This is a genomic window from Corynebacterium sp. HMSC29G08, assembly GCF_001806875.1.
GTDB lineage: Bacteria > Actinomycetota > Actinomycetes > Mycobacteriales > Mycobacteriaceae > Corynebacterium.
Map to the genome: position 1 here is coordinate 1 of NZ_KV786211.1, position 56873 is coordinate 56873.

At 58.9% G+C, this 56873-nt stretch carries 54 protein-coding genes and 1 pseudogene (1 of these 55 running past the window's edge); 27 read left to right on the top strand and 28 right to left on the bottom strand.

Annotated elements, in window-relative coordinates; all coding sequences use genetic code 11:
- Positions 1 to 247 precede the first annotated feature (247 nt).
- The gene (locus HMPREF3101_RS01100; RefSeq protein ID WP_210386144.1) at positions 248 to 1942 is read right to left on the bottom strand and encodes a hypothetical protein; all 1695 of its coding nucleotides are present in this window, start codon (positions 1940 to 1942) and stop codon (positions 248 to 250) included.
- A gap of 818 nt (positions 1943 to 2760) precedes the next feature.
- On the opposite strand from HMPREF3101_RS01100, the gene HMPREF3101_RS11620 reads away from it, so the two are divergent.
- The 4 genes from HMPREF3101_RS11620 (at position 2761) to HMPREF3101_RS01120 (ending at position 5297) form a co-directional block, all read left to right on the top strand.
- On the top strand, positions 2761 to 3417 hold the full coding sequence (locus HMPREF3101_RS11620; RefSeq protein ID WP_246816592.1) for a Mu transposase domain-containing protein: 657 nt from the start codon (positions 2761 to 2763) through the stop codon (positions 3415 to 3417).
- A complete protein-coding gene (locus tag HMPREF3101_RS01110; protein ID WP_070462099.1) occupies positions 3398 to 4141 on the top strand; it encodes a LexA family transcriptional regulator in 744 nt (247 codons plus the stop codon). The genes HMPREF3101_RS11620 and HMPREF3101_RS01110 overlap by 20 nt, the downstream gene beginning before the upstream one ends.
- A gap of 207 nt (positions 4142 to 4348) precedes the next feature.
- Entirely contained in the window at positions 4349 to 4966 is a 618-nt protein-coding gene (locus HMPREF3101_RS01115; RefSeq protein ID WP_141737306.1) for a hypothetical protein, read from the top strand.
- Positions 4967 to 4985: 19 nt separating this feature from the next.
- Positions 4986 to 5297, top strand: a complete 312-nt coding sequence (locus HMPREF3101_RS01120) for a hypothetical protein (protein WP_141737307.1) — start codon at positions 4986 to 4988, stop codon at positions 5295 to 5297.
- A 210-nt stretch (positions 5298 to 5507) separates the two neighbouring features.
- Here HMPREF3101_RS01120 and HMPREF3101_RS12540 read toward each other — a convergent pair.
- From HMPREF3101_RS12540 to HMPREF3101_RS01140, 6 genes and pseudogenes are all read right to left on the bottom strand, one after another.
- Positions 5508 to 5633 (bottom strand): annotated as a pseudogene (locus HMPREF3101_RS12540) (replication initiation protein); the annotation flags it as partial.
- 169 nt (positions 5634 to 5802) lie between these two features.
- Positions 5803 to 6057 (bottom strand): helix-turn-helix domain-containing protein, encoded by a 255-nt coding sequence (locus HMPREF3101_RS12545; RefSeq protein ID WP_371327060.1) that lies wholly within the window; start codon positions 6055 to 6057, stop codon positions 5803 to 5805.
- Between the two features lie 313 nt (positions 6058 to 6370).
- Positions 6371 to 7327, bottom strand: a complete 957-nt coding sequence (locus HMPREF3101_RS01125; RefSeq protein WP_070462102.1) for an amino acid ABC transporter permease — start codon at positions 7325 to 7327, stop codon at positions 6371 to 6373.
- A complete protein-coding gene (locus tag HMPREF3101_RS01130; protein WP_070462103.1) occupies positions 7328 to 8014 on the bottom strand; it encodes an amino acid ABC transporter permease in 687 nt (228 codons plus the stop codon). It lies immediately after the preceding gene.
- A 47-nt stretch (positions 8015 to 8061) separates the two neighbouring features.
- Complete coding sequence (locus tag HMPREF3101_RS01135; RefSeq protein ID WP_070462104.1) at positions 8062 to 8949, bottom strand: glutamate ABC transporter substrate-binding protein; 888 nt, start codon at positions 8947 to 8949, stop codon at positions 8062 to 8064.
- Positions 8950 to 8991: 42 nt separating this feature from the next.
- Complete coding sequence (locus HMPREF3101_RS01140; protein WP_070462105.1) at positions 8992 to 9717, bottom strand: amino acid ABC transporter ATP-binding protein; 726 nt, start codon at positions 9715 to 9717, stop codon at positions 8992 to 8994.
- A gap of 144 nt (positions 9718 to 9861) precedes the next feature.
- Between HMPREF3101_RS01140 and miaB the strand changes: the two genes are divergently transcribed.
- The 3 genes from miaB to HMPREF3101_RS01160 all read left to right on the top strand — a co-directional run bounded on the left by miaB (position 9862) and on the right by HMPREF3101_RS01160 (position 12744).
- Positions 9862 to 11370, top strand: a complete 1509-nt coding sequence (miaB, locus tag HMPREF3101_RS01145; RefSeq protein ID WP_246816613.1) for a tRNA (N6-isopentenyl adenosine(37)-C2)-methylthiotransferase MiaB — start codon at positions 9862 to 9864, stop codon at positions 11368 to 11370.
- 12 nt (positions 11371 to 11382) lie between these two features.
- A complete protein-coding gene (locus HMPREF3101_RS01150) occupies positions 11383 to 12033 on the top strand; it encodes an Rv2732c family membrane protein (protein WP_070462107.1) in 651 nt (216 codons plus the stop codon).
- Positions 12034 to 12366: 333 nt separating this feature from the next.
- Positions 12367 to 12744, top strand: a complete 378-nt coding sequence (locus tag HMPREF3101_RS01160) for a hypothetical protein (RefSeq protein WP_070462108.1) — start codon at positions 12367 to 12369, stop codon at positions 12742 to 12744.
- Here HMPREF3101_RS01160 and HMPREF3101_RS01165 read toward each other — a convergent pair.
- Together HMPREF3101_RS01165 and HMPREF3101_RS01170 are read right to left on the bottom strand one after the other, a co-directional pair.
- Entirely contained in the window at positions 12730 to 13863 is a 1134-nt protein-coding gene (locus HMPREF3101_RS01165) for a GNAT family N-acetyltransferase (protein WP_246816593.1), read from the bottom strand. The genes HMPREF3101_RS01160 and HMPREF3101_RS01165 overlap by 15 nt on opposite strands.
- Positions 13863 to 15212, bottom strand: a complete 1350-nt coding sequence (locus HMPREF3101_RS01170) for a DUF349 domain-containing protein (RefSeq protein WP_371327055.1) — start codon at positions 15210 to 15212, stop codon at positions 13863 to 13865. Before HMPREF3101_RS01170 ends, HMPREF3101_RS01165 begins: the two co-directional genes overlap by 1 nt.
- Positions 15213 to 15304: 92 nt before the next feature.
- Here HMPREF3101_RS01170 and HMPREF3101_RS01175 point away from each other — a divergent pair, with 92 nt between their 5' ends.
- The 3 genes from HMPREF3101_RS01175 to dapF are packed head-to-tail and all read left to right on the top strand — an operon-like array spanning position 15305 to position 17596.
- On the top strand, positions 15305 to 15871 hold the full coding sequence (locus tag HMPREF3101_RS01175) for a hypothetical protein (protein WP_070462109.1): 567 nt from the start codon (positions 15305 to 15307) through the stop codon (positions 15869 to 15871).
- A 5-nt stretch (positions 15872 to 15876) separates the two neighbouring features.
- Positions 15877 to 16785, top strand: a complete 909-nt coding sequence (gene miaA / locus HMPREF3101_RS01180) for a tRNA (adenosine(37)-N6)-dimethylallyltransferase MiaA (protein ID WP_070462336.1) — start codon at positions 15877 to 15879, stop codon at positions 16783 to 16785.
- A 10-nt stretch (positions 16786 to 16795) separates the two neighbouring features.
- Positions 16796 to 17596: a diaminopimelate epimerase gene (dapF, locus tag HMPREF3101_RS01185; RefSeq protein ID WP_070462110.1), complete on the top strand. Its 801-nt coding sequence runs from the start codon at positions 16796 to 16798 to the stop codon at positions 17594 to 17596.
- 12 nt (positions 17597 to 17608) lie between these two features.
- Here dapF and HMPREF3101_RS01190 read toward each other — a convergent pair whose 3' ends face one another.
- Together HMPREF3101_RS01190 and HMPREF3101_RS01195 are read right to left on the bottom strand one after the other, a co-directional pair.
- The gene (locus tag HMPREF3101_RS01190; protein ID WP_070462111.1) at positions 17609 to 18124 is read right to left on the bottom strand and encodes a hypothetical protein; all 516 of its coding nucleotides are present in this window, start codon (positions 18122 to 18124) and stop codon (positions 17609 to 17611) included.
- A 15-nt stretch (positions 18125 to 18139) separates the two neighbouring features.
- A complete protein-coding gene (locus HMPREF3101_RS01195) occupies positions 18140 to 18886 on the bottom strand; it encodes a hypothetical protein (protein ID WP_070462112.1) in 747 nt (248 codons plus the stop codon).
- 73 nt (positions 18887 to 18959) lie between these two features.
- Between HMPREF3101_RS01195 and hflX the strand changes: the two genes are divergently transcribed.
- Positions 18960 to 20465 carry a GTPase HflX gene (gene hflX / locus HMPREF3101_RS01200; protein WP_070462113.1) on the top strand — a complete coding sequence of 502 codons (1506 nt, stop codon included), beginning with the start codon at positions 18960 to 18962 and terminating at the stop codon, positions 20463 to 20465.
- Here hflX and nagB read toward each other — a convergent pair.
- A complete protein-coding gene (nagB, locus tag HMPREF3101_RS01205; RefSeq protein ID WP_070462114.1) occupies positions 20462 to 21190 on the bottom strand; it encodes a glucosamine-6-phosphate deaminase in 729 nt (242 codons plus the stop codon). The genes hflX and nagB overlap by 4 nt on opposite strands.
- A 22-nt stretch (positions 21191 to 21212) precedes the next feature.
- Positions 21213 to 22400: an N-acetylglucosamine-6-phosphate deacetylase gene (locus tag HMPREF3101_RS01210; protein WP_246816594.1), complete on the bottom strand. Its 1188-nt coding sequence runs from the start codon at positions 22398 to 22400 to the stop codon at positions 21213 to 21215.
- A 115-nt stretch (positions 22401 to 22515) separates the two neighbouring features.
- On the opposite strand from HMPREF3101_RS01210, the gene HMPREF3101_RS01215 reads away from it, so the two are divergent.
- Positions 22516 to 23493: an ROK family protein gene (locus tag HMPREF3101_RS01215; RefSeq protein ID WP_070462116.1), complete on the top strand. Its 978-nt coding sequence runs from the start codon at positions 22516 to 22518 to the stop codon at positions 23491 to 23493.
- A gap of 23 nt (positions 23494 to 23516) precedes the next feature.
- Entirely contained in the window at positions 23517 to 24239 is a 723-nt protein-coding gene (locus HMPREF3101_RS01220; protein WP_070462117.1) for a putative N-acetylmannosamine-6-phosphate 2-epimerase, read from the top strand.
- A 4-nt stretch (positions 24240 to 24243) separates the two neighbouring features.
- Here the strand turns inward: HMPREF3101_RS01220 and HMPREF3101_RS01225 are convergent, their stop codons facing one another.
- Entirely contained in the window at positions 24244 to 24933 is a 690-nt protein-coding gene (locus tag HMPREF3101_RS01225) for a FadR/GntR family transcriptional regulator (RefSeq protein ID WP_168160139.1), read from the bottom strand.
- 187 nt (positions 24934 to 25120) lie between these two features.
- Here HMPREF3101_RS01225 and HMPREF3101_RS01230 point away from each other — a divergent pair, with 187 nt between their 5' ends.
- The 6 genes from HMPREF3101_RS01230 (at position 25121) to HMPREF3101_RS01255 (ending at position 33035) form a co-directional block, all read left to right on the top strand.
- Positions 25121 to 26695, top strand: a complete 1575-nt coding sequence (locus HMPREF3101_RS01230; RefSeq protein ID WP_070462119.1) for an ABC transporter substrate-binding protein — start codon at positions 25121 to 25123, stop codon at positions 26693 to 26695.
- 119 nt (positions 26696 to 26814) lie between these two features.
- Positions 26815 to 27762, top strand: coding sequence for an ABC transporter permease (locus tag HMPREF3101_RS01235; protein ID WP_070462120.1), 948 nt, complete (start codon positions 26815 to 26817; stop codon positions 27760 to 27762).
- Between the two features lie 6 nt (positions 27763 to 27768).
- On the top strand, positions 27769 to 29886 hold the full coding sequence (locus tag HMPREF3101_RS01240; protein WP_070462121.1) for a dipeptide/oligopeptide/nickel ABC transporter permease/ATP-binding protein: 2118 nt from the start codon (positions 27769 to 27771) through the stop codon (positions 29884 to 29886).
- Positions 29883 to 30725, top strand: coding sequence for an ABC transporter ATP-binding protein (locus tag HMPREF3101_RS01245; RefSeq protein ID WP_210386145.1), 843 nt, complete (start codon positions 29883 to 29885; stop codon positions 30723 to 30725). Before HMPREF3101_RS01240 ends, HMPREF3101_RS01245 begins: the two co-directional genes overlap by 4 nt.
- 15 nt (positions 30726 to 30740) lie before the next feature.
- On the top strand, positions 30741 to 31658 hold the full coding sequence (locus HMPREF3101_RS01250; RefSeq protein ID WP_070462122.1) for a dihydrodipicolinate synthase family protein: 918 nt from the start codon (positions 30741 to 30743) through the stop codon (positions 31656 to 31658).
- Between the two features lie 15 nt (positions 31659 to 31673).
- The gene (locus tag HMPREF3101_RS01255) at positions 31674 to 33035 is read left to right on the top strand and encodes a uracil-xanthine permease family protein (protein WP_246816596.1); all 1362 of its coding nucleotides are present in this window, start codon (positions 31674 to 31676) and stop codon (positions 33033 to 33035) included.
- Positions 33036 to 33057: 22 nt separating this feature from the next.
- Here HMPREF3101_RS01255 and HMPREF3101_RS01260 read toward each other — a convergent pair whose 3' ends face one another.
- Positions 33058 to 33327, bottom strand: a complete 270-nt coding sequence (locus HMPREF3101_RS01260; RefSeq protein ID WP_070462123.1) for an HPr family phosphocarrier protein — start codon at positions 33325 to 33327, stop codon at positions 33058 to 33060.
- A 58-nt stretch (positions 33328 to 33385) separates the two neighbouring features.
- The gene (lexA, locus tag HMPREF3101_RS01265; protein WP_083280036.1) at positions 33386 to 34042 is read right to left on the bottom strand and encodes a transcriptional repressor LexA; all 657 of its coding nucleotides are present in this window, start codon (positions 34040 to 34042) and stop codon (positions 33386 to 33388) included.
- A gap of 281 nt (positions 34043 to 34323) precedes the next feature.
- Here lexA and HMPREF3101_RS01270 point away from each other — a divergent pair, with 281 nt between their 5' ends.
- Together HMPREF3101_RS01270 and nrdR are read left to right on the top strand one after the other, a co-directional pair.
- Positions 34324 to 34641 (top strand): hypothetical protein, encoded by a 318-nt coding sequence (locus HMPREF3101_RS01270; protein ID WP_070462125.1) that lies wholly within the window; start codon positions 34324 to 34326, stop codon positions 34639 to 34641.
- Between the two features lie 48 nt (positions 34642 to 34689).
- Positions 34690 to 35148: a transcriptional regulator NrdR gene (gene nrdR, locus HMPREF3101_RS01275; RefSeq protein WP_052203978.1), complete on the top strand. Its 459-nt coding sequence runs from the start codon at positions 34690 to 34692 to the stop codon at positions 35146 to 35148.
- Positions 35149 to 35159: 11 nt separating this feature from the next.
- Here the strand turns inward: nrdR and hrpA are convergent, their stop codons facing one another.
- Positions 35160 to 39023 carry an ATP-dependent RNA helicase HrpA gene (gene hrpA, locus HMPREF3101_RS01280; protein ID WP_070462126.1) on the bottom strand — a complete coding sequence of 1288 codons (3864 nt, stop codon included), beginning with the start codon at positions 39021 to 39023 and terminating at the stop codon, positions 35160 to 35162.
- Positions 39016 to 39966, bottom strand: a complete 951-nt coding sequence (locus tag HMPREF3101_RS01285; RefSeq protein ID WP_070462127.1) for a hydrogen peroxide-inducible genes activator — start codon at positions 39964 to 39966, stop codon at positions 39016 to 39018. The genes hrpA and HMPREF3101_RS01285 overlap by 8 nt, the downstream gene beginning before the upstream one ends.
- A gap of 104 nt (positions 39967 to 40070) precedes the next feature.
- Here HMPREF3101_RS01285 and HMPREF3101_RS01290 point away from each other — a divergent pair, with 104 nt between their 5' ends.
- Both HMPREF3101_RS01290 and HMPREF3101_RS01295 read left to right on the top strand, forming a co-directional pair.
- A complete protein-coding gene (locus HMPREF3101_RS01290; protein ID WP_070462128.1) occupies positions 40071 to 40667 on the top strand; it encodes a peroxiredoxin in 597 nt (198 codons plus the stop codon).
- Between the two features lie 85 nt (positions 40668 to 40752).
- The gene (locus HMPREF3101_RS01295; RefSeq protein WP_070462129.1) at positions 40753 to 41277 is read left to right on the top strand and encodes an alkylhydroperoxidase, AhpD family; all 525 of its coding nucleotides are present in this window, start codon (positions 40753 to 40755) and stop codon (positions 41275 to 41277) included.
- Positions 41278 to 41334: 57 nt separating this feature from the next.
- Here HMPREF3101_RS01295 and HMPREF3101_RS01300 read toward each other — a convergent pair whose 3' ends face one another.
- From HMPREF3101_RS01300 to HMPREF3101_RS01310, 3 genes are read right to left on the bottom strand one after another with little or no spacing between them, the layout of a single operon-like run.
- On the bottom strand, positions 41335 to 42582 hold the full coding sequence (locus tag HMPREF3101_RS01300; RefSeq protein WP_070462130.1) for an NAD(P)/FAD-dependent oxidoreductase: 1248 nt from the start codon (positions 42580 to 42582) through the stop codon (positions 41335 to 41337).
- 17 nt (positions 42583 to 42599) lie between these two features.
- The gene (locus tag HMPREF3101_RS01305) at positions 42600 to 45143 is read right to left on the bottom strand and encodes a DEAD/DEAH box helicase (protein ID WP_070462131.1); all 2544 of its coding nucleotides are present in this window, start codon (positions 45141 to 45143) and stop codon (positions 42600 to 42602) included.
- A complete protein-coding gene (locus HMPREF3101_RS01310; protein ID WP_070462132.1) occupies positions 45140 to 46144 on the bottom strand; it encodes a PAC2 family protein in 1005 nt (334 codons plus the stop codon). Before HMPREF3101_RS01310 ends, HMPREF3101_RS01305 begins: the two co-directional genes overlap by 4 nt.
- A 186-nt stretch (positions 46145 to 46330) precedes the next feature.
- Between HMPREF3101_RS01310 and HMPREF3101_RS01315 the strand changes: the two genes are divergently transcribed.
- Positions 46331 to 47449, top strand: a complete 1119-nt coding sequence (locus HMPREF3101_RS01315; RefSeq protein ID WP_083280016.1) for a DUF4192 domain-containing protein — start codon at positions 46331 to 46333, stop codon at positions 47447 to 47449.
- Between the two features lie 47 nt (positions 47450 to 47496).
- Here the strand turns inward: HMPREF3101_RS01315 and galE are convergent, their stop codons facing one another.
- From galE to HMPREF3101_RS01345, 6 genes are all read right to left on the bottom strand, one after another.
- Positions 47497 to 48477 (bottom strand): UDP-glucose 4-epimerase GalE, encoded by a 981-nt coding sequence (galE, locus tag HMPREF3101_RS01320; RefSeq protein WP_070462134.1) that lies wholly within the window; start codon positions 48475 to 48477, stop codon positions 47497 to 47499.
- Between the two features lie 11 nt (positions 48478 to 48488).
- A complete protein-coding gene (locus HMPREF3101_RS01325) occupies positions 48489 to 49178 on the bottom strand; it encodes a metal-dependent transcriptional regulator (protein ID WP_070462338.1) in 690 nt (229 codons plus the stop codon).
- Between the two features lie 112 nt (positions 49179 to 49290).
- Positions 49291 to 50295: a sigma-70 family RNA polymerase sigma factor gene (locus tag HMPREF3101_RS01330; RefSeq protein ID WP_070462135.1), complete on the bottom strand. Its 1005-nt coding sequence runs from the start codon at positions 50293 to 50295 to the stop codon at positions 49291 to 49293.
- A 214-nt stretch (positions 50296 to 50509) separates the two neighbouring features.
- Positions 50510 to 50944 carry a D-aminoacyl-tRNA deacylase gene (dtd, locus tag HMPREF3101_RS01335; protein WP_070462136.1) on the bottom strand — a complete coding sequence of 145 codons (435 nt, stop codon included), beginning with the start codon at positions 50942 to 50944 and terminating at the stop codon, positions 50510 to 50512.
- Positions 50945 to 52519 carry a DUF7782 domain-containing protein gene (locus HMPREF3101_RS01340; RefSeq protein ID WP_210386146.1) on the bottom strand — a complete coding sequence of 525 codons (1575 nt, stop codon included), beginning with the start codon at positions 52517 to 52519 and terminating at the stop codon, positions 50945 to 50947.
- A 41-nt stretch (positions 52520 to 52560) separates the two neighbouring features.
- The gene (locus tag HMPREF3101_RS01345; protein ID WP_070462138.1) at positions 52561 to 53061 is read right to left on the bottom strand and encodes a DUF3099 domain-containing protein; all 501 of its coding nucleotides are present in this window, start codon (positions 53059 to 53061) and stop codon (positions 52561 to 52563) included.
- Between the two features lie 63 nt (positions 53062 to 53124).
- Between HMPREF3101_RS01345 and HMPREF3101_RS01350 the strand changes: the two genes are divergently transcribed.
- From HMPREF3101_RS01350 to HMPREF3101_RS01360, 3 genes are read left to right on the top strand one after another with little or no spacing between them, the layout of a single operon-like run.
- The gene (locus tag HMPREF3101_RS01350; protein WP_371327056.1) at positions 53125 to 53382 is read left to right on the top strand and encodes a DUF3039 domain-containing protein; all 258 of its coding nucleotides are present in this window, start codon (positions 53125 to 53127) and stop codon (positions 53380 to 53382) included.
- A gap of 47 nt (positions 53383 to 53429) precedes the next feature.
- Entirely contained in the window at positions 53430 to 55136 is a 1707-nt protein-coding gene (locus tag HMPREF3101_RS01355; RefSeq protein WP_070462339.1) for a DEAD/DEAH box helicase, read from the top strand.
- 57 nt (positions 55137 to 55193) lie between these two features.
- Positions 55194 to 55730, top strand: a complete 537-nt coding sequence (locus HMPREF3101_RS01360) for a DUF4190 domain-containing protein (protein ID WP_070462139.1) — start codon at positions 55194 to 55196, stop codon at positions 55728 to 55730.
- Between the two features lie 209 nt (positions 55731 to 55939).
- On the opposite strand, the gene HMPREF3101_RS01365 is transcribed toward HMPREF3101_RS01360, so the two are convergent.
- On the bottom strand, positions 55940 to 56873 hold the 3' portion of the coding sequence (locus HMPREF3101_RS01365) for an RNA polymerase sigma factor (RefSeq protein ID WP_083280017.1). The gene runs 575 nt beyond the window's last position; only the last 934 of its 1509 coding nucleotides appear in the window; its start codon lies beyond the right edge, outside the window — the gene reads right to left on this strand; it ends in the stop codon at positions 55940 to 55942.

The window sequence follows — 56873 nt, forward strand, 5'->3', positions numbered from 1 at the left end:
CGGAACACCGGTACCAAAAACCCGCATCTGACAAAGGCTTCTAAAGGGCCTTCTCAAAGACACAAACCCCGGATTCACACTCATCCTTGAGTTACCTGAATCTGAACCCAGGACGCTTCAAAAAACACCGCTCTAATTCTTCGATTTTCGCTGAATTAGAGCGGTTTTAGCGCTGTCGCTGGACACTGACCCTGGCGACATCCTGTTAGGCCGCTACAGGGCCATACAGGGCAGGGGAGACCCCCATCTACGGCTTGCCGCCGTCGGGGGAATCCTTGTCACCGTCGGGAGACTCCTTGCCACCGTCGGGGGACTCCTTGTCACCGTCGTGGTCGCGCTGTTGCTCCTGCTGGCGGCGCTTAGCGATGCGTTCCAGCGCGCGACGCAGTACTGCAGCGCTTTCCTCCTGAGTACGGTCGATGACGATCTCGCGGTACCGTTGCTTCATCTCTGGGTTGCTGTCAATCTCGACCCGCAAAAAGTCCTGATCAACATGCGAAATCTCCTGCAACGACTGCGTTGCTTCCTCGATGATGATCTTCGCTTCCTGCTCTGCTTCCTCGCGCGTTACTGCAGCGTCACGTGTGGCCTCATCATGTTCTTCACTGCCGAATTCTTCGGCAAGGTCAAGCAGCTCATCTGCCTGAGCTTCAGCGAGACCCAGCGTCTGCTCAGCTTCTTTGCGTGCGTCATTGCGGATCTGCTCGGCTTCTTGCTCGGCCTTTTCGCGTGCTTCGCTGCGGAGCTGTTCGGCTTCCTGCTCTACACGCTTGAGCTTGGCTTCGGCGGCGCTCTCAACCTCCTTGGCACGGTCCAGCAACTCTTCCGCCTGTGCCTCGGCAAGACCCAACTCCTGTTCAGCATCCTTCTGTGCATCACCACGAATCTTTTCGGCGTCCTGCTCGGCCTTCTCGCGTGCTTCTTTGAGTACGCGCTCGGCAACCTCGCGAGCCTGCTGTTCAGCATTTTCCTGCACACGCTGGGCTTCTTCACGGGCCTGCTGCGCCCGTTCGAGTTCTTCTGCAGCTTGCTTGCGGTCTTTCGCTGCAGCATCGACATCTCGCTGTACGGAGCTGTGCTTCCGTTCCACCTCGTCCTCACGGTTCGCAAGGTCGCGCTCCCGGTCCTGCTGTTCGACGTAACGGTCAAGATTCAGCGACTCATTGTGACGTTCAGACACATCTAGCTCTACCGGGTAACCCAACGCGTACATGTGCTCTCGAAGTCCATGCTGCGCGTCGATGAACTTCTGGTTCCCGGAGATTTGTTTGCCCTTCTTCGGGCCAGATATGTACCGCACCGACTCATCAGTGTTGTACGCGATGCCGGGCCGGCAGCGGAGCTTGTCGGGATCATCCGGCTTCGGCGAGAACGTATCAGCCTGGAACTGGATGTGTGGCGTTGATTCGTCGAAGTTCATATCCCCACCGGCTACGGCATCGATGCCGCCGGGGATGAAGTTCTCGGCGAGCCAGCGCATCGACTCTTCGAGGTACTCCTTCGCTTCGTCGTAGTCCCGTGCGACAAGCCGTGCGCGCTTCACCTCACGGCCGTCCACAGTGCTGGTGTAGAAGTCGGGGACCTCTACACACATCGACTTCGGCAGATGCACGACGAACAGAGACGTCTCGAAACTGTTCTTCTGTACGCGCACGCCGTCCATCCGGGCGTCTTGGTACGCCAAGACCTCCTCGACGGACGCAGCGCGTCGGAACGTGCCGTTGCCGTCGTTGACGAACGGAACGTTCAAATGCGCATCGGCCACGACGATATTGCTATTCATCGCGGCCTGATGCGCGAGATCCTGCGGATCTAATTCTCGCATCGCCTCCTTGAGGAGTCGCTTGCGGTCTCCTCGCGTGTCTCCGCCGCAGTTGTCGCGGCGGAGATGGCGCAGATTGAACGCTGCGCGTCCCTTCTGCGCTGTAGATGTCTTCGACATATCGCGTACCTCCTGTAGCGACATATCGCGTACCTCCTGTAGCCCCCTAAAGACCTCAGTCTAGCCACCTCGCAAGCTCGGATAACTGAGGTCTCACGGGGGCGCCTGCAGCGGGCAATCGCGAAGCTGCAAAACCCTCCCTATTCGGTCGGCTTTCTCCGCTTCGCCTTGCGTGAAAAGCTACGTGACCTGCGAAGAGGCGCTGTGGCGATCTTCTTTGTCCCGCAGCAGGGCAGGGCCGGCACGGCGCTATTCGCCCCGTTTGGCCCTGCCTGAGGCTTCTGACGAAGCCTGACATAACCGTCACATTAAAAATGTACCGGTTATGAAGCGGTGCACATTTTCAGAGCGAAAATTGACGCCGCACCACAAGCGGTGCATTTTCCCTGCTCACGCTGTGAAAACAGGACTTTTAGAAAAAGTCCTGGCGTCGCACCCCCTTATACTGTGTTTACGGTGTCAGTGCTGAAAAACAGTCCTGACACATCAATTCCGTCATCGCTGCAGCTCAGACGGCAAAAAATCGGTTACGAACCGATTGTTTTTTGCGTGTAACCGGTTATGAACCGGTTGACACACATATCCTTCGGAATATCGCGCTGGTACAGCGCTGTTTTCGCGTCGCTACAGCCTTGCAGCACGGCCACGGGAGCAGCTCCAGACAGAGCAAAACCCCGCCACGAGGACGGGGTTTCGATGGGAGAGTAACCGCTACGGCGGCACACCTTTCGCGCTCAGACTGTACAGCGACACGGGGTTCGGCCGTACAACCACACGCCTAATTCTGTACAGTCTCGCCGGAGTTATCCGGCACCAAGATGCGACTGTTTGACCCAACCGGGAAACCGGGTGCAAAAGTCAGTATCTTTGTTGCCTCTCTTCCATATTCAGGGATGCTGTTTGCATGTGCGTGTGCTGACCAACGCCAACAGGCCTGGCTTGATGCTCACCGGTGTGCATTTGAATATTTTGGCGGCGTCTGTCAAGTCGTCGTGCCTGATAACGCGTCGACTGCGTCGAACGCAATCAGTACGTCAGATAGAAACCGGAAGGTCAATGACACCTACGAACAGTTCTTGGAGCATTACAACACTGCAGCTCTTCCTGCCCGTCCGCGTCGACCGAAAGATAAAGCGAATGTGGAAGCCGCAGTCAAAATTGTCACACACAAGATCATCCATGCACTCGATGGTCACCAGTGCGTTGATCTTGACGAGCTCAATGACAAGATTGTCAGCCTCGTCGATGCAATTAACGATGCCACGCCGTTTCGGAGTCAGCAATCAAGCCGCCGGGACCTGTTTGAAACCTATGAGCAGCATCTTCTTGCCGATCTGGCGCAAACACCATGGCAGCACACCGAATGGAAACGCGCGAAAGTCGCACCAGATTTCCACATCATTGTTGCCACGGTGCGCTACTCGGTACCGCATCAACTCGTTGGGCGCACCGTCGATGTTTTTCTCTGGTCGTGAAATCTTCGAAGCAGCGAAAACACGCAGGCAAGAAGCAGAAGCCTTCAAAGCGCTTGCAAACGACGTCGAAGCAGAACTTGCGACAAGCGTTGAGCGCTATGACCCCGACCTCATCGAGGGCGTGCGCGTGTTGTGGATTCACCAAGGACGCGCTGCACGTGACGAGACGGCGTTTCGACATGCGCTAAAAGTCGGGCACAGGCTACGCGCAGCAGGCCAGCGCTTAACCGATAACGCTCTGATTGACGCTTACGAGCATGGATACAACATCGCCCAAGAAGCCGGTGGCGATGGGAGACTCTCGGAGATGCCGCCGATGCGTGATCGCCAGACCATGGCGAGGCGAGTTCGTGGGTACGTCACGCAGGCAAAGGCTTCAAACGGTGGTTCTGTGGCCCCTGGGAGAGCTACAAGCACCGAACGTAAGGCCTTGGCCACGATGGGACGTAGAGGCGGTCAGAAAGCCGCACAACGCTGGAAAACAGACCCAGACGGCGAATACGCGCGGGGCAGGCGCGCCACAATGAAGCGGACCCATCGAAAAAAGAAAGTCCAGGGGACGAGTAACCGTCAGAAAGTCGGCCAATTCGTAAACGAATATTGGATTGAGACTGGTCGACTACCAACGTGGAAATTGATTCAGAAAGAGACAGGCTTCTCTCGGGCTACGGTCGCCCGCCACGTTTCTGCCCTCAAGGAAGTGGGTGAGTGGCCTGAGCCGTAGGGGGGTCTCACACCATATGCAATATACGGTTCCCCGTGCGGTAGCACGTGAGCTACCTAGGTTCGTTTCTTTTTTAGCAACAGCGAAGCGCGGGGGTCGACCTGCCGAGGGGTGCCTGAAAGCGCCCTAAATAAATGTGCCACCCCGTAAGCAATATACGGTTTCCCTGCGAACGTGTTCTCACGTGAGACGATAAGATGACGACAGGTGGTTTTGAAAGATTTGAAGGATGCTCATATGAAAAAGGTTCTATTTCGCTCCCTGACCCTGCTTTTTGCCACAGTGCTAGTTTTGTCTTCCTCGAGCATGGTCAATGCTGCGCCAGATCCCAGCGCTCCTTCTCCAGCCGGAAACGATGAAACCAGCTTGGAAGATTTCTCCGAATCGCTTCAGCTTTCGAAAGATCCGACTGAACGACGTAGACAGCTCACAGAGGCAGGGTTTGTCAAAGTAAATGATCGGATCGAACATGGGTACACCGTTGAGACCTACAGCAAGAAAGATCCTTCGGGTATAACTGTGGAATATGACGTAGTGGTGCCTCCAGCGGGGCCCACTCTTTACGTTAATTTCGAGTGGGATTGGGGTCCGCGGCTCTACATGACCGGTGCTGAGTTTTGGTCGCTAGGGGCGGCTGGATTTGCCGGACTTCTATGCAACTACTTCAGTGGAGGACTCGCTGCTGCCGGGTGCTCTATGGCCACCACGGCGTTTTGGAACAAGCTCGCTGGGAATAACCGCATCCTCAATGACCAGACCTGTTATGACTTCAGTCAGGCGCTTAACATTGGATGGGAAGTAGCTCCGAAGGAAAAGTGTCGATAGTCTAGGCAGTATACAAAAGGTGCGTTCCATTCCGGAAATGAGGAGTCAGCGAGTCGCCGCCATTTTTTCATTAACCCTTGTTTTGGGGGCTGGCGTCTATGTGGCGTTGTCGCGCCACTTCTCTGCTCTTGGGTTAGTTCTATTCTTCGTTTCAGCATCTGTTCTGCTCTTTCTCTGCTGGAAACCAAAAAGAAAAGCTTCGGCCGCTACAGGGATCATTTCCGTAGGGGCGGTGGTTTATGCACTTCCTCTCGGGGTCATTGTTTCCTCGCCGACCTTCGGGGGCGGTCTGATGGCGATTGGCGTCCTCATGGCGGCATTGCGCCTTTAAAAGGATTGGCGATCGCTTAACCCAAGGCCTCGCCGCGAGCCGCGCGAAGCCTTTCTGTGCGTTCGTTAAAAGCGGGCTAATGACGGCGCTTCGCGGCCCGGCGTTGGGTGCGATTGTCGTCCGTTTGCGGTACCGCCGCTGCGGCGTCCTCGGTAGCGTTGAGCGCTTTGGAGAGTTTGTACACCGCCGTGATGCTTAGGCCTGCTGTAGGACTCCTGCAAGAAGATCGCCCAACCGAAACACGCGGTGATGCTGCTGATACCACCGATACGCAGTCGGGGAATCGCCGGTATAAAACGGTCACAGGCTGAACCGATGGGAAAAATGGCTGTCATGTCCCGCCCAGTCGACTTGCATGGTGTGGGCAGGGGCGTGCGTAATGCGTGCGCTAAGACCTGTGGCATCGACGTGTTCGGCAACAAGCTGACGGAATCGCTCGTAGCTGTAGTAACGCTGACCTGGGTGAGCTGGTTGGGTGGTGTATCGCCCCCCAAGACTTGGAGGGTCACTTTGTTTCGCCCGGTGCGCGCCTTGACAACCGCTTCAAAGTCAATCGGCACGAAGTCACCTTGAGCAACACTACGACCATCAACAAATCACGTAGCCATTTCTTCATCAGTGATGTCGGCAAGTTGTGCATGAGTTGTGATCTGGTGCGTCGCTTCACCATTGTGTGGCGAGCTTTTTGGACTGTGGTGTGTGAACATCGCACAGTCGAACAGATTTGGCGGACAGACCAGCCTTGCAAAACTAGATCCATCACGGCCCGATAATCAGTCACGATCGGACTCCTCTGATAAGCCGCATGCCCTTTTGTCACACGGTCAGAAAAATCCTCCCCCAAAGTGTTACTCGATACTCACCGTTGCGTTACTGGATAGTCACCACGGTGTTACTAGATAGCCCCGCGCAACAATGTTGCTCACCCACCCATGGCCTAAGTCAGGTAAAACCCACAGGGTACAACGACAAGAGTGATCTTCACAGCACAAACTGTGCACCAAGTCAAACTAAAAGCGCGCATCGAGTCTTTCGACTGATGCGCGCATCACGGGAGCTTGTTCGTCGAGAAGCTACTCGTCTGGGTTCTCGATCTGCTTGTAACCCGGTGCCTTCCAGTCCACGTTGACTGTGTCCTTGGTGTCCAGGCCCACGCCAGCGCCGGCGGCCTCCGGAACCTTGGCAAAGATGTTGCGGCGTGCACGGCCCGCGCGCAGCTGGCGCTCCACACGCTCCGCCAGGGCGGTAAGCGCGAAGTTGATCAGGATCATGATCACGCCAACAACAAACAGGGAAGCCAGGAAGTTCTGGTTCGCAGACGCGGATTGGATGCCGGAGCGAACAACCTCAACGTAGCCAATCTGGTAACCAAGCGCAGTATCTTTCAGTGCAATCACCATCTGAGCGATCAGCGCCGGCAGCATTGCAGCCACTGACTGTGGCAAAAGGATGGTCCACATGGTCTGCCAGTGCGACATACCAAGTGCACGGGACGCCTCAGTCTGGCCCTTGGGCAACGAATTGATACCAGCGCGCAGGATTTCTGCAATGACAGATCCGTTGTAGAGAGTCAGCGCAACTACCACCGCCCAGAACGCAAGGCCGCTTGGCGGCACCATTTTGTACAGCGCGAAGAGCTGGTAGGCGAAGATCATCAGAAGCAGCACTGGGATAGCGCGGAAGAACTCCACAATCACAGCGCAGAAGCCACGCACGAGGCGGTTTTCGCTCAGCCGTCCAAGGCCGAAGACCACGCCAAACACAATGGCGAAGATGATGCTTGTTACAGCGGCTTTAACCGTGCCCCAAAGACCGGGGAGGATGTAGGTCTTCCACGTGTTGCCGTCGAGGAATGGGCGCCACTTGGCTGCATCCAGCTGGCCCTTGTCGCCCAGGGTGGACAGTACCCACCACAACGCAAGCGCCATGAGGGCAATGGTGATCACAGTGTAGATGCGGTTGCGCTGGAGGGCCTTCGGGCCTGGCGCGTCATAAAGAACAGTTGCGCGTACTGCGTTAGAGGTAGCCATTTACTTCTTCACCGCCATTTTCTCAGCTGCGCGGCCAATGATCAGGCCGATGGGCAGGGTCAGGATGATGAAGCCAACAGCGAACACGCCGAAGATAATGAACAGCTCATTGGCGTGGAACTCAATCGTGGACTTCATCAACAGCGAAGCCTCAGCAACGCCGATTGCAGAAGCAATGGTCGTGTTCTTCGTCAGAGCGATCAGCGTGTTGCCTAACGGCACTAACGCGGCACGCCATGCTTGCGGGAAAATAATGGTGGAAAACGTCTGCCCGAAGCTCAAACCTAAGGAACGAGCAGCCTCGGCCTGCCCGAAGTGCACGGTGTTAATACCGCTTCGCAAAGACTCCGCCACAAAGCATGAGGTGTAGAGGATAAAGCCCAACACTGCCAGGCGGAAGTTTTGATCCACAAGGAAGGTGCTGGAATCGCGGCTCGCCAACTGCAATCCTAGGTTCTGGTACAGACCAAAGGAGCAGAAGATGATAACCAGCGTCAGTGGGGTGTTGCGCACTGTGTTGATGTAGAAAGCAGACAGGGAACGCAAAATCCCAACGGGGGAGACCCGCATCGCCGTCAACAGGGTTCCGAATACCAGCGACCCGAAGGCGGAATACACCGTCAGCCTGATCGTGGTCCAGAAAGCTGGCCAAAGTTTGGGCAAAAGATCTGCCCAGAGTGCATCCATTGCTTGTTCTCCCTAAAGACTAACGATGCGGGTGAAAAAATGGCGTTTTACTGCTCCAAGAAGGAGAGGTCACCAGGGGTTTCCTTGGTAACGCCGGTACCACCATCAATGTTTGCGTCGACGAACTTGTCAAAGGAACCGTCGTCGTACATCGCCTGCAGCGCCTTGTTGATTGCCTCGGTTGCTGCTGCGTCGTCCTTCTTCAGGCCGATGCCGTAGTACTCGTTGGTGAACGGCTTGCCGTCCTTCTCCAGCTCAACCAGCTTGAAGGTGCCCGGGGACTGTGCAGCGTAGCCGCCGAGAATGGTTGCGTCCGTGGTCAGTGCGTCGACATTGCCCTGGCGCAGAGCCTCAACACAGGAGGAGTAGGTGTCATACTCCTGCAGCTGAACACCCGGGAGGGCATCCTTGACCTTCTGAGCCGGGGTGGAGCCACTTACGGAGCACAGGATCTTGCCATCTAGGTCATCCAGACCACTGATGTCGGTATTGGCATCCTGGACCAGCAGGGCCTGGTGGGTCAGCAGGTACGGGCCACCAAAGTTCACGCTCTCAGCGCGGGACTTGTTGATGGAGTAGGTGGCGGTGATCATGTCCACCTCACCGTTGGAGATCAGAGTCTCACGCTGTGCGGACGGGGTCTCTCGCCAGGTGATCTCCGGCTCAGCCCAGCCGTTGTCCTGAGCAATGGAGTTGACTACGTAAGTAGCAACGTCAACGTCCAGGCCGGTCATGGAGCCGTCCGGCTCGCGCAGGCCAAGACCCGGCTGGTCAAACTTGGTGCCCAAGGTGACCTTGCCGGCTTCAATGTTTGCAAGCAGGCCGCCACCAGCGCCGTCGGCGGAATCGGAGCTGTCAGAACCACCGCAGGCGGCGAGGGACAGGCTCAATGCAGCGGCAGTGGTAGCTGCCAGTACGCGGATTGCACGGTTCATCAGGAAACTCCTTGTTGTAAAACAGAAATGTTTGAAAAGCGATTAGTGCAGGATCTTGCCAAGGAAGTCCTTGGCACGGTTGGACTGCGGGTTGGTGAAGAAAGACTCAGGATCTGTGTCTTCAACAATCTCTCCGTCAGCCATGAAGATGACGCGGTCAGCCACCTTGCGGGCAAAACCCATCTCATGGGTGACCACGATCATGGTCATGCCGGACGCGGCCAGCTCTGACATCACGTCGAGCACTTCGCCCACCATCTCGGGGTCGAGGGCGGACGTCGGCTCGTCGAAAAGCATAACCTTCGGCTCCATGGCCAGCGCACGTGCAATAGCTACGCGTTGCTGCTGGCCGCCGGAAAGCTGCGCCGGGTACTTGCTGGCCTGTGCGGCGATGCCCACGCGGTCCAACAGCTCATCGGCACGGCGTGCGGCGTCTGCCTTCTTCGCTTTGCGGACCTTGATTGGGCCCAGGGTGACGTTGTCGCGAATAGTCAGGTGCGGAAACAGGTTGAACTGCTGGAACACCATGCCCACTTCAGAGCGCAGGCGTGCCAGGTCTTTACCTTCCTCCGGCAACTTCTCGCCGTCGATTTCGATCACGCCGTCATCAATAGTTTCAAGACGGTTGATCGTGCGACACAGGGTGGATTTACCGGAGCCCGACGGACCCAGCACCACAATCACCTGCCCACGAGGAACTTCGAGGTTGATGTTTTTCAGTGCGTGAAAATCGCCGAAGTGCTTCTCCACTCCAGCAATACGGATCATTGGCTGCGAACTCGCCTGTGTCATGCCGAATACATATACCGGATACAAGTGACCTAGATGACAAGTTTGATCAAATCTTTATAATTCGCTGGCATTTTCCTCCCCTCAATGTGCAGCATTAGACTCCTTGCCGTGTCTACGCCGATGAAACCTACCGCCCGTACGTATGAAGTCCGCACGTTTGGCTGCCAGATGAATGTGCATGATTCCGAGCGTCTCTCTGGCATGCTCGAGGATGCTGGGTATATTGCCGTCACCGAAGGCGATACTCCTGATCTTGTGGTGTTTAACACGTGTGCTGTTCGTGAGAATGCAGACAAGCGCCTCTATGGCACACTCGGCGCGCTGAAACACACGAAGCAAGCGCACCCGGGAATGCAGATCGCTGTGGGCGGTTGTCTTGCACAGAAAGACAAAGACGCGGTGATTTCTCAGGCACCGTGGGTGGATGCAGTGTTTGGTACGCACAACCTCGCCACGCTGCCGACCTTGTTGGAGCGTGCCCGTGTGGAAGAGGCGGCGCAGGTAGAGATTGTTGAGGCGCTTGAGGCGTTTCCGTCGGTGCTTCCAGCGAAGCGCGAGAGCTCGTATGCCGGATGGGTTTCTGTGTCGGTAGGCTGTAACAACACGTGTACGTTTTGTATCGTGCCGTCGTTGCGCGGTAGGGAGCTCGACCGCCGGCCGGGGGATATTCTGGCTGAGGTACAGATGCTTGTCGACGGTGGCGTGTCCGAAATCACCCTCCTCGGCCAAAATGTCAATGCCTACGGCGTGAACTTCGCTGACCCAGACGTAGAGCGTGACCGTTCGGCGTTTTCCAAACTCCTGCGCGCCTGCGGTGACATCGAGGGCCTTGAGCGCGTGCGCTTTACGTCCCCGCACCCGGCGGAGTTCACCTCTGATGTGATTGACGCGATGGCGGAAACCCCGAACGTATGCCCGCAGTTGCACATGCCGCTGCAGTCGGGCTCTGACAAGGTACTTAAAGAGATGCGGCGTTCATACCGCTCGAAGAAGTTCCTTGCCATTTTGGAGGAGGTGCGCGAAAAGATCCCGCACGCTTCTATTACTACGGACATCATCGTGGGCTTCCCCGGGGAAACGGAGGAGGACTTCCAAGACACATTGGACGTGGTGGAGAAGTCCCGGTTTAGCTCTGCCTATACGTTCCAATACTCGCCGCGCCCCGGCACCCCCGCCGCGGAGATGGAAAACCAGGTTCCGAAGCAGGTGGTGCAGGAGCGCTTCGAGCGCCTGATCGAACTGCAGGACAGGATCTCTGCAGAGGAAAACGTCAAGCTGGTGGACACTGAGCAGGAGCTTTTAGTGCAGGCTGATGGCGGGCGCAAGAACGACCGCACGCACCGTATGTCTGGGCGCGCACGTGATGGCCGCTTGGTGCACTTCGCGCCGAGAGGCGAGATCGACGGCGACATTCGCCCTGGCGACTACGTCACCGTCACCATTACGGACGCGAAGACACACTTCCTTATCGCCGATTCCGGAGTGCACAGCCACCGCCGTACCAAGGCTGGCGATAACTCTGAGCTTGGACAGGTGCCAACCACGGCGCCGATCGGCGTGGGCTTGGGTTTGCCGTCTATCGGCGCGCCAAAGGTGCAGGCGGGTAGCGACGGGTGCTGTTCCGCGTAGGCTAAAGACACCATGACTTCCACGAATTCCACTGCTTCCACGAATTCAGCCGCAGCTGCTCTTGCTGCCGAGGAGCGCCGCACGGGTGCTCGCCTAGCTGATGGTCCGTATCGCTGGGGACTTATCGCGTGTGCTGCCATTTACCTGGTTGGCCTGTTCCTACCGTTCGTTGGCTCCACCTCGGGCGTGCAGGTGCTGATCCGCAGCGGTGCTGCGCAGGCGTCCAACGTCAATATGACTGAGTACCTGTTTGCCTGGATCTCTTTCGCGGGTTTGGCGGTGGTGACCACGATCGCCATGCTTGCCCGCCGCTACGGGCTTGCTGCGCTGGGTTGGGGACTGACCGTGATTTCTGTGGTCTTTGCCATGTTTTCGTTGTGGCTGCGCAACGCCGCAGCTGCCGGTGGGGGCGAGCCACACGGCGTGGGTGCGTACCTAGCAATGGTCGCTGTGCTCGTCGCGGCGCTGGCCTACGCCCCGGCGATCATCCGACGTTCGGACGAGCAGCAGGCGATCACCGTGGAGCGCGCCGCGGTGCAGGAATCCGATGAGCTTTCGCTATTGCAGCGTGAAGCAGCCACCAAACCCCTGAACCCTTTGCTTGTGGACGACCGACGCGCCCGCGCCGCCGAACGCCACAAGCGGACGCACGAGCAGGGTTAAGAAAAGTCTTCACGGTAGGGAACCAACCCATTCCTAAAACAGTCAAATACCTAGAGGGTTACGCACGTTTAGCAACATGTGTGTAAATGGCTATTTACAGATTAAGGAGTGGGGGGTTGACACGGTGAAGCGTAGTGCTGTAATTAAGAAGCTAAGAACGGAAGCTCGCAGGTTGGGTCTACCGTTCGAAGAAATACGTTTGAAGCGCCACGACGCGTTTCGCGTCGGTACAACTACTCGCACGTTGGGACGTCATAAAGAAATTGATGACGTTACTGCGCGCAAGTTTTTTGATCAGTTTGCGAATGAGCTAGGCAAAGGGTGGTGGAGAAAATGAAGACGTTTACGGTGACAGCAGAGCGCGGCAAAAACCCGGTTTGGGTGTTGGAATGCCGGGAACTTGGGGTTGTCTCACAGACGAAGAGGCTTGGGGATGCTGAAGAGGAAGTGCGCGAAGCAATTGCGTACCAATCGGGCCTTGAAGAATCTGAGTTCAAAATTGAAATTCAACCGGTACTCGGAGCGGAACTTGATTCGCTCAGGGACGAGGCGTTGGAACTGAAACGCGAAGCAAATGAGATTGCCGAACGAGCAAGTACGGCAAGTCGTCGATTCGCGGCTCGCATGAAGGAGGAAGGGTTCTCCGTTCGTGAAATGGGGCAGCTCTTGGACGTCTCCTACCAGCGAGCCGCAGCGTTAGCCGCGGGCTAGGCGCTGCCAGGCGGTGGTGGAGGAGACCACACTGGCGCCGAGTGTTTCCGCGATCGCACGAGCACCTGCGGATTCCGCAGGATAAGAGACGTAGACGGTTTCTAGATCTTCCCACTGTTTCCGCGCGGCGGAAACTGTCTGCCTAACCAGCGCTTCGCCAATGCCGCGCCCGCGGAATTCCGGCAGGACGTAGATCAGGCCAAGCTCGCACACGGCGTCGGAGTCGTGTGTGTAATGCACGGCCTCGCAAAGCCCAACGTACTGGCGCTCGCCGCTGCCATCGGCGCGAGAATCATTGACCAAGGCGATACCGGTCAACTGCGCACCACCACGATCCTTAAGCCGCGCACCCGCATCGGTGATGCGTTGCAGATCCCACTCAATTGGCTCAAGCTGTAGCTCGCCCCGCGGGTAATCGCGTGAGGCTGCAGAGAGCAGCGCACCAAACGCGGCCGCGTCCCTGCTATCAGAACCAACGGGTGCTTCGAACCCGGCAAAGCCCGGCCCCTCTGCCACATTGATGGAAAACTCCGATGCTGCCAGATCCTTCAACGCCGCCAGCTTCTCCACCGCGTCTGCCTCGAACACCGCCTGGTCTTCCCGAAACGCTTGCGCGTAGCCAGCCTCCACTGCTCCTGGGGGAGCCCACGCACCTGGGGAATGTGTGACCCAAATTTGGCGGGTGGGGCGGTTGAGGGCGTGCGATAAGGCGTCGATAAGCATGAAAGCCCCTTGCCACGGTGCGGCAGGTACTTCCTCGCCGGGAAGCGGGGCGATGGATGCGTCGAGGGTGACGTTGGCTTCGAGTACTGTGACGTCTTCCAGCAGCGGCAGGGAGATGAACACCCAGGCCTCGACATCAAACAAGTCGTCGCTGGTTAAAAGCGGGAAGCCAAGTGGGCCAACCGGGCGCAGTGCCTCGCGCGAAGTCAACGCGAAGAGCAGCGCCCTGGACTCGGCGGAGCCCTCCATACGCTTCGCAATGTGCGCCGGCGTTACCCCAGAGGTGGCCAGGCCTGTGATGTCCTGGATAGCCAGCGTTGCGGAAAAGGCGTAAGCCCCGACAACGGCCTCATCAAACTCGCCGCCTTGTCGGGGCACATACTGCAAAGCCTGCACTAGCGGTCGCTTGCTGCCTTCGCAGCTACATCTGCAAACTCCTGCCACTGCTTGGCCTGCTCACGCAGCTCGGCAGCCTTCTTCGCGTCGCCCTTCGCCTCAGCTGCTTCGGCTTGCTTGAGCAAGTCATCAGCCTTGTCCTGGAACTGGTTGACCTTCTCCTGGGCAGCCGGGTCGGAGCGACGCCAGCGGGAATCCTCCGCCTCAGCCACACGCTTTTCCACCCGTGCGATCTTGTCCTCGTACTCGCGAACCTTGCCGCGCGGCACGAAGCCGATCTCCTCCCACTTATCCTGCAGCTCACGCAGTTTCGCCTTCGCCGCGCCGAGGCCCTTCGCCGGGTCAATCAGAGCGTCATACTCAGCGAGCAGGGCGTCCTTGGCTTGGGCGTTAGCCTCAAACTCCTTGTCGCGCTCCGCATTAACGGCGTTGCGGGCATCAAAGAAGTGATCCTGTGCGCTGCGGAACCTCTCCCACAGCTTGTCATCCACATCGCGCGGGGCACGACCTGCGGCTTTCCACTCCTTCATCAGGTCGCGGAATGCGCGTGCGGTCTCGTTCCAATCGGTGGACTCCTTCAGCGCCTCGGCGCGCTCCACCAGCGCTTCCTTCGCCTTCTTCGCCGCCGCACGGCCACGGTCCAGCTCAGCGAAGTGGCTGCCGCGGCGGCGGTTGAAGCCGTCGCGGGCACGCGAGTAGCGCTTCCACAATGCGTCATCCGTCTTGCGGTCAATGCCGCGGATGGTGCGCCACTCTTCCAGAATGTCGCGGATGCGATCGCCCGCGGCCTTCCAGTCGGTGGAGTTTGCCGCCAAGTCCTCAGCTTCAGCGGCAAGTGCTTCCTTCCGGGCGATTGCCTCTGCGCGGCGTGCCGCCTTGGCTTCCTTTGCCTTCTCTCCGGCTTCAGCGGTGTTAGCAATGACGGTATCCAGACGGGCCTCAAGCGCGTCAAAGTCACCGATCGCAGCGGCAGTGGCTAGTGAATCCTTCAGATCTCGGGCGTTTTTGGCGATCTGGTTGGCGTCTTCAGGGTGGGCAACCAGGCGGGTCTCCAGGACCTCGACCTCAGTCACAATGTCTGTGAAGCGCTGCACGTAGTGTGCCAAGCCCTCTTCAGGGGTACCTGCCTGCCAAGAACCAATCTCGCGTTCCTGGCCGCCGCGCGTGACAAAGACGGTGCCGTTTTCAGCCACACGTCCAAACTTTGCTGCTTCCTCGGTATTTATCTGCGGTGTTGCAGCGGCAACTGGTGCCTGTGAGTGCGGTCCCGGCTTGGGGGTGCGGCCCGGCATTGCTGCCGGTGTGGGACGGTTGTTGCCAGTAGGGGAGGGTGTAGTTGGGGTGGTCACGGCGGATCCTTTCTCCAGTGCCGCGCGACGCGGCTGCCATAAGGTCGTTGCATGAACTTTACCGCGCCCGGCAGCTGGCTAGGGTAGTTTGTGTGCCTTCCATATTCATTGTTCCGGGCTCGCCGTCGTTGGTGCAGGAACTTTCGCTTGCCGACGCCGCGTCGCACCACCTCACCCGCACCATCCGCGAGACCGCGCCAAATGGTGTGCCGGTAGACATTGTCTGCCCGCTAGATGAGGATTCTTATACCGCACACACTGGCAGCTTGCGTGCGTGGGGCGCGCCGCAGGTGCAGGTGGGCGGCGGGAACCACTTGGGCGAACTTGTGGTGCGTTACGTGTTGGGGAACCGCGACTTCCGGCCCGTACGCGACTCGATCGGTGAGCTCGATCCAAAGGCACTCACCGTTGTGGTGGTGGATGGTCCGGCGGGGCTTACCCCGCGAGCACCCCTGGCGCTTGTGCCCGGCGCGCGGGAGACACACGAGGGTTTGCAAATGTTCATCGCTGGCAATGCGCCACTGCCGCCGCTTGAAGGCGGTGTCTTGAAGCCTGAGCTGTGGCATGAGCTTGCGGCACTTTCGCCGGCTAAGCAGATGTTGTTGGCTGCTGATGATTCACTTGGCGTTGGCCGGTATGTAGGGGTGTGGACGTGGTAGGGACTGTGACACCGGTTGCTGTGGTTGGCCCGACTGCCTCGGGCAAGTCGGCGCTTGGCATTGCACTAGCTCACGAGCTTGGAGGTGAGGTGGTCAATATCGATTCAATGCAGCTGTATCGCGGCATGGATATTGGCACGGCAAAGCTTCCGGTAGAAGAGCGCGAGGGTATTGCGCATCATCTGTTGGATATTTGGGATGTCACCCGCGTGGCGTCTGTTGCTGACTACCAGGACCAAGCTGTGACCACGGTCGAGGACATCATGGCCCGTGGGCGAGTGCCTGTCTTGGTGGGCGGCTCGATGCTTTATGTTCAGTCGTTGATTGATAACTGGTCGTTTCCTCCTACTGACCCGGCAGTGCGTGCTCGCTTTGAAGAGCGTTTGGCCGCAATCGGGGTGGACGCCTTGCACGCGGAGCTTGCCAAGGTTGATCCTGCCGCCGCGCAGATTATTGAGGATAAAGACCCGCGCCGCACTGTTCGCGCACTTGAGGTTATTGAGCTGACCGGCAAACCCTTTCAGGCATCCCAACCGCCGAAGGACGCCCCGCCGCGTTGGGGGACACGCATCCTAGGGCTTCGCACCACACCGGAATGGCTTAACCCGCGCATTGAGTTGCGCACGCAGCAGATGTTCGAGGCTGGTTTTGTCGATGAGGTCCGTGCCCTAGTCAGCCAGGGCCTGATTAGGGAATCCACTGCCGGCCGCGCTATTGGGTATGCACAGGTGCTGCAGTACTTGGAGGGGGAGCTTTCGCTTGATTGCGCCGTAGTGCAGACCATCACTGGCACCCGCCGCTACGTGCGGCGCCAACGGTCTTGGTTTAACCGCGATCCGCGGATCGTGTGGTTGGATGCTGCATCACCGTCACTGGTTGCAGACGCGCTGACGGCGCTAGACTCGCAGCGCTAGACTCGCAGGCGTGAAATTTATTAAGGCCCACGCAACTGAGAATGACTTTGTGGTGATCGTTGACATTGACGCTCAGCTGGACATCACCCCCGAACAGGTCGCGTTTTTGTGCCACCGACGCGCCGGTATTGGTGGCGACGGCCTGCTGCGCGTCGTGCGCAACGATGGCCGTTGGTTTATGGATTACCGCAACGCTGATGGCTCTATTGCAGAGATGTGCGGCAATGGCATCCGTGCATTCGCCCACGTTCTTGTGGCCGAGGGGCTAGAAGAGGCTTCCGAGTTTGAGGTGGACACCCGTGCTGGCGTGAAGACGATCAAGGTGTTGTCGGCCGATGCTGAGCATGCCGTAGTGGCCGTGGGCATGGGGGAGGTCGAAGTTACCGGTGTGTCTACGGCACGGATGGGTTCCTTCGAGTTCGCCGGTATCGGCGTGGATGTGGGCAACCCGCATCTGGCGTGTGTGATCCCAGGTTTGAGTGCCAATGAGTTGGCTGCGCTCGACTTTGTGCAGCCGGAGTTTGATCCGGAGTTCTTCCCCGAGGGTGTCAACGTTGAGGTTTTAACAGAGCTTGCGGATGGCGCAGTCCACATGCGTGTGTGGGAGCGCGGCGTAGGGGAGACACGCTCTTGCGGAACCGGCACCGTTGCAGCAGCGCAGGCTGCGCTCGCAGACGCCGGAATTGAAAACGGTAGCGTCACCGTCAACGTACCTGGTGGTGTGATTGAGGTGGCCTTGGAAAATGGCGTTGCCACCATGACGGGCCCATCTACGATTGTCGCCCGCGGCGAGCTAGTCGCCGAACTGTAGTCTCACGCCGCGTTAGCTCGGACCGATTTCCCGGGCTGCGCGGCGTGCGTCGTCCCAGGCGATCTCAAGCTCGGCGGCGCGTTGATCCGCAATGGTCAACAGGCGCTCGAGCTGCGCGCGGTCGACGGTGGGGTCTTCCAGGTAGGCGTCGATACGCGAAAGGAACCGGCGCGCAGAAGACGCGCGCAATAAGAATTCGTTGATTTCGGATACCGAATTGTCCGGGTTCGCCAGTGCGGGGAAGTGGAGCGTGCGGTCTGCAACATCGGCGGCAGAAGCCCCGTTGAGCAGCTGGTTGTACGCATCCAGGATCTCGCAAATATCATCGCGCGCATACCCCAAGCTCGCGCGCATCGCCTCAACCTCCGGATGTGGCTGGTACCTCCGTCCGATCAAACCGACAATGGCTACAAGCAAGGCGGAAAGAACTAGCCCGGGTAGCCGCAAGAGCACCACAAGCATCACCACAGCCACCAGCACCAACGTGCCGATGATGGCGATGGAGAAATCCCTGTCCGGCTTACTCATCTACCGCGTCCCCTGCTAGTGGCCTCCACAGCCGCAGGAACCACCACACCCACCGCAGTCCCCGCCCTGCGGGGTCGGGATAGAGCCAACCATCACCGCAGTGCCGGCAATCACGCTGTTGCGCTCCGGAAGCTCACCGTCAGGCAGGCACACATCAAACGGGAACGCCGCGTCCACGGACACATGGATGAAGCGCTGGCCAGTCAGCTGAGAGGTGCGGTACTCCGCACTCAACACACGCGCGGTGAACTCCGCACGAGCATCCGGAGACATCGGTGCGCCACTGGCCACGGCCTCCGCACCAGGGGAGACAACCTCGCCAACAACCTTGCCCGGGTTGGCCTCAAAGTATGCGTCCATGGATGCGTGGCGGGTGTGCTCAAGCATCAGCGCGGTCAGGGAGGTCTCCTGCCAGGTCAACGGCGCCTCGTCCACAAGCAGAGGCTCCTGAGCCAAATTAATAGTCACCTGGGCCATGGAATTTCCATGGGGGTCGACGATGTCAGCCAGCGCCACAACATCATCAAGCGGGGTGATATGCGTATACGTACGGGTCACACCATCAAAACCAGCGAAAGTAGCAAAAGGCTCAACAGCCAGGATATTTAGCTGCGCGCCGGACGCATCCGAGTACTGGATGAGCTGGCCATCTCGGACCTCACCTGTCACCGCAAGGGACCCAGAGGCGATAGCTGCCTCGACTGCATCCTGCCAGCGGGGGAAACTCAGACCGATTGCGGCCAGATCCGTCGTTGTATTCATAGGCACTCAGCCTACTCGCCGCAGCCTAAGGGAAGAAAGGCGGAGGCGTGTGTGTTGGTTAGGATGTATGACAATGACTGAGTTTGACAATGGGTACGATGAGCAGGATGAGCATGACGAGCTTTTAGCCCGTGCATTTCGCCACAACTCCCCGCAGACTGGTGTGGGCGCGGATGACCCCACTGTTGGTGCGCTGGACCTGGAGGATCGCAATGCGCTGCGACGTCTCACGCGCGACACCAACATCCGTTCCGAAGACCATGAAGACATCTATGAGGTTGAATACCGCAAACTTCGCCTTGAACAGGTGATTCTGGTCGGCGCGTGGACTGAAGGTAATACCGCCGAGATGGAAGCCAGCATGATGGAGCTTGCGGCGCTGACAGATACCGCAGGTGCCGAGGTGCTCGACATTCTCTATCAGAAGCGCGACAAGCCTGACCCAGGCACCTATATCGGCTCCGGCAAGGTCAAAGAACTTGCGCAAATCGTGCAGTCAACCGGCGCGGATACCGTCATCTTTGATGGTGAGCTCTCCCCGGGACAGATGGTGGCGCTGGAGGAAGCGCTCAAGGTCAAGGTGATTGACCGCACCATGCTCATCCTGGATATTTTCGCCCAACACGCCAAGAGCAAGGAAGGTAAAGCGCAGGTCAGCCTTGCGCAGATGGAATACCTTTACACCCGGACACGTGGTTGGGGTGGCAACCTTTCGCGTCAGGCAGGTGGTCGCGCCGGATCCAATGGTGGTGTAGGTCTGCGCGGTCCTGGTGAGACGCGTATTGAGGCGGATCGTCGCCGCCTGCGCACTGAGATGGCGAAGCTGCGCCACCAGCTACGTGACATGGCCACGGCCCGTGAGGTCAAGCGTGCACAGCGTGCGCGCTCAACCACACCAAAGATTGCGATTGCGGGCTACACCAATGCTGGTAAGTCTTCGCTGATCAACGCAATGACTAACGCTGGCGTACTTGTTGAGGACGCGCTGTTTGCCACTCTCGACCCGTCCACACGCAAAGCCCAGCTTGCAGATGGCCGCACGGTGGTACTCACCGACACCGTCGGATTTGTCCGCCACCTGCCCACACAGCTGGTGGAGGCGTTCAAGTCCACACTTGAAGAGGTCTCTGGGGCTGACCTTGTGTTGCACGTGGTGGACGGTTCCGACCCGTTCCCGCTGAAGCAGATCGAGGCGGTCAATGACGTGCTTTCGGAGATCACCCGCGAAAGTGGCGAGACCTTGCCGCCGGAACTGGTTGTGGTGAACAAGATCGACGAGGCGGACCCTGTTGTACTTGCAGAGCTACGCCACGCGTTCGACCATGCGGGGCGTGACGTGGTGTTTGTCTCCGCGCTTACCGGCGAGGGGATCGCGGAGCTGGAATCAAAAATCGAGATGTTCCTCAACACTCTCGACGAGCACGTGACCATGCTGGTGCCGTTTACCCGCGGCGATGTGGTCTCACTGCTGCATGAGCACGGCACGGTGCGTTCAGAGGAGTATCAGGAGCAAGGCACGCTTATCGACGTCCGGTTGCCCCGCGTCCTCGTCGAACAGCACCGCGAGTTCGTTATCTAGTTCTGCTTAAGCTTGCTCGCCGCCGCCTTATCCAGGATCACCGTGACGTTCGGGTGGTTTTGGATGGCGCTGGCAGGGGAGTCTTCGCTAACCGGGCCCTCTATGAGAGCTTTCACCGCGTCGGCTTTGTTTGCACCGGTTGCGATCAAGATGAGGTTCTTGGCCTCCATGATGGTGCCGATGCCCTGGGTAAGCGCCTGACGCGGCACCTCATCTTCACTGTCGAAGAAGCGGGCGTTGTCAGCGATGGTCTGCTCGTGCAGGTTGATCACGCGGGTGCGCGAGTCATGCGCACTGCCCGGCTCGTTGAACGCGATGTGGCCGTTGGCGCCGATGCCTAAGATCTGGATGTCTACGCCGCCTGCGTCGTTGATGGCCTGCTCGTAGTCGCGTGCGGCCGCTGCCGCGTCAGCTGCAGTGCCGTCTAGGGAACGCACCTTCTCGTCTGGGATGTCCACATGGCCCGTCAGCTCGCGGCGGATGGTGGCGTAGTAGGACTCGTTGTGGCTTTTGGGCAGCCCCAAGTATTCGTCGAGAAGAAAAGCCTGGGAATGTGTGAAGCTTAAGCCCTCCTCGGCGTGGCGGCGGATCAGTTCCTGGTAGGTGGGGGGGGGGGTGGAGCCGGTGGCCAGGCCGAGGACACCGCCGTTGCGGACAAACGGCTCGATGATGTCGGCGGCGGCGCGGCCGACCTCCTCCGGGGTGCTGCGGATGATGATGTGCATGTCTTGAGAATACAACCTGAGATTAGGCGATCCGGCTTCCGCCGCTGTAGACGACAACGGGGCGGAAATCAGCGTCGAGGCCGACAAGGTCGGCCCGGGCACCGGGTGCGATATCACCCAGCGTCGTATCTCCCAATACCTCAGCGGCGGTAGTGGACGTAAAACGCACGGCCTGGGCAGCTTCGTGGCGGCTGATGAAGCGGGCGAACTGCTCCGCGATCGTGGAGGTGCCGCCCGCAATCGCGCCGTTGGCAATGCGCGCGACGCGGTCAGTGACCGTGACATCCAACTGGCCGAGACGGTAGCAGCCGTCGCACATGCCAGCGGCCTCCATCGCGTCGCTGACAGCGAAAGCGCCGGTGCCATAGACGCTATCGACCACAGCGTCGTCTAAATGCACGCCGTCTGCGATCAGCTCCACGTAGGCATTCCCGTGTCGCGCGGCTGCCAGAAACGCACCGACTGGGCCCGGCTTACGGTGGTGCAGCGGCGGCATAGCGTTAAACAGGTGCGTCGCCGTCACCGTCACACCGAGTGCGTTTGCCTTTGCAATCACGCCCGCCGTTGTAGCGTAGTTCGCGTCCGTGTGGCCCAGGCTAGCGATGATGTCGTGGCGCTTGCACAGCTCTAAAAGTCCATCGACGTTTTCTGTCTCGGGCGCGAAGGTAATGGCGCGGACCGTGCCGCCGGAAGCGTCTATGACCGCTTCAAACATGTCCGGGTTCCCTGAAACGATGCGCGAAGGGTCCTGCGCACCCGGCTTGGCGGGAGAGACGAACGGGCCTTCCAAGTGGATGCCCCGGATCACACCATCCGCTACGAGGGTGGCCAGGCGCTCAACTTGCGTGCACAGCTCCTCACGATTAGCGGAAACGGTGCTTGCTAGCAGTGTCGTGGTGCCCTGGCTGCGGTGGTACTGTGCGGCCTTGCGGCACTCCTTAACGCTACCGCTGGGGAACGCGCCGAGGGCACCGCCGTGGTTGTGCAAATCAATGAAACCGGGCACCCATGTCAGGGTGTCATGTAAGGCGGTACCTGCTGGTGTACCACCTGCGCCGTCGGCTGCGACGGTCTCGATGCGCTCGCCGAAGGTGATCTCGCCGTAGCCGAGGTCTCCTCGCGGGGTCAGGATTCGGCCTTGGACGCGTTGTACGCCGACTGCCATACTGCCCGCAGTATCGGGCGCAGTATCGGGCGCATTCTCGGTCACAATGGTCCTCCGTTCGCTCGGGTTGTTCAAGGTCGCCCTGCACGGGCTCTTGAGATAGCACGGTACCGTACTTTTCACCCAAATTGCGCCGTTCGTATGATGTACGATCACCGGTATGAGCGCGGCGACTTTGGCACTAGACATTGGCGGCACCAAGATCGCATTCGGCTTGGTCGCCGACACGGCTTCGGATACATGTCCGGGAACAGTCGTCGGCGAGGGCCGAGTCCCAACGCTCGCGCACAGCGGCCGGATCGGCACACAGATCGCGCTCGCAGTTCAAGCTGCCCAAGAGGAAGCCGCCGCCGCGGGATTAGAGATCGTGCGGGTGGGCGCAGGCGCGCCCGGAATTATGCGCCCGGATGACGGCGTGGTGGTGCATGCAGGCCTGACGATCCCCGGCTGGACAGGCACGAACGTCACCGCCTTGATCAACGCTGTGCCTGGGTTGCAGCGCACCCCGGTTGCCGTGCACAACGACGTGCGCGTGTGGGCCTGGGGCGAAGACCACTTCGGGGCGGGTAAAGATATCCACGGCCGGGTGCTCTATCTTTCCTTGGGCACAGGTTTGGGTGGTGCGATGGTCGACTGCGGCGAACTGCTCGGAGGCCCTACTGGCTCGGCTGGCGAGTTTTCAGAACTTCTGGTGGAAGATTGCCGCGGCCTGGCAGACCGCGCCGAAAACGTCGTGTCTGGTCCTGCACTCGCCGCCTACTACCGGGCGTTGGCGGCGGGGGAGCACACAGAACGCATCGTGTGGGCTGCGGAATCCGACGGCCAGGTCACGCTCCGTGAAGTGATGGAGCGCTACCACGCAGGCGAGGCGTTGGCACACAAAGTGATTGATGGCAACCTTGCCGGGTTCGGTCGTGCTGTCGGGGGCCTGGTTAGTGCCCTTGACCTTTCTGCCGTTGTGCTGGGTGGGGGAGTCTGCGGCATCGGGGAACCCATCATCGCGCCGTTTATCCGAGCGCTGCGTGACGCCGCACTTACGCCGAACCGGAGCATCCCGGTGCGCACCAGCACGCTCAGCGGCAACGCCCCATTAGTTGCTGCGGCAGCCTACGCTCGTGCCCAGTTCCCCGCCACTTAACTGCAAACGCAAAGGAGCAAGCCATGCCTTACACCTTCACCGCAACAACCGTCGAGGGGCGCGCCCGCGAGATCCACGACGCGATCCGCGGCAAGCTCATCGTTTCCGTGCAGGCGCCCGAGGGGCACGCGATGCGCGACACGCACACGCTCACCCACGTGGCCCGCGCGTGCGTAGATGGCGGCAGCCCGGCGATTCGCTGTGGCGGTTACGGCGGATTGGAGGACATTGGCTCCATCTCGAACGCCGTTGACGTGCCAGTGTTCGGCTTGACCAAGGAGGGTGCCACCGGCGTCTACATCACCCCCACGAAGGCGTCGGTAGCGGCGGTGGCGCAGGCAGGCGCGGCTGTTGTGTGCGCAGATGCCACCCTGCGCCCACGTCCGGACGGCTCCACGTTCGCCGATTTGGTGCAGGTCGCGCATGACGCAGGCGTGGTCATCATGGCGGATTGCGCCACGCCGGAGGAGATGGAGGCCGCTTACGAGGCTGGCGCGGACATCATTTCCACCACGCTCGCCGGGTATACGGAGCACCGCGAGAAGACCGCAGGCCCGGATTTCGACTGCCTGCGCGAGGGCCGTGAGCGCTGCGGCGATGCGGCCTTCATTATCAGCGAGGGGCGCTTCTACACGCCTGCGGACGTGGCCCACGGGATGCTTGCCGGGGCCAATGCCGTCATCGCGGGCACCGCAATCACGGACCCCGGTTTCATTACGGCGCAGTTTGGCTCGCTGTTGCGTTAGCTGATCAGGCTTCGATGGTGCGGCGCAGCGGAGCATAATGCTTGTCGACGCTTGCGTGGTAGCCCTCCACGTCACCGTCGAGAAGCATCTGCGCAATCTCCCTATGCACCTGCACGGTGAGGTCTATATCCTCCGACACCGGCACCTTCAGCTGCGGCAATGTGGCCATGTGGATTTCCCACAGCGCATCAGAAAGCTCGAGGAGTAGTGGGTTTGAGATTTCGGCGAGTAGCGTTTGGTGAAACTTCCGGTCGAATGCGGTAAATGAGCGGCCGGCGGCGTGCTCTGCCTCTATCTTCTCCACGATGGACATCAGTGGCTGCGGGTCGTTGCCCGACCAAATGCGCACCAGCTCATCGCCAAGCGAGTGGTCGATCGCGCTGCGTAAGTCGACCACGTTGCCCAGGGTTGCAAGGGAACGATCCGCGTCAAGAAGAATGCGAAGTGTCATGCCCTGAATCAGCGGCGCCATACTCATATTGGATACATACGTGCCGTGCCCGTGCCGCACCTCGACGATGTCGAGGGAGCTGAGCGTCTGCATCGCCTCGCGCACTGACGTGCGTGAGAGGCCGAGCTCGGTGCACAGCGCAGCCTCGCTGGGCAGCGAGTCGCCTGGCGCTAGCCGGTGTTGCCGGATGTAATCCAAGACGCCTTGCTGAGCCAATTTGGCTGCGGTGCCGCGCTTTGCCACGGTCACTCCTTTTCCCGAGCTGTTTCCATATGAATGTTGGCAATCTTACGGGGTGCGTAAAAAATTTATTTGAAAAACGGTGACAGTGTATGACATCATACCTCTAAACTTAAGAGTGATCACACACCCACAGAAATGTGACGTGTGACAGCCCCTCAGTTCACCAACTACAAAAGAGAGGTTCCGCATGATTTTCAAAAAGCGCGGCATTGTCGCAGGTATCGCGGCACTTTCCCTCGTGCTCACGGCATGCTCCGGCTCCGACTCTGCCGGTAACCAACCCTCCGGCGAGGCGGCAGAAGCCGTCCCGGCCGGCAACGGTGAAATCCACCTTGGTGTGGCCTACGAAACCACGAACTATCACCCCTCCCAGACCTCCTCGGCGCTCGCCCTGGGGACGAACTGGCACGTGGTTGAAGGTCTCTACGAGTTCAATATGGACGACTACACGGTCTACCCGGCGCTCGCCGCCGGTGAGCCGAACTGGTCCTCTGACACCGAGTTCGAGGTCGACCTACGCGAAGACGCGAAGTTTTCCGACGGCACTCCCGTCACCTCCCAGGACGTGATCTCCTCCTTCGATCGCTCCATGGCGGAAGGCAACTTGTACACTTCTATGCTGAGCTTCATCGACTCTGTCGATGCAGTCGATGAGGACACCGTCAAGTTCACCCTGAACCAGCCGTTTTCCATTGCCACCAACCGTCTCGTGGTGGCCAAGATTGTTCCGGAGTCCGCTACGGACGACGAGCTGACCGCCATGCCTATTGGCTCCGGCCCGTACAAGTACGTGTCCATCACCGACTCCAAGCTTGAGGCTGTGCCGAACGAACACTACACCGGCCCGAACCCGGCGGGTGCAGACAAGATCGTCTGGGACGTGATCAAGGACGACACCGCCCGTACCACCGCAGCTACCTCCGGCACCATCGACGTGATGGAGGCCGTACCAGCGGCGTCAGCACCGATGCTGGAAAGCGCAGGCATGACCGTGGCGGAAGTCGACGGATTCAACCTCCCGTTCATGCTGTTTAACACCACGAAGGAACCGTTTAATGATCCGCGGGTGCGCCAGGCGTTCCTCTACGCTGTGAACACCGACATGCTGATCCAGAACAACATGGACGGCAAGGCCACCCCGGCAACTTCCTTCCTGCCGGAATCTAACCCTGCTTACAACCAGGCGAAGAACGTCTTCACCTACGACCCGGAGAAGGCGAAGTCCCTGCTTGAAGAGGCTGGTGTAACCGACCTGAACATTACGCTTCTGACAACGGATCACCCGTGGATCTCGGAGCTTGCGCCGCAGGTGCAAAATGACCTGCAGGCCGTTGGTATTAAGGTCTCCCTGCAGTCCGAGGCTTCCGCCTCCCTGTACGCCAATAACCTGGACGTGGACACCCCAACCTTCGACGTGGCACTGGCACCGGGCGACCCCTCTGTTTTCGGCAACGACCCGGCGTTGCTGATGAATTGGTGGTACGGCGATAACGTTTGGACCACGAAGCGTACCTTCTGGCAGCAGTCTGACCAGGCTACCTGGCAGAAGCTGCAGGACATTATCAATGAGGGTGCAGCAGCCGAGGGCGCGGCCCAGCAGGAGAAGTGGAACGAGGCGTTCGACCTCATCTCTGAGGAGGTTCCGCTCTACCCGCTGTTCCACCGCACGATGCTGACGGGCTACAACCCAAGCACCGTGGCTGACTTCAAGCCGATCGGCACCACCGGACTGTGGGCAGTCACCGCCCGCTCCAACCGCTAAGACGCGAGTTTTGCGGACATGGATTTAAAAGGGGTGCGGACCACCTGCCTACCGGGTAGGGGCCGCACCCCTTGTCCTTTTATCAACAGCTTGCTTCAAACCACTGACCTGGAGCTTCCATGAATAACCTCCTACGGCTGATAGGACGACGGCTTGTAGCTCTGCCGATCATGGTCATCGGCGTGACCTTCCTCGTCTTTGCCCTGATGAAACTTTCCCCGATCGACCCTGCGTATTCCGCGCTGGGTGACTCCGCCACACCTGCGCAGCTTGAAGCGTATCGCGAAACCCACGGGCTGAATGATCCCTGGTACGTCCAGTTCGGCAACTACCTGGCGGGCATGATCCAGGGGGACCTTGGCACTTATGGCCAAAACAACGCCTCCGTTTCGGAGAAGGTGTTCAGTGCACTGCCTGTCACCCTGCAGCTGACCTTCCTCGGCCTGATTATCGCCGTGCTTGTCGCCTTGCCTCTGGGGATATTGGCGGCACTCTACCGCGACACCTGGGTAGACCAAGTCATCCGCGTGTTTTCCGTGATCTGCATCGCAATGCCGTCGTTTTGGTTGGCGATTTTGCTGGTGCTTGCCTTCATTGGCAAGTTGCCCGTGGCGGGTCCGCTGCCATCGATCACTGCTGATTTCGGCGGGTGGCTTCAGCGCATGTTCTTGCCCGCGGTGGCGCTGGCCACGCCTGTGGTGGGCCAGCTTACCCGCGTCATCCGCACCTCCATGGTGGAGGAACTCGACCGCGATTACGTGCGTACTGCGCTCGGCGCCGGCATTCCTAAATCCATCGTGGTGTCTCGCAATGTGCTGCGCAACGCGCTGATCACCCCGGTCACTGTCCTGGGATTGCGTGTGGGCTACTTGATGGGTGGTGCGGTGGTCATCGAGATCATCTTCTCCTTGCCGGGCATGGGCCGCGTGCTTATCGACGGCATCTCTATGAACTGGGTCCAGGTAGTCCAGGGCGCAACCCTGACCGTGGCTGTGGCCTTCATCATCATCAACATCATCGTTGATCTGCTCTACATTGCGATCAACCCGAGAATCAGGGCGGTGTAAGCGAAGATGCGCAACGAACTAAGTACCAAACTTTCTCAGCCCGGACGAAAGCGGCTCGGCGGCTGGTCGCGTATGCGCACTGGCTCCAAGATTTCGCTTGTCGTGCTCGCGCTTATCGCGCTAGCCGCGATCTTCGCGCCGCTTTTGGCTCCGCACGACCCGACCGCCATTGACCTGAAAGCCCAAGCTCCGAACGGCACCTACTGGTTCGGTACCGACAACCTCGGCCGCGACGTTTTTTCCCGCGTGCTTTACGGCGGGCGCTACTCCCTAACCGTTGGCCTGTTGGCCACTTTGGTGGCGCTGGTGATCGGAGCCATCTTCGGCTCCATCGCTGCTGTTGCCAACCGTTGGGTCTCCGAGATCATCATGCGCATCATGGACATCATCATGTCCGTGCCGGGCATCGCGCTGGTTGCCGTCACGGTCGTGGTGTTTCGCGACCCACAGCGGCCGCTGTACATGCTCGGCGTGATCATTATGTCCATCGCGTTCGTGTACATTCCGCAGATCACCCGTATCGTGCGAGCGAACGTTTTGTCGGAGTACGGCGAGGACTACGTCAATGCCGTCGTGGTCTCCGGTGCTCGCTCCCCGTGGATCCTGATCCGCCACGTCGCACGCAACTGTGCCGCCCCCGTGCTGGTCTTCGCGACCGTGCTGGTGGCGGACGCCATTATCTTGGAAGCGTCGCTGACCTTCATCGGTGCCGGACTGCAGGAACCGATCCCGACGTGGGGCAACATTTTGTCATCTGCGCAGCAGGGCGTGCTTCGCGGTCAGTGGTGGCAGGCCCTCTTCCCGGGTCTGATGATCATGATCACAGTGCTGTGTTTGAACATCTTGTCCGAGGGCATCACCGACGCCATGGTGGCCGCCCCGCGCGGCCCCCAAGTCAACGATGACGATGTGGCCGCCAACCGCGAAGCGGACCGCCTGCTCACCGACCCGGTGCGCGCGTACGAAGCGCAGCACGAATCTTTACGCGTCCGTCTCGACGCGTTGGAGAACGTGGAAAACCAGCGAACCGACCGCTACCACCCAGCACCTGGCACCACGCCGCTGCTGGAGGTGCGCGACCTGTGCATCTCCTTCCCGCGCCACGGCGATGTCAACGTGGTCGACCACGTCAGCTACGGTGTGTCCGCAGGCGAGACCATGGGCTTGGTCGGCGAATCCGGCTGTGGCAAATCCATCTCTTCGCTGGCCATCATGGGATTGTTGGATCCGGCTGCGAAGATCAGCGGTGAGATCTTCTACCAGGGCGAAGACCTATTGAAGAAAACGCCGGAGGAGCGCCGTGCACTGCTGGGCAATGAAATCGCCATGGTGTACCAGGATGCGCTGTCGGCTCTGAACCCATCGATGTTGATCCGTTCCCAGCTCAAACAGCTGACCAAGCGCGGCGGCACCCGCTCTGCCGAAGAGTTGCTTGAGCTGGTGGGCCTGGATCCGAAGCGCACGCTGGAGTCTTACCCGCACGAGCTTTCCGGTGGTCAGCGCCAACGCGTGCTCATTGCCATGGCGCTGACTAGAGACCCGAAGCTGATCATTGCGGACGAACCGACCACCGCCCTCGATGTGACCGTGCAGAAGCAGGTCATCGAGCTGATCAACAGTCTGCAGGAGAAGCTGGGCTTCGCCATGGTTTTCGTCTCGCACGACCTTGCTCTTGTTGCGGAGGTCGCCCATTCGATCACCGTGATGTATGCGGGCCAGGTGGTGGAGCAGGGCAGCACCACTGAGATCCTCACTGATCCCCGACACGAGTACACCCGCGGCCTGCTGGGCGCGGTGCTGTCTATTGAGGCGGGCGAAGGCCGACTGCATCAGGTGCCGGGTTCCGTGCCCTCGCCGGCGGAATTTCCCGCAGGAGACCGCTTCGCCCCGCGTTCTTCCCACCCTTCAGTGGGCTTGGACACTCCGACCGTCATGCGCAACGTGGAAGGCACCTTCCATCTCTACGCCGACCTGCCGGACGAACTCAAGCACGCCGCAGATCTGGAAAAACACGGCCAACTGCCGGAGGGCCTGCGTACCGACGCTGAGTTCGCCGCACTGAATGAGCCAGGCGCCGACGGCTCCCACCGCGTCACCATCAACCCCGAAGGAGGCGAGTTGTGACTGAGGCAGTAACAACCACAACAAGCATCACGACAACAACCGCGACCCCGATCATTGAACTTGATGACATCCACGTGCGGTTCAAATCCCGCACCGGCCCCATTTTCAAACCGAACTGGGTCCACGCCGTCAATGGAGTCTCCCTGAAACTCATGCCGGGCGAAACCATCGGCATCGTGGGTGAGTCTGGCTGCGGAAAGTCCACTACCGCAAACGTCATGTGCGGTCTGCAGCGTCCGACGGAAGGCAGGGTGCTGTTCAAAGGCGAGGACTTTACCAAGCGCACCGCCGCCGATCGCAGGAAGATGGGCCGTGTGGTGTCTGTGGTGTTCCAGGACCCGGCTACGGCCCTGAACGCGCGCATGACGGTAAAAGACCAGTTGCTGGACCCGTTGAAGGTACACAACGTGGGTAGCGCGGCGGACCGAGAGTCCAGAGTGCGCGAACTTATCAGTCTTGTGGGGCTGCCGTCCTCGGCACTCGAGGCGCTTCCCGGTCAGCTTTCCGGCGGTCAGCGCCAACGTGTGGCCATCGCCCGCGCGCTGGCACTGGAACCGGATGCGATCATTGCAGATGAGCCGACGTCAGCTCTTGACGTGTCGGTGCGTGCCCAGATTCTCAACCTGCTCACAGACCTGAAAGCCTCGCTCGGACTGTCCATGGTGTTCATCAGCCACGACATCCAGACTGTGCGCTACATCTCCGACCGTATCTGCGTCATGCTTAAAGGCCAGATCGTTGAAGAGGGCAGTGTGGAGCAGGTTTTCCACAATCCTGCGAACGACTACACAAGATCTCTCCTCGGGGCTGCGCCTTCGCTGCTCCATCCCTCGCTCTAAACAGAAAGAAGCACCATGGCAATCAATTTTGAAGGCGTTATTCCTCCGGTCGTGCTCGCCCGCCACGACGACGGCAGTCTTGACCTCGCCTCCTACTCTCGCAACCTGGAGCGCCTGATCGCCGCAGGAGTGCACGGCTTGTTCGTGCTCGGCTCCTCTGGCGAAGGGGCATTTTGCACCTTCGAGGAGCGTGAGGCCATCCTTGCGGCTACGCGCGACACGGTCGCCGGCCGGACGCCGGTGATGGTGGGCTGCATCGATATGCAGACCGCCCGCGTGATCGAGATGGTGCAGCAGGCGCAGCGTTACGGCGCCGACGCGGTCGTTGCCACCGCGCCCTTTTACGCGCTTGGCGGTGCCGCGCAGGTAGAAAACCACTTCCGGCTCATTCACCACGCCACCGAGCTGCCGGTGTTCGCCTACGACATCCCGGTGTGTGTTCACTCCAAACTGTCCAACCAGATGCTGATCAAGCTGGGCAACGAAGGTGTGCTTGCGGGTGTGAAGGACTCCTCGGGTGACGACGTCGCGTTTCGTCTCTTAGCCATCCAAAACCGTGAGGAGGGCAGTCCGCTGAAGCTTTTTACCGGCCACGAAGTCGTGGTCGACGGCGCGTATCTGTCCGGTGCGCACGGTAGCGTACCCGGTCTGGCCAACGTGGACCCTGCAGGCTACATACGCCAGTGGGAGGCCTACCAGAAGGGCGACTGGGACGCAGTGGCGGAGGAGCAAAATCGCCTTGCCAAGCTTATGCTGATTGCCCACCAGGCGAAGTCTGTTTCTGGCTTCGGTGCGGGTGTGGGCAGTTTCAAGGTCGCTTTGAAGCTCCTGGGCGTATTCGAGTCTGACAGGATGCCCACTCCCGTGCCACAGATGACGGTGGAAGAGGTCGAGCTCATCCGGGGTGTTCTGTCAGGAGCCGGTTTGCTCTAGGGCATAATGCTCTGCGTGGATAACGCGAGTACAAGGACCACGGACAGTGGCTTCGGTTGGAAACTTCACGGCGACGGCAAACGGGTGCTCCCCGGTGCTGTCGTCGCACCAGATGAGCGGCTGAGCTGGCCGCGCACCATCGGCATCGGCATGCAGCACGTGGTGGCCATGTTCGGCGCCACGTTGCTCGTGCCCACCCTCACAGGCTTCCCGGTGAACACCACGCTGCTGTTCTCGGGTCTGGGCACGCTCATCTTCCTCATGCTGACGAAGAACAAGCTGCCAAGCTACCTGGGTTCTTCGTTTGCGTTCATTGCGCCGCTGACCGCGTCACAGCAGTATGGTGTGGCCGCGCAGCTCGGTGGTGTACTGTTCACTGGCTTGGCGCTGATTGTTGTCGGCTTCATTGTTCAAGCGGCGGGCAAGCGCGTTATCGACGCGGTCATGCCTCCCGTTGTCACCGGCGCCATTGTTGCGCTCATCGGGCTGAATCTGGCCCCCACTGCCGTCGCAAATGTTGAAGCCCAGCCTGGTGTCGCCGGCATCACGCTGCTGACCATCGTGCTTGTCACAGTGGCTACGCGCGGCATGGCGGCGCGCCTCTCCATCCTCATTGGCGTGGTTGTGGGTTGGGTCTTTGCCGCGCTGACCGGGGGACTGGCAGAAGACGCGTTGGACACTATCTCGGCGGCACCGTGGGTCGGCCTGCCGCAGTTCCATACCCCAGAGTTCCACCTCTCGGCCATCCTGGTCACGCTGCCCGTGCTAGTGGTGCTGATCGCGGAAAACGTCGGCCACGTCAAGGCGGTTTCCGAGATGACGGGCAGGGACCTTGATCCGATGCAGGGCAGGGCGTTGATTGGCGACGGCATCGCCACCACCCTCGCCGGCACCTTCGGCGGGTCCGGCACCACGACCTACGCCGAGAACATCGGCGTGATGGCGGCGACAAAGGTCTACTCCACGGCGGCGTATTGGGTGGCGGCCTGCTTTGCCATTGTGCTCGCGTTCATTCCGAGATTCGGTGCTGTCATCTTCACCATCCCGGTCGGTGTGCTCGGCGGCGCGTGCCTGGTGCTCTACGGCCTGATTGGCATGCTGGGCATCCGTATCTGGCAGGACAACAGGGTGGACTTTACCGACCCGGTAAACCTCACCGCCGCGGCGGTGGCGCTGATTGTGGGCATTGGCAACCTCACGCTGCAGGCGGGGCCGGTGGCGTTGGAGGGCATCGCGCTCGGCTCCGTCGGCGTCATTATCGTGTATCCACTCATGCGGTGGTGTTACAACACGGTGGGCGAGGGGCGTTACCGCTTAGGCTTCCCAACGAAAAAGCGGGAGCCAGCCAACGTGGCCGACCCCCACACATTCGGGTAGGAGCGAAGAATCAGCGAAGTGCCTAGGCTTCGTCCAAGTTCTGAGCAATCAGCGCGGCAATCGCGTCAACCGCTGCTGCGTTGTTGGACGTAACCGTAACTTCATCACCGTATTCCGCGCCCATTGCCATGATCATCAGTGAAGACGCAGCGTCGGTCACATCGTCGTCATCGCCCCCAATCAGGGTGAGAATAATGTCGTCGTCATACTCACTGGCGGCATCAGCGATGACGGTGGCGGGGCGGGCGTGCAGGCCCACGGTAGAGCCCACTTTCACGGTTTTAGAAGCCATGCGGTCAAAGTCCTTTCAGCGGTTTAATGGTGACTCAATACTAGAGTCATCCGGCAATCTAAAGTGCACGGAACACGGAAACGACAAGGCCCATGATCTCCGCGTCATCGCCCTTGATGGGGGCGAACGCGTCGTTGCGCGGCATGAGCCACACCCCCGAAGCGTCTTTGTGGAACACCTTGGCGGTCGCCTCACCGTCAATAAGCGCGGCAACGATCTGGCCTTCTTCAGCAACCGGCTGTGAGCGAACAACAAGCCAGTCCCCATCCAAGATTGCGGCGTCCACCATGGAATCACCGACAACCTTGAGCATAAACAGCTCGCCATCGCCGAGCAGCTCCTCCGGGAGAGGGTAGTAGGTCTCTACATTCTCCTCAGCCAGGATCGGGGCGCCTGCAGCGATCTGGCCGACAACAGGGATAAAGCGCGCGTTGGATGCGTCTTCCGGGGCGTTGTGGGCAGCCGGACCTGCGGCTTTCTTACGGGCAGTTGGAGCGCCTGGCAGGTGGCGCAAATCTACTGCGCGGGGCTTGTTGGGATCGCGCCGAAGGAAGCCCTTCTTCTCTAGTTCTTTCAGCTGGTACGCCACAGAAGAAGTGGATTGCAGCCCTGCAGCATCACCGATCTCTCGGATGCTTGGCGGGTACCCGCGAAGTACCACCGCATCCTGGATGACTTGCAGGATTCGACGCTGGCGGTCGCTCAGTGTGCTCATGTCCAGGCTGTTTGGGTCTGTCTTCTTTCGTGCCACGTTGTGCTCCTTACGTGCTTGTCAGTCCGTATAGCTCTATTGCCAAGGTCCTAGATGCGGTCCTAGTTGTGAAACTACCACGTGAGGCAAGTTTGTTCGATATTTTTGGCTAAATTCTGGACACGCGTTCGATCGCCTGCTATAAATCGAACATGTACTCGTTCGAACGTATGGGCGCAGATGGTTTAGGTGTGTGGTTCACGTTCCTAGGATGAGGCCAAACAGTATCAAAAGGAGACAACATCATGACCACGATTATTCGCAATTCTTACCCACGTGCCTCTGTAGCTTCTGAGGTCTGGGATCTTTCGCCTGCAGAAGACCGCCGTGTTTCTGCTGGCACCGTCCGTCAACTGCGTGCAGGAAATTCTCCTACACGGTCAGTGCGAGATACGAGTGCAGATGGGTTCGAACCTAGGCGCGAACACAGCGAAAGTCTCTTTGTTGGTGTGGTGATGGCCACTGCGCTTTTGATCGGTTCACTGTTCGGCGGAGCGTTCGGTGGGGGCGATGAGCCAACAGCGGGCGAGATAGCGCAGTATTCACACGTTGTCGCGCGTTAGACACAATTCGTTGTACGGCATTGTGGGGCCGGGCTAGGCTTAGGTCTTGTGTTTTGCCCTTTTTGCCACAACGCGCACTCTCGTGTCACGGACTCCCGCACGGTAGAGGCTGGTGCAGCCATTCGCAGACGCCGTGAGTGCACGGAATGCGGGGGGCGTTTCACCACAGTTGAAAAAGCCGTATTGATGGTGGTGAAGCGAAACGGAGTAAGCGAACCGTTTGACCGCGACAAACTCATTGTTGGCGTGCGGCGCGCCTGCCAGGGCCGCGACGTGTCAGACGACGCGCTTAAGCGGCTGGCCCAGCAGGTAGAAGAAACCGTGCGAGCTCAAGGCAGTTCGCAGGTGCCAGCAAACCAAATCGGTTTGGCCGTGCTCGAGCCCTTGCGGGCTTTAGACGAGGTTGCCTACCTGCGCTTCGCCTCCGTATACAAGTCTTTCGAGAGTGCGGACGACTTTGAGTCAGAGATCCGACTCATGCGCCGCCGAGACCGCGAAGACTTCTAGCGCGAAGACTTCTAGCGCAACGCATCAGTCATCTTCTCAATACGGCGCTGGCTCACCGGCTGAGGCGTGCCAAGGCGCTGCGCGAAGATGCTGACCCGAAGCTCCTCAATCCGCCAGAGAATGTCCTTGTACGCCTTCGACTTTTTCCGGATCGCTGGAAGTGTTGCCATCTTTTGCGCCAGGTAGCGCTTTGCGTCATCGATCACCATCTGTCGATCCGCATCTCGGTCCGGATCCATACTCATATCCTCAAGCCGAATCCGCATCGCCTCGATATATCGCGGCAAGTGCTGCAGATGGCCAGCGCCATGCAAGGTAATCGCATGCTTTGGCAAGTAGAAATCCAGCTGAGCGCGCATATCTTCAATCGCTGGGCCTTCCCACTTAGCAAGCTCTGCGCGCATATTCGCAAAGTCTGCAAGCCCTGGGGCAATGCCCACGACAATGCGACGAACCTCGCCCGCCACCTTTGGCTTAATCTCTGCAAGCAGTGCGTCAAACTCCTCAGGTGTACGCACCGCGCCACCGTGGGAGAGCAATAAGTCACGGATGACAGCCACGCGGGCGTCCTCCACCAAACCCTTCGCACCACCATGGGGGAAGTGGTCCACCGCGACCTTGTGGCGAAGGGGCAGCCCCTTGGTCATCTGTTGCGTTGACACCTGAATTTGGCGAAGCAACAGGGTCAGTGTGGCCGTGGTCATCGACGCATCCGCAGCAGCCTTCGTTGGATGCACCGTCACCTTCACGCCATCTTTGGTGGCCTCAAGCGCGGGGTAGGCCGTAACCTCATTGCCGTCAATGACCGTAGTTACAGTTTCTGGCACCGCACCCAACGTATCCGCGCTCCACGTCTCGACGGTTTCAGATTCGCTGCCACGTGCGCGTTTCGACACCGAGGAACGAATACCGCCCGCCTGCCTTCGACGCAGCGCATTCAAGTCCTTATCACTGTCAATGATGTCGCCGCGGCGATCAACTGCTGCGTACGTCATCCGCAGATGCGCAGGCAGTGCATCCGGGCGAAAATCGGAAGCGTTAATGCCGCTGGCGCCGAGGAGGCGCAGGGCGTTCGTTAAAGCGTCGTCAAGCGGGAGGCCCTCTTCAAGCAGTGGCAATGCACGAGCGGCGAAATCCGGGGCCGGCACAACCGTTTTGCGAAGCTGCTTAGGCAGGGTGCGGATGAGTTCTGTGAGCAGCTCCTCGCGAAGACCGGGAACCAACCATTCAAAGTCCGCGGCATCAAGACCAGCCAGCAGCGGCACTGGTACGAGTACGGTGACGCCGTCGAACGGGTCACCCGGCTCAAACTTGTAACGCAGCTCATAGGCTATAGATCCCTGCTGCAATACCTCGGGAAACGCGACTTCGGAGGTATCAATGCCGTCTGAGTCCAGCAGTCGTTCCGGATCAAAATCCAGGTAGTGCTTGTCTTTACTGCGCTGCTTCTTCCACCAAGAGTCAAAGTGGCGTGCAGTTGTGACATCAGCCGGCAGCTTTGAGTCGTAGAACTCAAACAGTGTGTCCTCATCGACTACCAGACCGCGTCGACGCACCTTTTCCTCAACCTCGGCGGCATCGGCCAGCATCGCTTCATTGTGCTCGATGAACATGTGATGGCGATTCCAATCGCCGCCAATCAGTGCGTGGCGGATAAACATGTTTCGCGCACCTGCCGGGTCCACCCGGTGGTAGGGCACAAGGCGATCGCGCACGATGGTTACGCCATAAAGCATGGTCTTTTCGTGCACCATTGCGGCAGAGCGCTTGCGGGACCACACCGGCTCCGAATAGTTGCGCCGCAGCAGGTCGCCTGCAGCCCGCTCCACCCACGCTGGCTCAATCTTGGCCACGTCACGCGCGAACAGGCGCGAGGTTTCCACCAACTCCGCGGCCATCACAAACTCTGGGGGCTTTTTGCTTATCGACGACCCCGGGAAGATCACAAACCGCGTCCCCCGAGCTCCGTTGTATTCCTTGGAACCCCCGTCACGCGCACCGATGTTGGACAGCAACCCGGTCAGCAGCGACTGGTGGATGGAGTCAGCATCACGATTCTCGTTCTGGCTGTTCCAGCCCTTCCAACCCAGTTGCTTTTCCACGTCGCGAAGCTGACGCACCAAGTCGTACCACTCACGAATGCGCATGTAGTGCAGAAATTCGCGCTTCATCCGCTTGCGAAACGCGTTGCCGGAAAGCTCGTCGCGGGAATCTGTAATGTAATCCCATAGCTTGAGCGCTGAGAGAAAGTCAGATTCCTTGTCTTTGAAGCGCGCGTGTGCCTGGTCGGCCTGGGCCTGGAACTCAAGCGGGCGTTCGCGCACATCTTGGATGGTCATGTAAGCGACGAGCACTGTGACGTCTTCAAGCACGCCCATGCGATCAGCCTCAACCAGCATGCGGGCCATCTTTGGGTCTACCGGGATACGCGCAATGTCGCGGCCGATGTTGGTGAGCACTGGCGCGCCGCCGCGTTCTTTATCCCCAATGGCGCCGAGCTCATGCAGGATAAGCAGACCGTCCCGAATCGCCTTCGGGTCAGGTGCCTGGATGAAAGGAAACTCCGCAACATCACCAAGGCGCAGCGAGATCATCTGCAAAATCACCGACGCCAAGTTGGTACGCAGAATCTCCGGGTCCGTGAACTCAGCGCGCGCGTTGAAGTTCTCCTCCGAGTACAAACGGATGGCAATACCGTCTGCAACACGTCCTGAGCGGCCTGAGCGCTGGTTTGCAGACGCCTGGGAAATCTCCTCAATCGGTAGGCGCTGAACCTTTGTGCGCGTGGAATAGCGCGAAATACGCGCAAGGCCGGTGTCAACCACGTAGTGAATGCCTGGCACCGTCAGGGAGGTCTCAGCGATGTTGGTAGACAGCACAATGCGCCTGCCAGAATGTGGCGAAAAGACTCGGTGCTGCTCCGCGTTGGAGAGACGCCCAAACAGCGGCACCACCTCGACGCCACGCCAGTGCTTCTTCTCAATCGCCTCCATGCAGTCACGGATGTCACGCTCAGATGCGAAGAAGCACAAGATGTCGCCGTCGCCTTCGCGCATAAGCTCCGCGCAGGCGTCCACGACACCGTCAATCATGTCGGTATCCGCTAGTCCGTCTTCACCTTCCAGTGGACGGTAGCGGATCTCAACAGGGTAGGTTCGCCCAGAAACCTCAATGATTGGTGCCGGGTTGCCGTGTTTGTCCTTGAAGTGGTTCGCAAACGCCTCAGGATCAATCGTTGCTGAGGTGATGATCACCTTGAGATCCGGTCGCTTCGGCAGGAGCCGCTTGAGGTAGCCCAGTAAGAAATCAATGTTCAGTGATCGTTCGTGAGCCTCGTCGATGATGATCGTGTCGTAGGCATTCAAGAACCGGTCCCGCTGCATCTCCGCCAGCAAGATACCGTCTGTCATCAGCTTGACTGCGGTGGAGTCTGACACTCGATCATCAAAGCGAATGGCGTAGCCCACGGACTGGCCAATGTCTTGGCCCAGCTCATCTGCGATGCGTTCAGCCACGGTTCGCGCAGCCAGCCTGCGCGGCTGCGTATGCCCGATGATGCCGCGGCGACCACGGCCCATCTCCAGCAGCATCTTTGGAATCTGGGTGGTTTTGCCCGAACCGGTTTCACCCGCGATTACCACAACCTGGTTGTCGCGCACAGCAGCCACGATGTCATCGCGGCGTGCGGAGACCGGAAGCTGCTCCGGGTAGGTGATTTCGGGCACCAACGCGTCACGGCTTGCGACAATTGCCGCAGCCTGCTGCATATCGTTGGCAATCTGTGCGCGTGCCGCATCCGACTTTGCGTTTCTTAAACGCCGGCGAAACCGGCGTTCATCCGCGATAGTGAGCTGGTTAAACCTGGTCTTATTCATATTCAGGCCACGAGTCTACGGCAGACTCGTAAGCACGCTTGATTATGCTCCCAAGCTCAGCGAAATGGTCTTTGCGTATGGACGCCGTGCGGAAAACCACGCCGACCTCCCTGTCCGCGCCCGAGTCTTGTGCGAACTGGGCAACTGAAAGATTTGGCCTGTGGCACTCCGCCGCAAGCGCCGAGGCTGGCAGCAGCGTTGCTCCCATGCCAGCAACAACCATCTGCACCACCGTCGTAAGCGACGAGGCACGTGCCACAGCATGCGCGTGTGCGGTGTTGGCAACGCCGGCAGTCTTGCATAGGTCAATGACCTGGTCGCGGAGACAGTGACCGTCGTCAAGCAGCAAAAGCTCTAGCTGGCCAAGATCATCCAACGCCAGATCGCGCTTGCCGGCTAGCGGGTGATCCTTGGGCATTACAGCAGCGAACGGCTCGCTGTACAGCGGGAGTGCTTCGAGCCCAGGGGTATCTGTGGGTAGGGCGATGAGTGCGACGTCAATGAGGCCATCGCGCAGTTTCGCCAGAAGGCGCTCGGTCTTCTCCTCGACTACCTGTAGCTCAGTCTGCGGAAACTCGTCAGCAATCAGCGGTAGCAAGTGGGGTAGGAGGTATGGGGCGATGGTGGGGATGATGCCAAGCGTCAACGGGCCTGCAAACGGATCAGCTGCGCCACGGGCGCGTACCACCAGAGCTTCAGCTGCATGAATTGCAGCCTTTGCGTCCGGAAGTAGTGCCTCACCGGTAGCGGTAACGATTACCTTGCGGGTGGAGCGTTCGATGAGCTGCACCCCCAAGCCCTCCTCCAATGCGGCAAGCCCTTGGGATAGCGAGGGTTGGGAAATGCCGAGCTTGGCCGCTGCGGAACCGAAGTGCTTTTGTTCGGCAACGGTGACAAAAGATCGAAGTTGCGACAGGGTTGGCCTGAACTCTCTATTGGGCATGCCTATTAGCGTACAACATCTTTATAAGTTTCTCTTGCATGTCTTGGAGAGTTGTGGCACACTTGTTGGCGTACCACCCAAATCACAACCCCAGGAGGTTTGTAATGCCGATCATGACCGTTGGAGAACGTTTCCCGGAGTTTGATCTCATCGCACTGAAGGGCGGCAACCTCAAGGCTGCTAACGCATCCACCCCGGATGACTACTTTGAGCGTGTTTCCCTGGACAAGTACGAAGGCAAGTGGAAGATCGTCTTCTTCTACCCGAAGGACTTCACCTTCGTCTGCCCGACCGAGATCGCTGCCTTTGGCAAGCTGAACGAGGAGTTTGAGGATCGCGACACCCAGGTGCTCGGCGGCTCCACCGACAACGAGTTCTCCCACTTCAACTGGCGTGCAACCCACGAAGAGCTGCTGGACATCCCGTTCCCGATGTTCTCCGACATTCGCCACGACCTGATCCGCGCGCTCGGTGTTGAAAACGCAGACGGCGTGGCAGACCGTGCAACCTTCATCATCGATCCGGACGGCATCATCCAGTTCGTGTCCGTCACCCCAGACGCTGTTGGCCGCAACGTTGATGAGGTTCTTCGCGTGCTTGACGCACTGCAGTCCGAAGAGGTCTGTGCATGTGACTGGCAGAAGAACGACCCGACCAAGAACATCGACAAGATGGCAGTGGTCCAGGAGTCCCTGCAGTAATTCAACTGCTGTAGTTTCCGTCTCGCCCCGCGCTCCGCAGAGCTGGAACGTCGGGGCGTTCCCATAACTATTGAGAGGATAAAATATGTCTATTGAGAACCTGCGCAACGCACTTCCGGAGTACGCCAAGGACCAGAAGCTGAACCTTGGTTCCCTGACCCGCTCCACCGAGCTCAACGAGCAGCAGCTGTGGGGCACGCTGGTGGCCTCTGCTGCAGCTACCCGCAACGCAACCGTGATTTCTGAGATCACCGATGAGGCGAAGGAGCACCTCTCCGAGGAAGCTATCGACGCAGCGTTTGGCGCAGCCACCGTTATGGCTATGAACAACGTTGCCTACCGCGCTAAGAACTGGTTGGGCGATGACTACGCCCAGGTCAAGTTCGGCCTGCGCATGAACATCATTTCCAAGCCTGGTGTGGACAAGGTGGACTTCGAGCTGTGGTCTTTGGCCGTATCCGCTGTCAATGGCTGTGAGCACTGTGCTGTTGCCCACGCAAACGAGGTTCGTGAAGGCGGCTTGACCAAGGAGCAGGTTTGGGAAGCAGTTAAGGTGGCCGCCGTGGTCCAGGCTGTCGCCCAGACCATCGCTATTGAAGACGCACGCTAGAGCGTCGCCCTAGCGCGTGGAGCGAGATCCACGCGTTAGATCTCACCTAGATCTCACCTAGATTCCGACCCAGTGCCCGCGCAGCGGGTCAAACGGGTCCAAGATGGGGTCGGTCTTTCCAGTAGCAATCTGCTGAGCAAGCAGCTTGCCGGAGACCGGCCCCAAAACAATGCCCCACATACCGTGGCCGCCGTTGACGTATACGTTGGGCACCTTCGTGCGGCCGACCAACGGCAAGCCGTCCGGGGTAACTGGGCGCGACCCCACCCACTCATCCTGACGGCTGTCCCAATCCACGCCCTGGAACATGGGCTTGGTGGTGTGGATGATCGAATCAATACGACCTGGCTGGAACGGCTCGTCCGGCCCGCGGAACTCCATGGTGCCGGCTACGCGGAAACGGCCCTCGTAGGGAGTACATGCCACCTTTTGCTCCGGTAGATACACCGGACACGTGGCTGGCTTATCAGTTTCCACGCTGAAGGAATACCCGCGGCCTGCCTGCACCATCGTGGTTACCCCAAGCTGATGGGACAGTTTTGGCAGCCACGCACCAGTAGCAACAACTACCACGTCCGGGTTGAGCCATTCGCCCGTAGAAAGCTTGACTGCAGGCTTGCGAGTGGAGCGGACCTCCACAACCTCAACACCCGTGGTGATCGTGCCGCCGCGCTCCTCAACAGAGGCCGCGATAGCCTCACAGTAAGGGCCAGGCTCGATGTAGCGCTGGCCGTCCAGCTTGTAGATCGCCCCGACCTTCTCGGTAAGCATGGGCGCGAACTCACGTGCACGTTCAAGCGAAATCTTTTCAAACGGGATGTCCTGGCCGTGACGGATAGCACCTTCGACCTCTCCAAGGAAGCCCTTTGCATCCTTCTCCTTGGCAAACCCCACTATGAATGGCGCAGGGTGGCTGGTGGCCTTCACACCACCCGCCTCAAGCTCATCAAACGCTGCCAGCGCCGCCAAGTCTGCCTGGGTCAGGCCCGCCATGGTGGTATCCCATGCGCGAGGGGTGGCATGAGCCATGAATTGGGCGACGAATGCCCACAGTTTTGCATCTACCCGCACTGGCACATCGAGAGCCGCGTGCTTATCAAACAGTGCGGTGGGGCCGTAGCGCCACAAACTTGGGTGTGAGAGGGGAATGGTCTTGCCTGGTGCCAGCCAGCCTGCGTTGCCCCAAGAGGCACCGCCGGCTACGCCGACACGATCAACAACCTCAACCTCATATCCGTACTCTTGTAAGTGCCACGCTGTGGCAAGGCCGGTCATGCCGGCGCCGATAACCAATGCCGTAGTCATACGGCAGAATCTACCGGTTATACCTGCTTCATTTCGAGAGATTGGAGACGAACTTCTCCGGCCTCATCGGAAGCGTCCAAATCCACCACGCCATGCAGCTGAAACGCGTTGTCGCCCTCCGGATCTTTGATGATCTGGGTGACCTTCCACGCCCTCGAAGTGGTATCTCCAAGGCGGAAGTACTCCGGGCCGCGCGCGTTTGCACCGAGATCCAAATCGTCGTACTCGTCGAAGTAATCATCCATCGCTGCGGGCCAGTCAACGGTATCCGCTGGGTCGAGATAGTCCAGCATGGTGGCAAGCTGGTCTTCCTTCTCATAGGCAAAGAGCTCAGTGAGGCGGAAGAAGAAGTTACGCACCATGATGGTGAACGCGCGCCGATTCGCCGTCAGCGCGTTTGGATCCTCCACGCCGAACGCCAACTCACGGTCAAGCGCCTCGCGCGAAATAGGGGAGTCTTCATCAGCCATGTGTGCCCATTCATCAATCAACGACGAGTCCACCTGGCGGATCATCTCGCCCAACCAAACGGTGATGTCTTCCAGCTCATCGTTCATATAGGCATCCGGGATGGAGTGGGAGAGGGTACGCCACGCGTCCGTAAGGTAGCGCAGCACCACACCTTCAGAACGCGCCAAACCGTAGGTGGCAATAAGGTCCGAAAATGTCATGGCGTGCTCAATCATGTCGCGCACCACCGACTTCGGCGAAGGCTCAAATTCCTTCGCCCAAGGATTGCCCTCGCAGAAGGTAGAAAACGCTTCCTCCAGCTCCACTTCTAAGGGCTTGGGGTAGGTAACGTCCTCAATAATCGCCATGCGTTCGGTGTAATCCACGCCCTCAGCTTTCAGCGCCGCGATTTCTTCAGAGCGTTCATTATTCTGCTGTGCCTGCAGCAGCTGGCGTGGGTCATCCAAAATCGCCTCAAAGGTGGAGATGACATCTAGCGTGTATGTCTCAGACTCTGGGTCCAGCAGGGAGAGGAATGCCAACGCAAACGGGGAGAGAGGCTGGTTAAGCGCAAAGTCTCGATCCAGCTCCTGCGTAAGCGTATACGGGCGGAATGCAGGCGAATCCGGGGTGCGCTCAACAACACCCGCAGCGATCAGACCACGGAAGAGGTCTACTGCCGCCAACACGTCACGGTTTTGCTTGGCACGCGTGTCGTGGTTGGTGCGGATCAAATGCCGCATGTGCTCATAGCCATTACCGGGGCGTGCAACCACGTTCAGCAACATCGAGTTTGACACCTGGAACTGACTCGTCAGCTCCTCTGGCTCAGCCGTGGTCAGGCGTTGGAAGGTGTTTTCAGACCACGAGACCTCGCCGTCACGCGGGGCTTTCTTGCGAAGTTTTTTCAGCTTCTTCGGGTCATCACCAGCTTTACGCCGAAGCTTGACGTTTTCAATCTCGTGCTCAGGGGCCTCCACAACCACGGTGCCTTCCGTGTCATACCCGGCCCGGCCAGCGCGGCCAGCGATCTGGTGGAACTCACGAGACTTCAGGATGCGGCTGCGGGTGCCGTCATACTTGGCAAGCCCGGTCATCAACACTGTGCGGATAGGCACGTTGATACCCACCCCAAGTGTGTCAGTGCCACAAATTACCTTTAGCAGACCTGTTTGAGACAGGCGCTCTACGAGACGGCGGTACTTCGGCAGCATGCCTGCGTGGTGAATACCTATGCCACGGCGCACAAGCTTGGAAAGCGTCTTGCCAAAAGTGGTGCTAAAGCGGAAATCTCCAATCTCTTGGGCAATACGTGCCTTCTCATCCGCGTTCACAAACGTCATACTCGTCAGGGCTTGGGCACGCTCCGTAGCCTCACGCTGGGAGAAATGCACGATATAAATCGGCGCCTTGCCATTGGCCATGAGCTCTTCGATGGTCTCGTGCACCGGGGTAAACACGTAATGGAAGTCAAGCGGTACCGGGCGCTCGGACCCACCCACATAGCTGGTCGTACGCCCAGTGCGCTGCGTGAGGTCATCTTGCAGCCACTGGGTATCGCCCAAAGTTGCAGACATCAGCAAAAACTGGGCCTTCGGCAACTCAAGTAGCGGCACCTGCCACGCCCAGCCACGATCGGGTTCAGAGTAGTAGTGGAACTCATCCATCACCACCTGGTCAATGCGGGCGTTAGCACCCTCGCGCAGAGCAATGTTGGCCACAATCTCCGCGGTGGCGGCAATGATCGGGGCGTTGCCGTTGACCGTGGCATCACCGGTCATCATGCCCACATTCTCAGGGCCGAAGATTTCACACAAAGCGAAAAACTTCTCACTGACCAACGCCTTAATCGGCGCGGTGTAAAACGAGCGCTGGCCACGCGCCATCGCTATGAAGTGCGCCGCGTTGGCCACCATAGATTTACCCGACCCCGTCGGGGTAGCCAGAATGACGTTGTCGCCTGCTAACAGCGCAACAGAGGCCTCCTCCTGCGCAGGATAAAGCGAAATGCCACGTGACTGGGTCCAACGGGTAAACGAATCCCAGACCGCGTCCTCAAATAGAGACTCGGGGACATCCTCTAGGTCCGTCAGGTAATTAGCCAGCGTCACTCGTCACTATCCTCCGTAGGTGTCTCGTCGGTGGTGGGGTTGTCCACAACGTCGTCAAGCGGGAGCTGCCTCGCCCTGTCCCTATCTTCAATCGCAGCGAGGAAGTTCTCAAACGCCTCAGAAATCTCCTCACCAGTGGGCAGCTCGGACTCGCCCGGCATCATCGCCTGCGGATTGCGCTCACGGTAATCAGCCATCTCAGAGTCATAGTTCTTCTCCAAAGCCTGCACGACATGCGCAATCTCATCCGACTGCGCCGTCTGCTCTGCCAACTGACGCGATACCTTTGCCATATCCCGCTCAATTGAACGCAGCGGCAGCTTCAGGTTCACCGAATCCTCCAAGGATTGCAGCAGCTGATACATGGCATGCGGGTACGGGGAGGCGGCTACATAATGCGGCACGTGTGCAGTAAAACCAGCAACCTTGCGGCCGCGCTTGTGCAGCTCACGCTCAATCATGATCGCTGCGGCCCCAGGCGCGGTGACCATGCCGTCAAACGTAAACATGGAACCGACCAAGTCCCGATCATTACCGTGTGCCGAAACTACCAGCGGGCGAGTGTGCGGCGTAGCCATAGGTGCTGCGTATAGGCAGATGGTTTCCGAAACATCGAAACGCTCCACCAAATCCGCAACAGCCTCCGAAAACGCCTGCCAACGAAGGTCCGGCTCAGGGCCAGAAAGCAGCAAAAACGGCGTACCTACGTTGTCTTTTAGCACTCGCATATTCAACTCCAACGCCTCGACGTTAGAAATCTCATGATGATTAATCGTCACCATCGGGCGACGTGAGCGGTAATCAATCAACTCATCGCTGTTAAACGTAGCAACGGCGTGTGACTCTAACGCAGCCTTTAAATGATCCGCAGCACCCTCCACCGCATGACCAGCATCCGCGTAACCTTGCATAGCAATAACCAGAGTTGGCCCCGCAGGCGAATCTCCACCGACAGCGGGCGCAGGGTATTCAAGTTCATACATGCGGCGGTCATCCGACATGGTCAGCTCCTTACAATTGCTATCTAATAACTGCCCCCTACAACGCGATGGGCATTGCCTTCATTCCAACACACTCCACTGCCCAGCGAATGTGTAACGCCAGTACTGGCACCAAAGAGCGCGAAGCACAAAGAAAATCTTGTAACCGTGGGGAACCGAAGTAGCCAATACACGGTCTGAATATGCATGACACACTTTATGAATTCAGATACCGCAATTACCCATCCAGGCAACTTCATCGCTTCGATCCCCGGAGTCTTGGGCTACTACCCGCAAGAGTCCGTCATTATCGTCACCGCCTACACCGAGCCAGGAAAAGACGAGGCGTTTTACGGACCCGTATTCCGAGTAGATCTCAGTATGGCCGACCGTCTCCAAGAGGTGTTCGACAGCGTCCCGGCCGAAGACATCATGGAAGCCGTCGGCCACTTTGCCATCTTGGTTACCCGCATCCCCAACTCAAAAACAGCCCGCGCCGCCATTAGATCCCTGCTCGAACTCACTGATCCAAGGGGCCTCCCGCTTGTCGACGCCTGCTGGCACGCCTCCGAAATAGCCAACTACACCCCCTACAGCCTCATCTTCGGACCACCCATGGACCAGCTGATCCGAGCAGGCGTACCTGACAGCTGGGTATCAGGCACCGTCGGCTCTGTTATTTCCCAACCAACAATGCAAGCACTCATCGCACAAGGCGCACTACCGGAACTAGACAGGGAAGACACCCGTGCTTACTTCGAACCTGAAACAGGGCAGTGGGAAGCCACAAGCGCACAGTGCACGCAACTGCGCCGCCGTGGCGCACGGCTTGCCTCCCACATTGCGCTTTACCCTGAGAACGTTCGCGCAGAGATGGAGCGAGCCTGTGAAATCCTCAAATCCGTAACCCCGCAGCCATTAGTCGGCCAATCCTGCCGCCAAACAATTGAAGAGGTCTTCGGCACCACAGAAAACGCAGACCTCATCGCAACAACCCTGACCAGATCCAAACTGCGCGACTGTCTTTTCAACGTCGCACTTGAACATCCACTGGAAACAGGAGTAGCAATGCTGACAATCGCCCGCGCCTACAGCGGCATCATCCGAGCCAATGCACTGAGCATCTGGGCTGTCATAGCCGTGAAGCTCCAGCTGTCAAACTGGGCAACTGCAGCACTTGAAAGCGCTGAAGACGCCCAGCCCAACCACTCCCTATCCTGCATCCTCAAACAGCTCTTGCGCGCCGGGCAACACGAAAACATGCTGGAAACCGCGGCACTTGGGTGCGAGGAGATGTGGGAGGAGCTGGCCGCGCTCGAGGATTAGAACCTCGGAAGAATCAGAATCTTGGAAGAATCAGATCAACGTGTGGGTTAGCGTGCACTGTGAGAGGCATCACCCAACTCTTGGGTAAAGGCCCACGCGTCACGCACTATCCGGTCAAGCTCCGTGCGGGTGGGGTTCCACCCGAGCTCCGCCTGGATGTTTTCCGAGGATGCGATCAACACCGCAGGATCACCTGCACGCCGAGGTGCAACCTCCGCTGGAATGCTGTGGCCGGTGACCTTCCGGCAGGCTTCGATGACCTCAAGGACGGAGTACCCATCGCCAGAACCAAGGTTGTAAATCTTGTGCTCGCCAGCGGTGTTGGCTTCCAGCGCAAGCAAGTGCGCGTCTGCGAGATCCCGGATGTGGATGTAGTCGCGCACACAGGTGCCGTCCTTGGTGGGCCAGTCATCGCCGAAGATCATGATCTTGTCGCGGTAGCCCATCGCTACCTGAAGGACAAGCGGTATCAGGTGCGTTTCGGTCTTGTGGTTTTCACCAATCGATCCGTAGGCGCCCGCCACGTTGAAGTAGCGCAGGCTCGTTGCCGCCATCCCGTAGGCCTGGCAGTAGGAGGTAATGGCGTAATCGATGGATAGTTTGGTCGCGCCGTAAGGGTTCGTCGGGCGGGTTGGCGCGGTCTCAACGATCGGAACTTCTTCCGGCTCGCCGTAGGTCGCGGCGGTGGAGGAGAAGACCAGCGAGTTCACCCCATGGGTGCGCATGGAATCCAGCAACTGGAGGGAAACACCAAGGTTGTCGTGCCAGTAGGTGGCCGGCTCCGTCATCGACTCACCTACAAGCGAACGGGCGGCAAAATGCAGCACGCCGTCAACATCGCCAGCACCGAGAACCTGATCAATGACGTCTTCGATCCGGCCCTCCACAAACGTCGCGCCAAACGGCACCGCTTCACGGTTGCCTGTACTCAGGTCATCTACAACGACAACGTCATGGCCAGCTTCCAACAAGGTTGCGGTACACACGCTGCCGACATAGCCGGCGCCACCGGTTACTACCAGTTTCAAAAGGTTTGCTCCTACTTGGTCAGCTCTACGCGAAGTGCGTGTGCAAATTCAGGCGCGAGCTCTACAGTCTCATCATCTTGGGTGGTCAACGTTACTCCACCGTTTTCCAACGGGGTAAGCGTCACTGTCTGACCAACGAGTGCGCCTAAAGAGATCACTGGGTGTTGCACCTCAGTGCCTTGCTGCAGGATTTCGCTGATCTGGACAACTTTGACGGGCACCGGTTCATCCAGATGCAAATCAATTGCGCGGGTCCCGTTTTGAGCATCGCTTGAAGACGCCGCGCCGACTTCTTCCAGCGACGGAATTGGGTTTCCGAACGGTGAGCGGGTGGGGTCCTCTAACACCGCAACCACGCGGCGCTCAACCTCATCACTCATCACGTGTTCCCAGCGGCACGCCTCGTCGTGCACCTTGGCAATATCCAAGCCAAGCACATCGGTCAGCAGGCGCTCTGCGAGACGGTGCTTGCGCATAACAGCGGTGGCAAGCTTTCGCCCTTCAGGTGTGAGCGACAAGGAGCGATCCCGCTCCACCACAATGAGGCCGTCTCGTTCCATGCGCGCAACCGTTTGAGACACTGTCGGCCCAGATTGCTCCAGACGCTCAGCGATTCGCGCGCGCAGGGGTGTGATTCCCTCCTCCTCCAATTCGTATACGGTACGCAGATACATTTCTGTGGTGTCTACGAGATCACGCATCATCTTTGCCTCTCAATACAAACGCAGTAGATTTGAAATTACTTTAGCGAATCAGGTAACCGCTCGGCATAGAAGAAAGGGCCCACCGGGCTTCCGACGGACCCTTGCTCAGCTACAGGGCATAATCGCGCAGGCGATCTGCGCGCTCACCAACACGTAGCTTCGCCATAACCTCGCGTTCAATCTGGCGGACACGTTCACGTGAAAGTCCGTACTGGCGACCAATCTGATCGAGCGTGCGCGGTACACCATCTGTGAGGCCGTAGCGCATGCGAATAACGTCCTGTTCGCGCTGCTCAAGACCATTGATGATGTCCTGAATATCATCATGGCGCAGGGCGGAAACTACAGCATCCTCAGCGTCGGTTGCCTCGGCGTCCTCGATGAAATCTCCTAGCGGTGCCTCTTCATCCGCACCGACCGGCATGTCAAGACTGACCGGGTCACGGGACTGGCGAAGCAGCATTTCAATCTTGGACTCCGGAATGCCAGATTCTTCCGACAGTTCTTCGTTCGTCGGCTCACGTCCCAAAGACTGGTACATCTCACGGCGGATGCGTGAAAGCTTATTCACCTGCTCTACTAGGTGGACTGGAAGGCGAATCGTGCGGGACTGATCAGCCATGCCCCGGGTAATGGCCTGACGGATCCACCAGGTGGCGTACGTGGAGAACTTAAAGCCCTTGGAGTAGTCGAACTTCTCCATGGCGCGAATAAGGCCCAAGTTTCCTTCCTGGATGAGGTCCAGCAGTGGCATGCCGCGGCCGGTGTAGCGCTTGGCCAAGGATACGACGAGGCGAAGGTTCGCCTCGAGCAGGTGTGCGCGTGCTTTGCGGCCCTGCTTGGCCAAGATCTTCAGATCACGCTTCTTAGCGCGGGTGAGTTTCACCTCGGGATCATCCAGCAGGTGCTGGGCGTAAAGGCCAACCTCAATCTGCTGGGCTAACTCAACTTCTTCTTCCGCGTTGAGGAGTGCGGTCTTGCCGATGCCGTTTAGGTAGACGCGGACAAGGTCTGCCGACGGGTTATCGTTCGTCTGGTTCCTGCGACTGCCACGGTCAACCTCTTGGGTTTCTGCGGCATTGGCGTGATCCGGGGCATGATCCGGCTGAGTCAACTGCTGCCTCCTCGATCCCTTTATTTTTTGAGTCCATCTTGGTAACGCCGCCAAAGGCGAAAATGTTCCCGCAGTTCCAAACACACAGCATCTATGCAGAATATGTACAGCCTGGCTTTTGGGGTGACCGGTGTCCAACGGAATGAATACGGGATCCGATCACGCGTTACGTGATTTTTACCACGCGGTTTAAAGGTTGTCTATCGTTTCGGGATCAGGCCTCAACAATGACGGTAAACGGTCCCTGGTTCACACTTGCAACCTGCATATCAGCGCCGAAAATGCCCTCTTCAACATGAATATTTCTTTCGCGCAGTGCCGTGGCGATCTTGTCCATCACGGGTTGTGCAACACCAGCTGGGGCTGCATCGGACCATGATGGGCGTCGACCTTTTGCGGTGCGTCCCATCAGGGTGAACTGGCTGACTAACAACACTGGGGCAGAGGCGTCGGTGACGCTGAGCTCGCCGTCGAGAATCCGCAGTTCTGCAATCTTGCGCGCAACTGTTGCCCACGCATCCTCTGCATCGTTTGCGCCTACGCCTACAAGGGCAAGGATGCCTCCGTTTTCAGGGCAATCGATTGCGCCAACTACCTGGCCATCAACTGTCACCGAGGCGCTGGAGACCCGCGTAAGAACGGCCTTCATCTACTTCACTCCTTCTTCAAGCCCACGTTGATTGCCGTCTTCGATTTCACTGATCTCAGCGGGGACGACAACACCGTGGCGCACCAAATCAGTGATCGCTGCAACCGCGCTTTGCTCAAGTCCGGCAACTTCCTGATCACTTGTAATCCCGCGTGAGGATGCGAAGATTCCCACCACATCTCGCAGAGTTAACCCATTCGGGTGTAGGCCGGCGAGCACCGTGCGCAGATCGGCATTGATTTCGTGGGAAAAACGCGGGCCGTCAGTGCGGGTAACGCGCACCATCTCGTCCTTAAAGCCCATACCTGATTGAGTGTCCGCGACCGAGACCTCTTCAATCGCCACACCTGGACGCACCAGAAATCTCGAATCCAGGACATCGTCTGCGCTTTTGTTGCGGAGCCAAGCTGCGCGGAGGAAATACTCCTCAACCTCTGGACCTAGGGGATCGGTGAAGGGGTGGCTAAGCTCCTCGGCGGTGATTTCGCTGGGGTGATCGCCAATGTTTCGCAAAAAGACCCACCCCAAGCCGATCGCGTGAACATCGTTGTCATCGAAATGCGCAAGCCAGGCTTCGGTGCGATCGATTGCCTCCGGTGAGCGTGGGTCAAGTGACTCATCTTTCAGCCAAGTCGACACGTACATTCCAGGATCCACCACGTCACGCTGCAGTACCCATGCACTAACCCCTTCAGCTGGAAGCCATGACGCAACACGCGCCTGCCACGATTCTTCAGCGGTATGCACCCAGGCGCCCAAGATGCACGCCGTGCCATCTGCAGCTAAGTAGTCGGGGGTCTCACGAACTACGAGCTCTGTCGCACCGTCTAGTGGCAAACCCGAATCCCGATATACGTGGCCAACCTCAGGTACGCCGACCACAAACGGCGGATTTGCCACGATGCGCTCAAACTTTTCCCCCTCAACAGGGCCAAACCACGCACCTTGACGCAGCTCTACGTTGCTCACCCCGTTAGCAACCAAGGTCACCTCGGCCAGGTCCAGCGCACGCTGATGAATATCAGTAGCAACCACCTCGCGCGCAACGCCAGCGTGTGCAAGCGCCTGAACGCCAGAGCCAGTACCCAGATCCAGCACCCGATCAACTCGGCTCAACGGGGTTGCAGACAACAGTGACAACGACGCAGCGCCCACACCCAACACGTGATCACGGCCGGGAACAACCTCGGTCACCGAAGCATCACAATCAGACACCACCAGCCGCTCGTTGCCCGCAATCACATGGGGACGAATATCAAAGGCAACCGTTACCTCGCCGGTGGGAGTTGGGGTGGTCAACGTGGCGTCGATAAGCAAAAGCCCAAGTTTGTGCCCCAGCATTTGCGTTACCTGCTCTGGCTTTAACGGACGGCGCAACAGGAAAAATCGAATCAACTGATCCAACTGCGAGCCACCCTGTGTGGCGTGCAACACCACACCAGGCTCACCCCGGTACAAGGCATCCGTAGCATCCGGGCCCAAATGTGCCGCGATACCGTCGGCGGTAAACGACGCGGCCGACAGCGCATCTGCAAGCTCACGCAACAACGAAGCATCAGGGGTAGGGGAATTCACCACACACGGTCCTTTACGCGGTTATCTGCCTGGGGCGCTAGCTACTCAGGCTTTTCTTCGTGCTCGATGATACTGAGCTCGTCCGGCTCGCCCGGCTCGCCCGCGCTGCCATCACTGCCAGAGGTACCAGCTTCCAACTCAGCGCGCCGAGCCGCCTCCAGACGCTGCTCTTCTCGAATCACCGCAGGTTTATACACATTGCGCTGACGCGAATCGCGCTTCTCACCCTGGCCATTAGCCACCATCACTGAAAGCCACGGCAGGGGAACAGAGACTACAAACAGCACAGAAGCTAGCCACCAGTTGTTCCACGCAAACGCGGAGACCATAGACAACAGCAACAAGGGCATACGGATGCCCTGCAAAAATATGTATTGCTTCTCACGCGTACGGCGATTGAGCTCCGGGGAACGCTGAGCATCCGTAATCAACACACGACGGTGCTTGCGCGCACGCCGCTTTTTCGACGAAGTCTCAACATCCTCTGCATCCACGTCAACCGTCGGCTGTTGGCTGTGGAACTGGTTTTCCGTAGCGCCCATATGCTTTTCACTCTAACGCATTGCTACACCCAGCCCGTTGTCCGAATGTGGGGTCCTTGGGGCATGATGGTTGGCGTGAATACGACGACGAAGACGCTCGAGCGCACAGACATACGAGAAGACACATCGTCGACCACCGACGACGGAACCCCAAAGTTCTTCCACTACGTAAAGAAGGACCAGATCATTGATTCCGCTGTCTCCGGCAAGATGGTGGTTGCACTTTGCGGGGAAACCTTCCCGGTGAAAAAGCAGGCCAAGCCGGGGTCCCCGGTGTGCCCAGACTGTGAGCGGATTTTTAAGGGGTTGCGCAGGAAGTGACCGCTTCCAACCTGCGCGCGTGGCAGCAGGAAGCGCTTGACCAGTTCATGCGCACCAAGCCACGCGATTTTCTGGCTGTGGCTACCCCAGGGGCGGGTAAAACCACCTTCGCGTTGACGCTGGCGTCTCGTCTCTATGAGGCGAAGTCGGTGCAGCGCATCATCGTGGTTGTGCCAACGGAACACCTCAAGCACCAGTGGGCGGAATCGGCGAAGCGTTTCGGGCTGTCGCTGGATCCGAATTTCACCAACTCGTCTGCTGTCAATGCTTCCTATGACGGCATTGTGGTGACCTATGCCCAAGTAGGTATGCACCCGTTTAAGCACCACGCGGTGGCGTCTGCGCGCAAGACCATGGTGATTTTGGACGAGATCCACCACGCCGGTGACGCCCGCAGCTGGGGCGATGGTGTGTATGAGGCGTACAACGACGTCGAGCACCGCCTGGCGCTGACAGGTACACCGTTTCGTTCCGATGACTCGCAGATCCCGTTCGTACGCTATGCGGAAGATGGCCAAGGCCACCTGATTTCAGAGTCGGACTACACATACGGCTATGCCGAGGCGCTGCGCGACGGCGTTGTGCGCCCCGTTGTATTCCTCGCCTACTCGGGCGAGGCACAGTGGAAGGATTCCGCAGGCGAGGAGTATTCGGCACGTCTCGGTGAGCCTTTGAATGCGGAGCAAACCGCCAAGGCGTGGCGTACCGCGCTGGATCCGAAAGGTGATTGGATTGCCGCTGTGCTAAGCGCTGCCCACACGCGTTTGTTGAAGCTGCGTGTGAACATGCCTGATGCCGGCGGCCTCGTCATTGCCACCAACAAGACCACCGCGCGTGCGTACGCCCGCATTCTGGAGAAGATCAGCTCCACCCCAGTCACCGTCGTCCTTTCAGATGAGCCGGGGGCTTCCGCGCGTATCGACGACTTCTCCGCCTCTTCCGACGAATGGATGGTGGCCGTACGCATGGTGTCTGAAGGTGTGGACGTGCCGCGCCTGGCAGTTGGTGTTTACGCAACCTCCGCCTCAACACCACTGTTCTTCGCGCAGGCCATCGGGCGTTTTGTGCGCTCCCGCCTGCCGGGGGAGTCGGCTTCGGTGTTCCTGCCCTCCGTGCCGGTGCTGTTGCAGCTGGCTGAGGAGATGGAGGTTTCCCGCGACCACGTCTTGGGTAAACCACACCGTGAATCAGGGTGGTCAGATGAGCTTTTAGAACAAGCGAACCGGACGCAGACTGAACCGGATGAGGAGTCTAACTATGAGGCCATCGGTGCTTCGGCAGAGCTGGATTCGCTGATTTTCGACGGTTCCACATACGGCACTCCAACCCTTGCCGGCTCTGCCGAGGAACAAGACTTCTTAGGCCTGCCGGGTTTGCTCGACCCCGAGCAGGTCAAGGCGCTGCTTCGGAAGCGTCAAAGCGACCAGTTGGATGCGCGTGAAGCAGAAGAGAAGGCTCGCAAGGCGGCTGAACGTGCTGAGATTGAGCGCGCGAAAATCTACGGCGAGCCTGTTAAGCATGAAGACCCCGAGAAACCTGCTGCGAGCGAGGACAGTGGTGCCGGTGTTGCCGCCGACGAAATCCCGCAGCTACGCAAGGAACTTAACGCGCGAGTTGCCATTGTGGCCAGCAAGACGGGTCGGCCGCACGGGGCAATTCACACGGAGGCGCGAAAGGCCTGCGGGGGACCGCCGACGGCGTTGTGCAACGCCGAACAACTGCGTGAACGGATCAACTACCTTCGCGGCTGGTAGGGTTTCCTGTACGCACTTTTAGGTGTGGGTTGTTGCAGGCTTAGAGAAGAGGAATATATGACCAATCCAAACAACAACGAATCTAACAGCCCAGATGGCTACAGCTACGGCGATAATGGTTACGGTTCGCAGGACTCGCAGGACTACAGCGCGCAGTACGGCGAACAGTACAGTGCGAACGCATACAACCAGCAGTACGCCCAGCCGGGGTATGGCGCTGCAGCAACTGCACCCGCGAACAATCTGGCGCTTGCCTCACTGATCGTTGGCATCGTCTCGCTGGTCCTGATTCTGATCTTCCCGTTTGTCTCCATTATCAGTGGCATTGTCGCAGTCGTGTTGGGCTTCATGGGTATGCGGAAAGCCAACGAGATACAGGCTGCCGCAGGGGGATACCCGGTTCCTACCCGTAAAGGCATGGCCGTTGGTGGCCTTGTCACCGGTATCATCGCCTTTCTTATCGGTGCGGCTCTTACCATTCTTGCTCTTTTCGTTTTCAACGAGGTAAAGGAATGCCAGCAGTACGTGAATAACCCCGAGAAGATGGAGCAGTGCATCGAAGATCGCGTAGTGGAGCGTTTCGGAGGCAAGTAATTCGCTGCAAGGTATGCCTCGAGTAGGGGATTTCGAGTACGTGACGGTTCCTTAGTCAACTCAAATCGCCGTGCTCGAAGTTGTAGCCTCGAAGTTGTAGCCACGCGCGCATGCACGAAAGAGCTGGCCGTTAAGCAAAAAACCCGAGCAGTTGCTCGGGTTTTTTGCTATGTGCGAGAGTTTCCGCGTGGTGCAAGAGCATCCACGTGCTAATCCAAGTAGTCGCGCAGCACCTGGGAACGCGACGGGTGGCGCAGCTTCGACATCGTCTTGGACTCAATCTGGCGGATGCGCTCACGGGTGACGCCGTACACTTGGCCAATTTCGTCTAACGTGCGCGGCATGCCGTCGGTAAGACCGAAGCGCAGACGAACCACGCCGGCCTCACGCTCCGACAGGGTATGCAGCACGTCCTGCAGTTGATCCTGCAGCAGGGTGAAGGACACCGCGTCTACAGCGACCACTGCCTCGGAGTCCTCGATGAAGTCGCCGAGCTGGCTGTCACCCTCATCACCAATCGTCTGATCCAAGGAAATTGGCTCACGGGCGTACTGCTGGATCTCAAGGACTTTCTCCTCTGTAATATCCATTTCCTTCGCCAGCTCAAGCGGCGTCGGCTCACGGCCAAGATCTTGCAGCAGTTCACGCTGAATACGGCCAAGTTTGTTGATCACTTCGACCATGTGCACCGGAATACGAATGGTGCGGGCCTGGTCCGCCATGGCACGAGTAATGGCCTGGCGGATCCACCACGTGGCGTACGTGGAGAACTTGTAACCCTTGGAGTAGTCGAACTTCTCCACGGCACGAATCAGGCCCAAGTTGCCTTCCTGAATCAAGTCAAGGAACGCCATACCGCGGCCGGTGTAGCGCTTAGCAAGGGAGACAACCAGTCGAAGGTTCGCCTCAAGAAGGTGGTTCTTCGCCTTGCGTCCGTCACGCGCAACAGCACGCAGATCACGCTTCACGGTGGGGGTGAGCTTTGCTTCTGCATCTCCCTCTTCCGCCGCACGCGTCATCTCATCCAAGCGGTACTGGGCGTAAAGACCCGCCTCAATGCGCTTCGCCAGAGACACCTCCTGCTCAGCGTCGAGCAGCGCGACCTTGCCAATCTGCTTGAGGTATGCGCGAACCGAGTCAGCG

Bases quoted from the DNA above. Each gene is read 5' to 3' on its own strand.
- HMPREF3101_RS01100 (WP_210386144.1), bottom strand. From the start codon at position 1,942: ATGTCGAAGACATCTACAGCGCAGAAGGGACGCGCAGCGTTCAATCTG.
- HMPREF3101_RS11620 (WP_246816592.1), top strand. From the start codon at position 2,761: ATGCGACTGTTTGACCCAACCGGGAAACCGGGTGCAAAAGTCAGTATC.
- HMPREF3101_RS01110 (WP_070462099.1), top strand. From the start codon at position 3,398: ATGTTTTTCTCTGGTCGTGAAATCTTCGAAGCAGCGAAAACACGCAGG.
- HMPREF3101_RS12545 (WP_371327060.1), bottom strand. From the start codon at position 6,057: ATGGATCTAGTTTTGCAAGGCTGGTCTGTCCGCCAAATCTGTTCGACT.
- HMPREF3101_RS01125 (WP_070462102.1), bottom strand. From the start codon at position 7,327: ATGGCTACCTCTAACGCAGTACGCGCAACTGTTCTTTATGACGCGCCA.
- HMPREF3101_RS01130 (WP_070462103.1), bottom strand. From the start codon at position 8,014: ATGGATGCACTCTGGGCAGATCTTTTGCCCAAACTTTGGCCAGCTTTC.
- HMPREF3101_RS01135 (WP_070462104.1), bottom strand. From the start codon at position 8,949: ATGAACCGTGCAATCCGCGTACTGGCAGCTACCACTGCCGCTGCATTG.
- HMPREF3101_RS01140 (WP_070462105.1), bottom strand. From the start codon at position 9,717: ATGATCCGTATTGCTGGAGTGGAGAAGCACTTCGGCGATTTTCACGCA.
- miaB (WP_246816613.1), top strand. From the start codon at position 9,862: ATGAAACCTACCGCCCGTACGTATGAAGTCCGCACGTTTGGCTGCCAG.
- HMPREF3101_RS01150 (WP_070462107.1), top strand. From the start codon at position 11,383: ATGACTTCCACGAATTCCACTGCTTCCACGAATTCAGCCGCAGCTGCT.
- HMPREF3101_RS01160 (WP_070462108.1), top strand. From the start codon at position 12,367: ATGAAGACGTTTACGGTGACAGCAGAGCGCGGCAAAAACCCGGTTTGG.
- HMPREF3101_RS01190 (WP_070462111.1), bottom strand. From the start codon at position 18,124: ATGAGTAAGCCGGACAGGGATTTCTCCATCGCCATCATCGGCACGTTG.
- HMPREF3101_RS01195 (WP_070462112.1), bottom strand. From the start codon at position 18,886: ATGAATACAACGACGGATCTGGCCGCAATCGGTCTGAGTTTCCCCCGC.
- hflX (WP_070462113.1), top strand. From the start codon at position 18,960: ATGACTGAGTTTGACAATGGGTACGATGAGCAGGATGAGCATGACGAG.
- nagB (WP_070462114.1), bottom strand. From the start codon at position 21,190: ATGCACATCATCATCCGCAGCACCCCGGAGGAGGTCGGCCGCGCCGCC.
- HMPREF3101_RS01215 (WP_070462116.1), top strand. From the start codon at position 22,516: ATGAGCGCGGCGACTTTGGCACTAGACATTGGCGGCACCAAGATCGCA.
- HMPREF3101_RS01220 (WP_070462117.1), top strand. From the start codon at position 23,517: ATGCCTTACACCTTCACCGCAACAACCGTCGAGGGGCGCGCCCGCGAG.
- HMPREF3101_RS01230 (WP_070462119.1), top strand. From the start codon at position 25,121: ATGATTTTCAAAAAGCGCGGCATTGTCGCAGGTATCGCGGCACTTTCC.
- HMPREF3101_RS01235 (WP_070462120.1), top strand. From the start codon at position 26,815: ATGAATAACCTCCTACGGCTGATAGGACGACGGCTTGTAGCTCTGCCG.
- HMPREF3101_RS01240 (WP_070462121.1), top strand. From the start codon at position 27,769: ATGCGCAACGAACTAAGTACCAAACTTTCTCAGCCCGGACGAAAGCGG.
- HMPREF3101_RS01250 (WP_070462122.1), top strand. From the start codon at position 30,741: ATGGCAATCAATTTTGAAGGCGTTATTCCTCCGGTCGTGCTCGCCCGC.
- HMPREF3101_RS01260 (WP_070462123.1), bottom strand. From the start codon at position 33,327: ATGGCTTCTAAAACCGTGAAAGTGGGCTCTACCGTGGGCCTGCACGCC.
- lexA (WP_083280036.1), bottom strand. From the start codon at position 34,042: ATGAGCACACTGAGCGACCGCCAGCGTCGAATCCTGCAAGTCATCCAG.
- HMPREF3101_RS01270 (WP_070462125.1), top strand. From the start codon at position 34,324: ATGACCACGATTATTCGCAATTCTTACCCACGTGCCTCTGTAGCTTCT.
- hrpA (WP_070462126.1), bottom strand. From the start codon at position 39,023: ATGAATAAGACCAGGTTTAACCAGCTCACTATCGCGGATGAACGCCGG.
- HMPREF3101_RS01285 (WP_070462127.1), bottom strand. From the start codon at position 39,966: ATGCCCAATAGAGAGTTCAGGCCAACCCTGTCGCAACTTCGATCTTTT.
- HMPREF3101_RS01290 (WP_070462128.1), top strand. From the start codon at position 40,071: ATGCCGATCATGACCGTTGGAGAACGTTTCCCGGAGTTTGATCTCATC.
- HMPREF3101_RS01295 (WP_070462129.1), top strand. From the start codon at position 40,753: ATGTCTATTGAGAACCTGCGCAACGCACTTCCGGAGTACGCCAAGGAC.
- HMPREF3101_RS01300 (WP_070462130.1), bottom strand. From the start codon at position 42,582: ATGACTACGGCATTGGTTATCGGCGCCGGCATGACCGGCCTTGCCACA.
- HMPREF3101_RS01310 (WP_070462132.1), bottom strand. From the start codon at position 46,144: ATGTCGGATGACCGCCGCATGTATGAACTTGAATACCCTGCGCCCGCT.
- HMPREF3101_RS01315 (WP_083280016.1), top strand. From the start codon at position 46,331: ATGACACACTTTATGAATTCAGATACCGCAATTACCCATCCAGGCAAC.
- HMPREF3101_RS01325 (WP_070462338.1), bottom strand. From the start codon at position 49,178: ATGCGTGATCTCGTAGACACCACAGAAATGTATCTGCGTACCGTATAC.
- dtd (WP_070462136.1), bottom strand. From the start codon at position 50,944: ATGAAGGCCGTTCTTACGCGGGTCTCCAGCGCCTCGGTGACAGTTGAT.
- HMPREF3101_RS01345 (WP_070462138.1), bottom strand. From the start codon at position 53,061: ATGGGCGCTACGGAAAACCAGTTCCACAGCCAACAGCCGACGGTTGAC.
- HMPREF3101_RS01350 (WP_371327056.1), top strand. From the start codon at position 53,125: ATGATGGTTGGCGTGAATACGACGACGAAGACGCTCGAGCGCACAGAC.
- HMPREF3101_RS01355 (WP_070462339.1), top strand. From the start codon at position 53,430: ATGCGCACCAAGCCACGCGATTTTCTGGCTGTGGCTACCCCAGGGGCG.
- HMPREF3101_RS01360 (WP_070462139.1), top strand. From the start codon at position 55,194: ATGACCAATCCAAACAACAACGAATCTAACAGCCCAGATGGCTACAGC.